The 56,267-nt window shown below is 74.0% G+C and carries 55 protein-coding genes and 1 riboswitch (2 of these 56 only partly in view); of the genes, 31 read left to right on the top strand and 24 right to left on the bottom strand.

Going from position 1 to position 56,267, the window contains the following annotated elements; genetic code table 11:
• The 5 genes from AB0J33_RS14935 to paaK all read right to left on the bottom strand — a co-directional run.
• Window positions 1-540 carry the 5' portion of a YciI family protein gene (locus tag AB0J33_RS14935; RefSeq protein WP_363613700.1) on the bottom strand. It extends 18 nt beyond the left edge of the window, so the window shows 540 of its 558 coding nt (coding positions 1-540); it begins with the start codon at window positions 538-540; the stop codon falls past the left edge of the window.
• Window positions 541-657: 117 nt separating this feature from the next.
• A complete protein-coding gene (locus tag AB0J33_RS14930) occupies window positions 658-1,266 on the bottom strand; it encodes a hypothetical protein (RefSeq protein WP_363613698.1) in 609 nt (202 codons plus the stop codon).
• 71 nt (window positions 1,267-1,337) lie between these two features.
• Window positions 1,338-1,904, bottom strand: a complete 567-nt coding sequence (locus AB0J33_RS14925; protein ID WP_363613696.1) for a dienelactone hydrolase family protein — start codon at window positions 1,902-1,904, stop codon at window positions 1,338-1,340.
• A 55-nt stretch (window positions 1,905-1,959) separates the two neighbouring features.
• Complete coding sequence (locus tag AB0J33_RS14920; RefSeq protein WP_363613694.1) at window positions 1,960-3,066, bottom strand: nucleotide disphospho-sugar-binding domain-containing protein; 1,107 nt, start codon at window positions 3,064-3,066, stop codon at window positions 1,960-1,962.
• A 141-nt stretch (window positions 3,067-3,207) separates the two neighbouring features.
• Window positions 3,208-4,515: a phenylacetate--CoA ligase PaaK gene (gene paaK / locus AB0J33_RS14915; protein ID WP_363613692.1), complete on the bottom strand. Its 1,308-nt coding sequence runs from the start codon at window positions 4,513-4,515 to the stop codon at window positions 3,208-3,210.
• 276 nt (window positions 4,516-4,791) lie between these two features.
• Here paaK and AB0J33_RS14910 point away from each other — a divergent pair, with 276 nt between their 5' ends.
• The 6 genes from AB0J33_RS14910 to AB0J33_RS14885 all read left to right on the top strand — a co-directional run bounded on the left by AB0J33_RS14910 (window position 4,792) and on the right by AB0J33_RS14885 (window position 9,950).
• Window positions 4,792-5,550: a class I SAM-dependent methyltransferase gene (locus AB0J33_RS14910; protein ID WP_363613690.1), complete on the top strand. Its 759-nt coding sequence runs from the start codon at window positions 4,792-4,794 to the stop codon at window positions 5,548-5,550.
• A gap of 97 nt (window positions 5,551-5,647) precedes the next feature.
• Window positions 5,648-6,121: a CrcB family protein gene (locus AB0J33_RS14905; RefSeq protein ID WP_363613688.1), complete on the top strand. Its 474-nt coding sequence runs from the start codon at window positions 5,648-5,650 to the stop codon at window positions 6,119-6,121.
• Window positions 6,118-6,480, top strand: coding sequence for a fluoride efflux transporter CrcB (gene crcB / locus AB0J33_RS14900; RefSeq protein WP_363613686.1), 363 nt, complete (start codon window positions 6,118-6,120; stop codon window positions 6,478-6,480). The genes AB0J33_RS14905 and crcB overlap by 4 nt, the downstream gene beginning before the upstream one ends.
• Window positions 6,481-6,595: 115 nt before the next feature.
• On the top strand, window positions 6,596-7,120 hold the full coding sequence (locus tag AB0J33_RS14895; protein ID WP_357839357.1) for a PadR family transcriptional regulator: 525 nt from the start codon (window positions 6,596-6,598) through the stop codon (window positions 7,118-7,120).
• Window positions 7,117-7,797 carry an ABC transporter ATP-binding protein gene (locus AB0J33_RS14890; protein ID WP_363613684.1) on the top strand — a complete coding sequence of 227 codons (681 nt, stop codon included), beginning with the start codon at window positions 7,117-7,119 and terminating at the stop codon, window positions 7,795-7,797. The genes AB0J33_RS14895 and AB0J33_RS14890 overlap by 4 nt, the downstream gene beginning before the upstream one ends.
• Complete coding sequence (locus AB0J33_RS14885) at window positions 7,794-9,950, top strand: FtsX-like permease family protein (RefSeq protein WP_363613682.1); 2,157 nt, start codon at window positions 7,794-7,796, stop codon at window positions 9,948-9,950. Before AB0J33_RS14890 ends, AB0J33_RS14885 begins: the two co-directional genes overlap by 4 nt.
• A gap of 3 nt (window positions 9,951-9,953) precedes the next feature.
• Here the strand turns inward: AB0J33_RS14885 and cobA are convergent, their stop codons facing one another.
• The 13 genes from cobA to AB0J33_RS14820 form a co-directional block, all read right to left on the bottom strand.
• Window positions 9,954-11,648: a uroporphyrinogen-III C-methyltransferase gene (gene cobA, locus AB0J33_RS14880; RefSeq protein WP_363613680.1), complete on the bottom strand. Its 1,695-nt coding sequence runs from the start codon at window positions 11,646-11,648 to the stop codon at window positions 9,954-9,956.
• Window positions 11,645-12,241, bottom strand: coding sequence for a precorrin-8X methylmutase (locus tag AB0J33_RS14875; RefSeq protein WP_363613678.1), 597 nt, complete (start codon window positions 12,239-12,241; stop codon window positions 11,645-11,647). The genes cobA and AB0J33_RS14875 overlap by 4 nt, the downstream gene beginning before the upstream one ends.
• Window positions 12,238-12,435 carry a 4Fe-4S binding protein gene (locus AB0J33_RS14870; protein ID WP_363613676.1) on the bottom strand — a complete coding sequence of 66 codons (198 nt, stop codon included), beginning with the start codon at window positions 12,433-12,435 and terminating at the stop codon, window positions 12,238-12,240. The genes AB0J33_RS14875 and AB0J33_RS14870 overlap by 4 nt, the downstream gene beginning before the upstream one ends.
• Complete coding sequence (gene cobJ / locus AB0J33_RS14865) at window positions 12,423-14,231, bottom strand: precorrin-3B C(17)-methyltransferase (RefSeq protein WP_363613674.1); 1,809 nt, start codon at window positions 14,229-14,231, stop codon at window positions 12,423-12,425. Before cobJ ends, AB0J33_RS14870 begins: the two co-directional genes overlap by 13 nt.
• Entirely contained in the window at window positions 14,228-15,496 is a 1,269-nt protein-coding gene (cbiE, locus tag AB0J33_RS14860; protein WP_363613672.1) for a precorrin-6y C5,15-methyltransferase (decarboxylating) subunit CbiE, read from the bottom strand. Before cbiE ends, cobJ begins: the two co-directional genes overlap by 4 nt.
• The gene (locus tag AB0J33_RS14855) at window positions 15,493-16,644 is read right to left on the bottom strand and encodes a cobalt-precorrin-5B (C(1))-methyltransferase (RefSeq protein ID WP_363613670.1); all 1,152 of its coding nucleotides are present in this window, start codon (window positions 16,642-16,644) and stop codon (window positions 15,493-15,495) included. Before AB0J33_RS14855 ends, cbiE begins: the two co-directional genes overlap by 4 nt.
• Window positions 16,641-17,486, bottom strand: a complete 846-nt coding sequence (cobM, locus tag AB0J33_RS14850) for a precorrin-4 C(11)-methyltransferase (protein WP_363613668.1) — start codon at window positions 17,484-17,486, stop codon at window positions 16,641-16,643. The genes AB0J33_RS14855 and cobM overlap by 4 nt, the downstream gene beginning before the upstream one ends.
• Window positions 17,483-18,262: a precorrin-2 C(20)-methyltransferase gene (gene cobI / locus AB0J33_RS14845; protein ID WP_363613666.1), complete on the bottom strand. Its 780-nt coding sequence runs from the start codon at window positions 18,260-18,262 to the stop codon at window positions 17,483-17,485. The genes cobM and cobI overlap by 4 nt, the downstream gene beginning before the upstream one ends.
• Window positions 18,259-19,614 (bottom strand): cobyrinate a,c-diamide synthase, encoded by a 1,356-nt coding sequence (locus AB0J33_RS14840; protein WP_363613664.1) that lies wholly within the window; start codon window positions 19,612-19,614, stop codon window positions 18,259-18,261. The genes cobI and AB0J33_RS14840 overlap by 4 nt, the downstream gene beginning before the upstream one ends.
• Window positions 19,608-20,219 (bottom strand): cob(I)yrinic acid a,c-diamide adenosyltransferase, encoded by a 612-nt coding sequence (gene cobO, locus AB0J33_RS14835; RefSeq protein ID WP_363613662.1) that lies wholly within the window; start codon window positions 20,217-20,219, stop codon window positions 19,608-19,610. The genes AB0J33_RS14840 and cobO overlap by 7 nt, the downstream gene beginning before the upstream one ends.
• 75 nt (window positions 20,220-20,294) lie before the next feature.
• A complete protein-coding gene (locus AB0J33_RS14830) occupies window positions 20,295-22,526 on the bottom strand; it encodes a VWA domain-containing protein (protein WP_363613660.1) in 2,232 nt (743 codons plus the stop codon).
• A complete protein-coding gene (cobN, locus tag AB0J33_RS14825) occupies window positions 22,523-26,191 on the bottom strand; it encodes a cobaltochelatase subunit CobN (protein ID WP_363613658.1) in 3,669 nt (1,222 codons plus the stop codon). Before cobN ends, AB0J33_RS14830 begins: the two co-directional genes overlap by 4 nt.
• Window positions 26,192-26,469: 278 nt before the next feature.
• Window positions 26,470-26,599: riboswitch (cobalamin riboswitch) on the bottom strand.
• Window positions 26,600-26,751: 152 nt separating this feature from the next.
• A complete protein-coding gene (locus AB0J33_RS14820; RefSeq protein WP_363613656.1) occupies window positions 26,752-27,024 on the bottom strand; it encodes a hypothetical protein in 273 nt (90 codons plus the stop codon).
• Window positions 27,025-27,177: 153 nt separating this feature from the next.
• Between AB0J33_RS14820 and AB0J33_RS14815 the strand changes: the two genes are divergently transcribed.
• Together AB0J33_RS14815 and AB0J33_RS14810 are read left to right on the top strand one after the other, a co-directional pair.
• Window positions 27,178-28,071, top strand: a complete 894-nt coding sequence (locus tag AB0J33_RS14815) for a DUF5919 domain-containing protein (RefSeq protein ID WP_363613654.1) — start codon at window positions 27,178-27,180, stop codon at window positions 28,069-28,071.
• Window positions 28,068-28,898, top strand: a complete 831-nt coding sequence (locus AB0J33_RS14810; protein WP_363613652.1) for an inositol monophosphatase family protein — start codon at window positions 28,068-28,070, stop codon at window positions 28,896-28,898. The genes AB0J33_RS14815 and AB0J33_RS14810 overlap by 4 nt, the downstream gene beginning before the upstream one ends.
• Window positions 28,899-28,980: 82 nt before the next feature.
• Here the strand turns inward: AB0J33_RS14810 and AB0J33_RS14805 are convergent, their stop codons facing one another.
• Window positions 28,981-29,316 carry a hypothetical protein gene (locus AB0J33_RS14805; protein ID WP_363613650.1) on the bottom strand — a complete coding sequence of 112 codons (336 nt, stop codon included), beginning with the start codon at window positions 29,314-29,316 and terminating at the stop codon, window positions 28,981-28,983.
• 122 nt (window positions 29,317-29,438) lie between these two features.
• Here AB0J33_RS14805 and AB0J33_RS14800 point away from each other — a divergent pair, with 122 nt between their 5' ends.
• The 3 genes from AB0J33_RS14800 (at window position 29,439) to AB0J33_RS14790 (ending at window position 31,389) form a co-directional block, all read left to right on the top strand.
• The gene (locus AB0J33_RS14800; RefSeq protein ID WP_363613648.1) at window positions 29,439-30,047 is read left to right on the top strand and encodes an RNA polymerase sigma factor; all 609 of its coding nucleotides are present in this window, start codon (window positions 29,439-29,441) and stop codon (window positions 30,045-30,047) included.
• Entirely contained in the window at window positions 30,040-30,759 is a 720-nt protein-coding gene (locus AB0J33_RS14795) for a hypothetical protein (RefSeq protein WP_363613646.1), read from the top strand. Before AB0J33_RS14800 ends, AB0J33_RS14795 begins: the two co-directional genes overlap by 8 nt.
• Before the next feature lie 138 nt (window positions 30,760-30,897).
• Window positions 30,898-31,389, top strand: a complete 492-nt coding sequence (locus tag AB0J33_RS14790) for a hypothetical protein (protein ID WP_363613644.1) — start codon at window positions 30,898-30,900, stop codon at window positions 31,387-31,389.
• A 127-nt stretch (window positions 31,390-31,516) separates the two neighbouring features.
• Here the strand turns inward: AB0J33_RS14790 and AB0J33_RS14785 are convergent, their stop codons facing one another.
• Both AB0J33_RS14785 and AB0J33_RS14780 read right to left on the bottom strand, forming a co-directional pair.
• On the bottom strand, window positions 31,517-32,425 hold the full coding sequence (locus AB0J33_RS14785; RefSeq protein WP_363613642.1) for an aldo/keto reductase: 909 nt from the start codon (window positions 32,423-32,425) through the stop codon (window positions 31,517-31,519).
• A 73-nt stretch (window positions 32,426-32,498) separates the two neighbouring features.
• Window positions 32,499-33,761, bottom strand: coding sequence for an MFS transporter (locus tag AB0J33_RS14780; RefSeq protein ID WP_363613640.1), 1,263 nt, complete (start codon window positions 33,759-33,761; stop codon window positions 32,499-32,501).
• Window positions 33,762-33,923: 162 nt separating this feature from the next.
• Here AB0J33_RS14780 and AB0J33_RS14775 point away from each other — a divergent pair, with 162 nt between their 5' ends.
• Both AB0J33_RS14775 and AB0J33_RS14770 read left to right on the top strand, forming a co-directional pair.
• A complete protein-coding gene (locus tag AB0J33_RS14775; RefSeq protein WP_363613638.1) occupies window positions 33,924-34,913 on the top strand; it encodes a LacI family DNA-binding transcriptional regulator in 990 nt (329 codons plus the stop codon).
• Window positions 34,914-35,002: 89 nt separating this feature from the next.
• On the top strand, window positions 35,003-35,704 hold the full coding sequence (locus tag AB0J33_RS14770; RefSeq protein ID WP_363613636.1) for a phospholipase: 702 nt from the start codon (window positions 35,003-35,005) through the stop codon (window positions 35,702-35,704).
• Window positions 35,705-35,952: 248 nt separating this feature from the next.
• Here AB0J33_RS14770 and AB0J33_RS14765 read toward each other — a convergent pair whose 3' ends face one another.
• Both AB0J33_RS14765 and AB0J33_RS14760 read right to left on the bottom strand, forming a co-directional pair.
• Window positions 35,953-37,077 carry an FUSC family protein gene (locus tag AB0J33_RS14765; RefSeq protein ID WP_363613634.1) on the bottom strand — a complete coding sequence of 375 codons (1,125 nt, stop codon included), beginning with the start codon at window positions 37,075-37,077 and terminating at the stop codon, window positions 35,953-35,955.
• A 449-nt stretch (window positions 37,078-37,526) separates the two neighbouring features.
• Window positions 37,527-38,156, bottom strand: a complete 630-nt coding sequence (locus AB0J33_RS14760) for a TetR/AcrR family transcriptional regulator (RefSeq protein ID WP_363613632.1) — start codon at window positions 38,154-38,156, stop codon at window positions 37,527-37,529.
• A gap of 65 nt (window positions 38,157-38,221) precedes the next feature.
• Here AB0J33_RS14760 and AB0J33_RS14755 point away from each other — a divergent pair, with 65 nt between their 5' ends.
• From AB0J33_RS14755 to AB0J33_RS14670, 18 genes are all read left to right on the top strand, one after another.
• A complete protein-coding gene (locus AB0J33_RS14755) occupies window positions 38,222-39,385 on the top strand; it encodes an FAD-dependent monooxygenase (RefSeq protein WP_363613630.1) in 1,164 nt (387 codons plus the stop codon).
• A gap of 141 nt (window positions 39,386-39,526) precedes the next feature.
• The gene (locus AB0J33_RS14750; protein WP_363613628.1) at window positions 39,527-40,324 is read left to right on the top strand and encodes a DUF3153 domain-containing protein; all 798 of its coding nucleotides are present in this window, start codon (window positions 39,527-39,529) and stop codon (window positions 40,322-40,324) included.
• Between the two features lie 143 nt (window positions 40,325-40,467).
• On the top strand, window positions 40,468-40,812 hold the full coding sequence (locus AB0J33_RS14745; RefSeq protein WP_363613626.1) for a hypothetical protein: 345 nt from the start codon (window positions 40,468-40,470) through the stop codon (window positions 40,810-40,812).
• 11 nt (window positions 40,813-40,823) lie between these two features.
• Window positions 40,824-41,432, top strand: a complete 609-nt coding sequence (locus tag AB0J33_RS14740) for a glycine zipper family protein (protein WP_363613624.1) — start codon at window positions 40,824-40,826, stop codon at window positions 41,430-41,432.
• Entirely contained in the window at window positions 41,429-42,127 is a 699-nt protein-coding gene (locus tag AB0J33_RS14735; RefSeq protein WP_363613622.1) for a carboxypeptidase-like regulatory domain-containing protein, read from the top strand. Before AB0J33_RS14740 ends, AB0J33_RS14735 begins: the two co-directional genes overlap by 4 nt.
• Window positions 42,128-42,150: 23 nt before the next feature.
• Complete coding sequence (locus AB0J33_RS14730) at window positions 42,151-43,437, top strand: phage tail sheath subtilisin-like domain-containing protein (RefSeq protein ID WP_363613620.1); 1,287 nt, start codon at window positions 42,151-42,153, stop codon at window positions 43,435-43,437.
• Between the two features lies 1 nt (window position 43,438).
• On the top strand, window positions 43,439-43,921 hold the full coding sequence (locus tag AB0J33_RS14725) for a phage tail protein (RefSeq protein ID WP_030327509.1): 483 nt from the start codon (window positions 43,439-43,441) through the stop codon (window positions 43,919-43,921).
• A gap of 643 nt (window positions 43,922-44,564) precedes the next feature.
• Window positions 44,565-45,305 (top strand): hypothetical protein, encoded by a 741-nt coding sequence (locus AB0J33_RS14720; protein WP_363613618.1) that lies wholly within the window; start codon window positions 44,565-44,567, stop codon window positions 45,303-45,305.
• Window positions 45,305-46,201 carry a hypothetical protein gene (locus AB0J33_RS14715; RefSeq protein WP_363613616.1) on the top strand — a complete coding sequence of 299 codons (897 nt, stop codon included), beginning with the start codon at window positions 45,305-45,307 and terminating at the stop codon, window positions 46,199-46,201. The genes AB0J33_RS14720 and AB0J33_RS14715 overlap by 1 nt, the downstream gene beginning before the upstream one ends.
• Complete coding sequence (locus tag AB0J33_RS14710; RefSeq protein ID WP_363613614.1) at window positions 46,198-47,790, top strand: phage baseplate assembly protein V; 1,593 nt, start codon at window positions 46,198-46,200, stop codon at window positions 47,788-47,790. Before AB0J33_RS14715 ends, AB0J33_RS14710 begins: the two co-directional genes overlap by 4 nt.
• Complete coding sequence (locus tag AB0J33_RS14705; protein ID WP_363613612.1) at window positions 47,790-48,128, top strand: hypothetical protein; 339 nt, start codon at window positions 47,790-47,792, stop codon at window positions 48,126-48,128. The genes AB0J33_RS14710 and AB0J33_RS14705 overlap by 1 nt, the downstream gene beginning before the upstream one ends.
• Complete coding sequence (locus AB0J33_RS14700; RefSeq protein WP_363613610.1) at window positions 48,125-48,559, top strand: GPW/gp25 family protein; 435 nt, start codon at window positions 48,125-48,127, stop codon at window positions 48,557-48,559. The genes AB0J33_RS14705 and AB0J33_RS14700 overlap by 4 nt, the downstream gene beginning before the upstream one ends.
• A complete protein-coding gene (locus AB0J33_RS14695) occupies window positions 48,556-51,225 on the top strand; it encodes a putative baseplate assembly protein (protein ID WP_363613608.1) in 2,670 nt (889 codons plus the stop codon). The genes AB0J33_RS14700 and AB0J33_RS14695 overlap by 4 nt, the downstream gene beginning before the upstream one ends.
• Complete coding sequence (locus AB0J33_RS14690) at window positions 51,206-51,721, top strand: phage tail protein (RefSeq protein ID WP_363613606.1); 516 nt, start codon at window positions 51,206-51,208, stop codon at window positions 51,719-51,721. The genes AB0J33_RS14695 and AB0J33_RS14690 overlap by 20 nt, the downstream gene beginning before the upstream one ends.
• Window positions 51,718-52,647: a hypothetical protein gene (locus tag AB0J33_RS14685; RefSeq protein ID WP_363613604.1), complete on the top strand. Its 930-nt coding sequence runs from the start codon at window positions 51,718-51,720 to the stop codon at window positions 52,645-52,647. Before AB0J33_RS14690 ends, AB0J33_RS14685 begins: the two co-directional genes overlap by 4 nt.
• The gene (locus AB0J33_RS14680; RefSeq protein ID WP_363613602.1) at window positions 52,644-53,105 is read left to right on the top strand and encodes a hypothetical protein; all 462 of its coding nucleotides are present in this window, start codon (window positions 52,644-52,646) and stop codon (window positions 53,103-53,105) included. Before AB0J33_RS14685 ends, AB0J33_RS14680 begins: the two co-directional genes overlap by 4 nt.
• A gap of 33 nt (window positions 53,106-53,138) precedes the next feature.
• A complete protein-coding gene (locus AB0J33_RS14675) occupies window positions 53,139-53,894 on the top strand; it encodes a hypothetical protein (RefSeq protein WP_363613600.1) in 756 nt (251 codons plus the stop codon).
• Window positions 53,895-53,944: 50 nt separating this feature from the next.
• Window positions 53,945-56,164 carry a hypothetical protein gene (locus AB0J33_RS14670; RefSeq protein ID WP_363613598.1) on the top strand — a complete coding sequence of 740 codons (2,220 nt, stop codon included), beginning with the start codon at window positions 53,945-53,947 and terminating at the stop codon, window positions 56,162-56,164.
• A gap of 10 nt (window positions 56,165-56,174) precedes the next feature.
• On the opposite strand, the gene AB0J33_RS14665 is transcribed toward AB0J33_RS14670, so the two are convergent.
• Window positions 56,175-56,267: the 3' end of a PmoA family protein gene (locus AB0J33_RS14665; protein WP_363613596.1), read on the bottom strand. Its footprint extends 753 nt past the window's final position; 93 of the gene's 846 nt are visible here — the last part of the coding sequence; the start codon falls outside the window, past its right edge — the gene reads right to left on this strand; its stop codon occupies window positions 56,175-56,177.

Raw genomic sequence — 56,267 nt, 5'->3', positions numbered from 1 at the left:
GGGTCGCCCGCCGAACTGCCAGTTGTGCACCTCGATGTCGGCGTACCGGTGCGCCGTTAGGACCGCGCGCGCCGCGTCCGGGTTCGGCGCCCGGAGCAGCGCGGCGGTGCCGAGCCAGGTGGCGCCGTCGTCGGACAGCAGGGGCCCGTACGCGATCAGCTCGTCCGGATCGGGTGGCACGGCCAGGTCGGCCGCCGGCCCGGCGCCGAGGCCGAGCACCAGATACCGGTTGCCGCCGGTGCGCCCGCCGGGAAAGTCCCACATGGTGCGGCCCAGCGCGTTGCGCCACCGGCGCACCAACACGTCCCGGTACACGCCGGCCTGGTAGGTCGGCTCCTCGAAGGCGAAGGCCCGCGCGGCGGCCGGATCGGGCACATCGACGATGTGCACGCTGCCGGTGGCCGTGTCACCGACGAGGGTCGGGCCGCGCGCGATCAGCTCGGCGGCGTACCGGTCCATGTAGGACCAGTGCTCGTGCAGCATCTCGTCGCGCAACGCCGCCGAGCCGGGCCGGTCACGGTGGTAGCACAGGAACTCCATGCCCGTCATTCTCGGCAGCCCGGCCCGCCCGGTCGAACCAGTTTGTCGCCGTCCGGCCGGCCACGGCACGGACGCCGAGGCCGGCGGCGTCGCTGCCGGCCCGACTGGTCATGCCGGTCATCGCTGCGAAGGGATCGCGGCCGCGCCGCCCGCCGGGGTCACCGTCGCGGCGTCCTCGTCGCGCGTCGGACGTAGGTCTCCCCCGATCCGGGAACGGGAGCGCCACCACCGGCGTCGGGGTGCGCCAAGCAGCGGATGGGTCAGCGGACCGCCGGCGCGGACCTGCTGTTGGAGGTCGTCGAGCGCCTCCCACCAGCCGGGGTGACCCTCGACCACCTCGACGAGCACGGGGCTCTGCCGCAACATCTGGGCCGGCCAGAGATGCCAGGTGTGGGCGAACGTGAACGCGGGCAGCAGCGGGGCCATCTGGAGGTTGCACTCGAGAAGGTCCGCGAGACGTTCCGCCAGGGTCACCACCTTCGCGCGCGCCGGGTCGTCGGGCGTGCAGGGCTTCCGGTCGAAGAAGTACGGCCGAAGTGCCGGATCTTCGAGCACCCGATCGTGCCACGCCTGGCCCACGTTGTTGATCTCAAGGATCGCGTTCGCCGAGCCGATGCGGTTGTTGATGCGGCTCTGTCTCGCGACCTCCCGGGTCTGGATCGCGGAGAAGCCGAGCGAGACCGCGACCAGAACCAGACCGATGACGCTGAGGACCGTTTCGTTCACGCCGGCACGCCCTTCGATGGGAAAGTCTGTCCTCACGCTACGGAGGCATCGCAAGCATCGACGCCGGGCGATCAGCAGACCGCCAGGAAGGCCAGCACGCGCGGCCAGGCCGCCGCGGTGGCGTCCGGGGCATAATCGGGCAGCTCCGGGTCGGTGAACAGGTGGCCCACGGCCGGATAGTGGAAGACCGTCAGGTCGGCACCGGCGTCGGTGATGGCCTGCCGCCACTCGTCGACCTCGTCCGGCGCGTCGTACGGGTCGGGGTCGGCGAGGTGCAGCTGGACCGGCAACCCGGGTCGGACCGCGTCCGGGGCGCCGCCGGTGCCGTGCAGCAGGAGCAGACCGGCGGCGGCGGGGCGCTCGGCCAGCAGCGCCCCGGCCACACCAGCGCCCATCGAGAAGCCGGCGAGCACCGTCTCCGCTGGCAGGTCACCCAACGCGGCGCGGGCCCGGTCGAGGACCACGTCGTGGCCGATCTTGTCAAGCAGCGCGAAGCCCTCCTCGACCGTGGCGGCGGCCGGAACGCCGTACAGGTCGGGCGTGCTGACCTGGTGCCCAGCGGCGCGTAACCGGTCGGCGGCGGCGCGCACGGCGGGCCGCAGCCCGTACACGGAGTGGAACAGCACGACGTGTCGCATCCGGTCATCCTGCCGCAGCCGAGGGCCCGTCCGGTGTGGCCACGCGGGGCGGAGGTCAGACCAGTGCCGCCAGTCGCGCGACCAGGTCGGTCGGTGGCGGCATCGCGGCCATCTCGCGGCTGACCTGCGCGGCAGCGGTGCGCAGGCCGTCGTCGGTGAGCAGTTGGGTCAGTGTCCGCGCGGTGATGGCCGAGGGGCGCAGCGCCAGGCCGGCGCCCCGGCGGGCCACCAGCTCGGCGTTGTGCCGCCGGTCCCCCGGCCCCGTGGTGGCCAGCTGGGGCAGGCCGGCGGCGAGGGCGCCGAAGGCGCTACCCGCCCCGCCGTGGTGCACCAGCGCGGCGCTCGCCGGCAACGCCTCGTCGAGCGGAATCCAGTCGACCACCCGCACGTTGCCGGGCAACGAGCGGGCCGACCGTTCGTCCGGGCGGACCAGCACGATCTCGGCGTCCACCTGGGCGGCGGCGGCCACCACGGCGGGCATCGGCCCGCGGTCGCCGGGGCCGGTCAGGGTGCTGCGGGTGACCAGGATGCGGGGGCGCCCGCCCGGCTCGCGCAGCCAGGCCGGCAGCTCTCCGCCACCCACGTAGGACGAGTAGCGCATCGGCCAGCCGCCCTGCGTGGCAACGCTGGGCGGGGCCACGGCGAGGGCGGCGGCCGGCGCGGGCAACTCGGTGAGACCGTGCCGGCGCAGCGCCGCGCCGAGTCGGGCGACGACGGCGCGGACCAACTCCCGGCCGTCGAAGAGGGCGTTCTCCTGGCGTACGGCCGGCACGTCGAGCCGCGCGGCGGCCACCGCGCCGGCGACCGCGAACGGTTCGTACAGCACCAGATCCGGTCGCCACCGGGTGGCCAGGTCGACCACCGGATCGGTGAGCTGGTCGTTGAGCGCGCCGAACAGCAGGCCGGCGCCCTTGGTTCCGGCGGTGCCGGCCAACTCGGCGCGGGCGATCAACGGATGGCGGGGCAGGACGCGCAGCGCTGTCCGCCCGAGGTCGAAGCCGGGCGCGATGTCACGCACCGGCAGACCGGCGTCGGCGACGGTCAGGCCACCGCCGCCGGTGGCCACCAGCACGTCGTGGCCGGCGTCGCGCAGCGCGACCGCGAGCGGCACCAACGGGAAGACGTGCCCGACGAGCGGGGCGGAGACCACCAGCACGCGCATGGGCGGGATCCTATGTCGACAGCCGTGCCCGAGGCAGGCCCACCGTGCGCTCCCGACCCGGGCGGGCGCCTGCCCCACCTCCGGGGCAGCTCTACAGGAGACGAGGGCAGCGGCCCGATCCGGGACGAGACCCGGCGTGGGTCAGGCGGACGGCCGCTGGTCGACGATGCGGCGCATCTTGCCCATCGACCGTTCCACCGCGTCCGGGGCGAGGACGTCGACCGACACGCTGACGCCGATGGTGTTCTTCACCAGCTGAACCAGCGTGGAACCGGCCCGCTCGGCGGCGTCCACGGCGACGCCGGCTCGGCGTTCCACCCGCACCGTCAGGGTGTCCAACCGGCCGTGCCGGTCGAGGACGCACTGGAAGTGCGGCGACAGCTGCGGGGTCCGCAGGATCAGCTCCTCGATCTGGGTGGGGAAGATGTTCACCCCTCGCAGGATCATCATGTCGTCGGTCCGACCGGTGATCTTCTCGATCCGGCGCATCGGCCGGGCGGTGCCGGGCAGCAGCCGGGTCAGGTCGCGGGTGCGGTAACGCACGACCGGCATCGCCTCCTTGGTCAGCGAGGTCAGCACCAGCTCACCCCGCTCACCGTCGGGCAGCACCGCCCCGCTGACCGGGTCGATGATCTCCGGGTAGAAGTGGTCCTCCCAGAGGTGCAGCCCATCCTTGGTCTCGACGCACTCGGTGGCCACGCCGGGGCCCATCACCTCGGAGAGGCCGTAGATGTCGACGGCGTGGATGTCCAGCTGCTGCTCGATCTCCCGGCGCATGTCCTCGGTCCACGGCTCCGCCCCGAAGATGCCCACCCGCAGCGAGGTGGCACGGGGGTCGATGCCCTGGCGGCGCATCTCGTCGACGATGGCCAGCAGGTAGCTGGGCGTCACCATGATGACCTCGGGCTCGAAGTCGCGGATCAGCATCACCTGCCGCTCGGTCATGCCCCCGGAGACCGGGATGACCGTGCACCCCAGCTCCTCGGCCCCGTAGTGCGCGCCCAGGCCGCCGGTGAAGAGCCCGTAGCCGTACGCGACGTGCACCCGGTCGCCGGGACGGCCGCCGGAGGCCCGGATCGAACGGGCCATCAGCCGCGCCCAGGTGCGCAGGTCGTCGCGGGTGTAGCCGACCACCGTCGGGCGGCCGGTGGTGCCGGAGGAGGCGTGCAGGCGGGCAACCCGCTCCCGGGGTACGGCGAACATGCCGAACGGGTAGTTCTCCCGCAGCTCGGCCTTGCCGGTGACCGGGAAGCGGGCCAGGTCGTCGAGATCCCGGCAGTCGTCGGGGTGCACCCCGGCCGCGTCGAACGCCCGGCGGTAGTGCGGCACGTTGTCGTAGGCGTGGCGCAGCGACCAGCGCAGTCGGTCGAGTTGCAGGGCGCGCAGCTCGTCGATGCCGGCCCGCTCGATCGGCTCCAGCTCCTCCGGACGAGGGGTGCGGTCCTGCATCGGCTGCCTCCTTGGCGCGGCGGTCCCGGTGGGGCTGCGGGTACGGTACGCCCGCGCCGGCGGGCGGCGCCGCGGCTGGCCCGGCGCGACCGGCCGGCGGCGGCTGACGAGGCACTGGTGGACGCGACGGTCTGACCGGTCGGAAGACATCGCCGGGCCGGGCGGCTGCCCGGGCCCGGCGATGCTCTGATCATCGCGCTGCCATCTTCCCGCACTTGCAAATTATGTGCAACAAGGTCTGGACAATGCCCTCGCGGCGTAACTAGCCTGATCGCCATGAGTCCTTACATCGCGGATCCCTGGGCCTGGCAGGAGAGCTGGAACCGCCAGCAGGAGGCATACCTGCCGGACCGGGAACACCGGTTCACCGCCATGCTCGACACCGTCGACGCGGTCCTCGACGATCGCCCGCCGCGCGTGCTCGATCTGGCCGGCGGCACCGGCACCATCTCGCTGCGGACACTGGCACGCTTCCCCGACGCCCAGGCGACCCTGGTCGACCTCGACCCGGCGCTGCTCGCCATCGCGCGCGCCTCGCTGGCCGACCGGGCCACCATCGTCCCGGCCGACCTGGGCACCCCCGAGTGGCGCGCCGCGCTCCCCCACCGCGAGTACGACGCCGTGCTCACCGCCACCGCCCTGCACTGGCTGCCGGCCGACCGCCTCGGCCAGCTCTACGCCGAGGTGCGCGACGTGCTGCGGCCCGGCGGCGTCTTCGTCAACGCCGACCACATGCCGGACGACACCCTGCCGGAGCTGACCAAACGACTGCTGGACCGGGCTCGCGAGCGGCGCAACGCCAGGTACGCCGCCGGCTCGACGCTGTCCTGGTCGGACTGGTGGGAACGGGCCGGCGCCGACCCCGCGCTCGCCCCACTGGTCGTCCAGCGGCAGGCCATCTACCCGACCGGGCACAGCCCCGAGTGGAACCCGCCGGTCTCCTGGCACCTGGCCGCCCTCACCGCGGCCGGCTTCAGCGAGGTCGGCACGGTGTGGCGAGGCGGCCCGGACGCCGCGGTCGCGGCAGTGCGCTGACACCGGCAGCGCGCCGACCAGTCGCCGGCAGTGCGCTGACGCGGTCACCGGCAGCGCGGCAATGTCGCCGCTGGCGTCGGCACTAGGCTGAGAAGCCGTGCCAGAGCCGTTCGAGCCGCGTACCGACCCCGACGTCGACGTACGCGTCCCCGCCGACCGCCGCGAGCTGACCGCGCGCCCCGCGACGACTCTCGCCACGATCGCGGCCGGCGGGGTGCTCGGCGCGCTGGCCCGAGCCGGCCTGCAACACGCCGTTCCGCACCCGCCCACCGGGTTTCCGTGGGCCACGTTCGCCGTCAACACCACCGGCTGCCTGCTGATCGGCGTGCTGATGGCGACGCTGGGTCACCTCGGCGGTGGGCACCCCCTCGCTCGCCCGTTCCTCGGGGTCGGGGTGCTCGGCGGGTTCACCACCTTCTCCACCTACGCGGTGGACATCCAGCTGGCCCTCGCGAACGGCGCGCCGGGCATCGCGTTGGCGTACCTCGCCGCGACGGTGTTCGGCGCGCTCGTCGCGGTCGGGCTGGGCGACGCCGTCACCGCCGGGTTGCTGGGGCGGGCGGCCCGATGACCGTGCTGCTCATCGCCCTGGGCGCGGCCGTCGGCGCGCCACTGCGCTACCTGACCGACCGGGCCGTGCAGTCCCGGCACGACTCGGCGTTCCCGTGGGGCACGCTGACCGTCAACGTGGCCGGGTCGCTACTGCTCGGCGTACTCGTCGGGTGGCCGACCGGGCCGGCGGTCACCGCGCTGCTCGGCACCGGGTTCTGCGGCGCGCTGACCACCTACTCCACGTTCAGTTACGAGACGCTGCGACTGGCCAAGGGTGGCCATCGGTTCCTCGCGCTGGCCAACGTGCTCGGCAGCGTGGCCGCCGCGCTCGGCGCGGCTGCCACCGGCTACGCCCTGATCCGCGCCCTGACCGGCTGACCGCGCGGCAGCCGCGCCGCACCGACTCCCTCGACACCAACGCCAGGACCAGGCGATCTCGACGAACACCCTGAGGATATATACGCGAGGTATACCCTCGGTGTAGTCTACCGGCATGAGCGTGCCACTGACTCTTCTCGGCCTCCTCGAACGGGAGCCCAGCCACGGTTACGACCTGAAGCGCGACTACGACGCCTTCTTCGGCCGGGGCAAGCCGCTGCCGTTCGGCCAGGTCTACTCCACCCTCAGCCGACTGGCCCGCGACGGCAAGGTGGTGATCAGCGACGTCGCCCCCGGCTCCGGCCCCGACCGCAAGCGCTACATCATCACCGACGTCGGCGCGACCGAGGTCGAACAGTGGCTGACCCAGCCGGTCGACCCGGAACCGCACCTGCAGACGGTGCTCTTCGCCAAGGTCGTACTCGCGCTGATGCTGGACCGACCGGCCGCCGAATACCTCGACACCCAGCGCAGCGCGCACCTGCGCCGGATGCGTGAGCTCACCGAGATCAAGCGCGCCGGAAACCTGGTCGACGCGCTCCTCGCCGACCACGGCCTGTACCACCTGGAGGCGGACCTCCGGTGGATCGAGATGACCGGCGCCCGACTGGACGCCCTGCGGAAAGAGGTGCGGCCGTGAGCATCGTGATCGAAGCGCGCGACGTGGAGTTCTCCTTCGGTCAGACCCCCGCCCTGCGCGGCGCCAGCGTCGCCGTGGAGGCGGGCGAGATCCTCGCCGTGATGGGCCCCAGCGGCTCGGGCAAGTCCACCCTGTTGCACTGCCTGGCCGGCATCCTGGTGCCCGACTCCGGCGAGATCCTCTTCGACGGGGCCCGGGTGCACGCCATGGCGGAGACCGCGCGCAGCAGCCTTCGTCGGGACCGGTTCGGTTTCGTGTTCCAGTTCGGCCAGCTCGTTCCCGAGCTCACCGCCGTGGAGAACGTCGCCCTGCCGCTGTTGCTCAGCGGCGTACACCGCACGCAGGCGCTGGCGAAGGCACGGGCCTGGTTCGCCCGCCTCGGCCTGGACGGCCTGGAGCAACGCCGGTCCGGTGAGCTCTCCGGCGGCCAGGCGCAGCGCGTCGCCCTGGCCCGCGGCCTGGTCGCCGAGCCGCAGGTGCTCTTCGCCGACGAGCCGACCGGCGCGCTCGACTCACTCACCGGCGAACAGGTGATGGACCTGCTGGTCGGCGCCGCCCGCGAGCAGGGCACCACGGTCATCCTGGTCACCCACGAGCCCCGGATCGCCGCGTACGCCGACCGCGAGGTCATGGTCCGCGACGGGCGCGTGAACGCGCCGGACCGGATCGCCTCATGATCCGCTTCGGGCTCCGCCTCGCCGTGGCGGGCGGCCGTGAGGCGCTCACCCGCCTGGTCGTCATCGCCGCCGCCGTCGCGATCGGCAGCGGTCTGCTGCTGACCACACTCGCCGGGGTCAATGCCGTCGACGCCCAACTCACCCGCTACGCGTCGATCTATCCCCAGACCTCCACCGCCGGTGCCGCCGATCCACTCTGGTGGTCGACGCGGGACGACTTCTTCCACGGCAGGCAGATCCTCCGGATCGACGTCGCCGCCACCGGATCGACCGCGCCCACCCCGGTCGGCATCCCGACCACTCCGGGCCCCGGCGAGTTCTACGTCTCGCCGGCGCTGCGGGAACTGTTGGCCGCACACCCGGCCGACCAGTTGAGCGACCGTTACCCGGGGCGTGACCTCGGCACCGTCGGCCCGGCCGGGCTGACCTCACCGGACACCCTGCTCGCCATCATCGGCGGCACCCCGGACAGCGTCGGCAAGCTGCCCAACGCCAGGCAGGTCAGCGACATCGGTGACAAACCCGCGCTTCCCGAGACCACGATGAACCTGATCCTGGGCGTGATCGCCGGCGGGCTGCTGTTCCCGGTGCTGATCTTCATCGGCACCGCCACCCGGCTCAGCGCCGCCCGCCGGGAGCAGCGCTTCGCCGCGATGCGTCTGGTCGGTGCGACACCGAGGCAGATCTCGATCGTCGCGGCCGTGGAGGCGACCACCGCCGCCGTCGCCGGCACCGCCGTCGGCTTCGGGCTGTTCTACGCCTTCCGCGACCCGCTCGCGGGCATCCCGTTCACCGGCATGCCGTTCTTTCCCAGCGACATGTCGCTTGGCCCGCTGGACGCCCTGCTCGTGGCGTTCGGCGTTCCGGCCGGCGCGGCGGTGGCCGCCCAGGTCTCGCTGCGCCGCGTACGGATCTCGCCGCTGGGCGTCACCCGGCGGGTCACCCCCCGCGCACCCGGCGCGTACCGGTTGATCCCGATGGTGCTCGGCGTCGCCGTGCTGTTCTTCGCCATCGGCTTCCGGCCGGCGACCTCCGACGGCCAGGCGGCGGTGTTCCTACCCGGTCTGCTGCTCATCATGGCCGGCCTGGTCTTCGCCGGCCCGTGGTTGACGATGGTCGGCGCCCGGGTGATGGCCCGGTACGCCAACCGCCCGGCCACGCTCATCGCCGCGCGTCGCCTCGCCGACAACCCGAAGGCGGGCTTCCGGGCGATCAGCGGCATCATGCTCGCGCTCTTCGTCACCAGCGTGGCCGTCGGCGTGATCACCACGATCGTCGACAACCGTGGCCCGGCGCCGATCGGCTCGACCGATGCGGGCACGGTGACCACCGTCTTCGACGAGACGATGCCGTCGGTGCCCGACCCGCTCGTCGCCGAGCTGCGTGCGATCAGCGGCGTGCGGTCCGCGACCGCCATCCGCGAGAACCCGAACATCATGGACGGTGGCGAGGTCGGGGTGATCGCGTGCGTCGACCTCCCGAGCGCGTACGGCCGGTGCGCCGACGGCGCGAACGTCATCGAGGTGCCGTTCGGCCTCAGCCGCTGGCGGGAGTCGGCGTCGCCCGCGACGGTCTGGCCCGCCGCGTCGTTCACCCTCGACGAACTCCAACGGCTACCGGTCGGGGCGATGGTCGTCGGCACCGACGGCTCCGCCGCCGCCGTCGAACGCGTCCGCACCGTGCTGGAGGTCGCCTTCCCGACCTTCTGGGTGGGGCCGAACGTGCCCGGCGACTTCGAGTCGGACTTCGCCGACACGCTGCGCGGCTGGGAACAACTGGCCAACGTCATCATCGTGGCGAGCCTCGCGCTCGGCGGGTGCAGCCTCGCGGTCAGCGTCATCGGCGGTCTCACCGAACGCCGACGCCCGTTCAGCCTGCTGCGCCTCAGCGGCGCGCCGGTGCGCGTCCTGCGGCGGGTGGTGGCGCTGGAGAGCGCCGTACCGATGCTCGCCGTCGCCGCCGTCGCCATCGGCATGGGCCTGCTCGCCGCCCACCTGTTCCTGCGGGCGCAGATGGACTACACGCTCGTCGCGCCGCAGCCGCGCTTCTACGCGATCGTCGTCGTCGGCCTGGCCGCCTGCCTCGGCGTCATCGCGTCCACCCTGCCGCTGCTGGAACGCATCACCGGGCCGGAGACCGCCCGCAGCGAGTAGTCGTCAGACCGTCGGCCCGGTGGCGCCCAGGGCGACCACCGGGCCGAGGACGAAGACGGCGGGCGGCCCGATGCCCTCCCGGGCGGCGACGGCGCCGATCTCGTCCAGCCGGGCGGGTAGGGACCGCTGGTCGGGCAGCCCGGCGTCCTGCACGGCCAGCACCGGCGTCTCCGGGGCGCGACCGTGTTCGATCAGCGCAGCCGCGATCTTGGCGATGGTGTCGACGGCCATCAGCAGCACGACGGTCCCCCGGGTGCGGGCCAGCGCCGCCCAGTCGACGAGCGAGTCGGGGTGCCCGGGCGGAAGATGCCCGGACACGACGGTGACGTCGTGCGCCACACCACGGTGCGTCACCGGCACGCCGGCGAGCGCCGGGGCGGCGAGGGCGCTGCTCACCCCGGGGACCACGGTCACCGGCACGCCGGCCGCCACGCACGCCTGCACCTCCTCGTGGCCGCGCCCGAAGACGTACGGGTCGCCACCCTTGAGCCGGACCACCCGGCGACCGGCGCGGGCGTGCGACACGAGGGCCTCGTTGATCGCCTCCTGCGCCATCGACGGGCCACGGGGCACCTTCGCGGCGTCGACCACCAGCACGTCGGGGCGCAGGCCGGCGAGCAGACCCTGCGGGGCGAGCCGGTCGACCACCACGACGTCCGCGGCGTCGAGCAGCGCCTTCCCGCGTACCGTGATCAGGTCGTCGGGTCCGGGCCCGCCGCCGATCACCGCGACCGAACCGTGGCCGTGCCCGCCGTGTTCGTGGCCGTGGCCGTGGCCGCCGTGGCCGTGGTCGCCGTGGCCGTGGTCGTGGTCGTGCCCGCCGTGGTCGTGGTGATGGTGGTGGCCGCCGACCGGGTCGTCGGGGTGGTCGTGCGGGCGCTGCGGGCGACCCACCTTGTCCGCGAAGCCGGGCATCAGCACCCGGTACGCGCAGGTGTCGCAGTTCATCCGGATGTCCCCGCCCAGCGCCTCGGCGTGCCGCTCCAGGACGAGGTCGGCGAGGGCGTCGCAGTCGCCGATCACCTCGGCGACGCGGACGTCCAGGTCGGGGTGAACGGCGGCGAACTCGGCCGACTGGGCGACGATCCGGTCGGGCAGCACGCCGGCGAACAGGAAGTACGGCGCCACCACGATCCGCCGCGCGCCGAGGCGGCGCAGCCGCTCCAGCACGGCCGGCACGGACGGCTGCGCCAGGGAGATGAACCCCGGCTCCACGCCCGCGTAGCCGCGCCCCTCCCAGAGCAGCCGGGCGACCTTGGCGACCTCGGCGTTGGCGTCCGGGTCGGTGGACCCCCGCCCGATCAACGCGACCCACGTGCCGGCCCGGTCGGCACCCGCCAGCGCGGCGTCGATGCGTTCTTCGAGGGCGGTGTGCAGCAGCGGGTGCGGGCCGAGCGGACGCCCGTAGCGGTAGGTCAGGCCGGGGTGGCGCTGCTGCTCCCGAGCCATCGCGGCGGGAATGTCGCCCTTGCCGTGGCCGGCGCCGGTGAGCACCAGTGGCAGCGCCACCAACGCCCGGTGCCCACGGGCGACGAGCGCGCCGACCGCGTCGGTCAGCGGTGGGCGGGACAGCTCGATGAAGCCGCCCTCGACGTCGCCGACGGTCCCGCGGTCGCGGACCCGCCGCACCAGGGCGGCGAACTGGTCGACCCCGGCCGCGCTTCGCGTGCCGTGCCCGACGATGACCAACCCGGTCATGACTTCTCCTCGACGTAGAGCAGGGCGTTGAGGGCGGCGGCGGCGACCGCCGAGCCACCCTTCTCCCCCACGTTGGACACGGCCGGCAGGCCGCTGGCCCGCAGCGCCGCTTTCGACTCGGCGGCGCCCACGAAGCCGACCGGGAGGCCGACGACCAGCGCCGGCGCGGCGTTCAGGGTGAGTAGTTCGACGAGCGCGGTGGGCGCACAGCCGACCACCCAGACCGCCCCGGGCCCGACCCGTCGCAGGGCGATCCGGACGGCCGCCGCCGAGCGGGTGATGCCGGCCGAGCGGCCCAGGTCGACGGCGGCCGGCTCGGCGACCGGGCAGACCAGTTCCAGGCCGGCCCGGGTGATGCCGGCGGCGACCATCGCCACGTCGGTCACCACGGGCGACCCGGCGCGCAGCGCGGCCAACCCCGACTCCAGGGCGGCCTCGTCGCACACCAGGTCATCGACGTACGCGAGGTCGGCGCTGGCGTGCACCACCCGCTCGGTCACCGCACGGGTCAGCGGCGGCAGGTGCGACAGGTCGACCCGCTCGCGCAGGATGCGGTACGACTCGACCTCGATCGGGTGCACGGCCCGGCTCATCGGGCTCCTCCAGTTTCCGTGGTGTCGAGCACGCGGATCGCGTCGACCGGGCAGACCTCCACGCACTCCAGGCAGCCGGTGCACCGGTCGGCGCGGACGGTGAGGCCACCGGCGACCGGGCGGATCGCGTGCGTGGGGCAGGTGAGCAGGCAGGCGCCGCAGCCCTGGCAGGCGCCGATGGTCACGAACGCCACCGGTACCCCCGGGGTGTCACCATCCGGCCGGCCACCAGTCTCGTGTCGCTGCTGCCGACCACCACGACGCTGTACATGTCGACCACGGCCGGGTCGAGTGTGGCCAGGGTCGCCAGGTGCACCCGTTCGCCGGGGCGGCTGGCGTTGCGCACCACCCCCACCGGGGTGTCCGGTGGCCGGTGCGCGGCGAGGATGCCGAGCGCCTTGCCGAGCTGCCAGTCGCGCGCCCGGCTGCGCGGGTTGTAGAACAGTGTCACGAAGTCACCCTCGGCCGCCGCGGTCACCCGCCGCTCGATGACGTCCCACGGGGTGTGCAGATCGGACAGACTCAGGTAGGCGTGGTCGTGGCCGAGCGGCGCGCCGAGCAGCGCGCCGGCCGCGAGGGCGGCGGTGACGCCGGGCACGCCCACCACGTCGATCCGCTCGTCGGCGTATTCCAGGGCGGGGCTGGCCATCGCGTACACCCCGGCGTCGCCGGAGCCGATCAGCGCGACCGCCCGACCGGCGGCGGCCTCGGCCACGGCGGCCCGCGCCCGCGCCTCCTCCGCGCCCAGCCCGCTGGACAGCACCCGGGTTCCCGGGCGGAGCACGTCGCGGACCTGGTCCAGGTACTGGTCGAGGCCGACCACCACGGCGGCGCGTCGCAGCTCGGCCACCGCGCGCGGGGTGCGCAGGTCGGCGGCGCCCGGTCCGAGGCCGACGACGGCGAGCCGGCCGCGCGGCGCGTGCCGGGCCACCGCCACGGTGGCCATCGCCGTCGCGGTCTTCGCGACCAGCAGCGTCGCGTCGTCCGCCCGGCCGTCCGGGCCGAGCAGGGCCGCGGCCTCCGCCACGCTCGGCGTGCCGACGGCGGCGCGGACCACCTCGCTGGGGTGCGGCACGTCGACCGCCGCCAGCCGCGTCGCCGGCCAGGTGACCAGGGGTACGCCGAGCGCGTCGGCGGTGCTGCGGATGCCCGCCTCGTCGGCCTTGACGTCGGCGCTGGCCAGGCAGCGCAGGCTCGCCGGGTCGAGGCCGGCCTCGGCCAGCACCCGGTGCAGCAGCTCCGCCACCTCGGCGGCGGGTACGCCTCGACTCGCGCCCACGCCGGCGACCAGCGACGGTGGCCGCAGTACTGCGGTGCGGTCGTCGATCGGCACCACCCGGTCGGTGACCAGCAACCGGTATCCGGCCGCGCCGCTGCCGACGGCGGCGTTGTCGGCGGCGGCGCTGTCGGCGGTGACGCTGTCGGCAGTGACGCTGTCGGCGGCGGAATCGGCCGGGGCGGGGGCGGAGGGGCGCACGTTCGGGGGCAGGGCGGGCAGCGGCCAGTCGGCGTCGGCGATCAGCTGGACCGGCTCGCCGTCCACGATGGCACGGGACACCGCGGCGACCGCGCCCTGCACGGGCCAGCCGAGGGTGTCCAGACCCGGCAGGCCGACCGCGTCGGTGGCGGTGGTGATCACCGGTCGGGCGTCCAGCAACGCGCCGACCTGCTCGGCGAGCGCGTTGGCGCCGCCGGCGTGCCCGCCGAGCAGCGCCACGGCGTGCTGGGCCGCCTCGTCGACGACCACCACCGCCGGGTCGGTGCGCTTGTCGCCGAGCAGCGGCGCGAGGATGCGTACCACCGCCCCGGTGGCGAGGAACGCGATCACCGCGTCGGTGCCGGCCCACGCGGTCCGCAGCGCGTCGGCGACGGTCTCCCCCTGCACCAGGCGGGCGTGCGGCCACGCGGCGGCCAGGGTCTCGGCGTGCCGCCGGCCGGCGGCGGTGGCCGCCACCAGGCCGATCCGGGCGGTTGGGTGCTGGTCGGTCACGGGCGCTCCCCGGTGAGGACGACCACCGGGTTGGTGGCCGCGAGGCGTAACGACCCGCCGGGCAGGTCGGCGAGGCGGGCGGCGGAGAGTTGACTGCCCTCGACGGTGTAGCCGGCGGCGCGCAGGAGACCCACGGCCGGCGCGATCCGGTCCAGCGCGGCCAGGGTGAGCACCACCCGTTCGGGTCGGCGGGCCACCACGGCGGCGAGGACGTCGACGCCGCCACCGCCGACGAAGACCGAGTCGGGCTCGGGCAGGTCGGCCAGCGCCGCCGGGGCACGTCCGGGAACGAGCCGGACGTGCACGCCGTGCGCGGTGGCGTTGGCCCGGATGCTCGCGCCGGCGGCGGGGTCCGGTTCGACGGCGAGCACGGCCGCGCCGAGCAGGGCACACTCGATGCCGACCGAGCCGCTGCCCGCGCCGACGTCCCAGATCAGCCGGCCCAGTCGGGGGCGCAGCCGGGCGACGACGAGGGCGCGCACCTCCGACTTCGTGATCATGGAGTCGCGGTGGACGTAGCGGGTCTCCGGCAGCGCCCAGCCACCGGCCGGCGCGGCGGCGGGCTGGTTGTCGAAGCGCATTCCGCCGGCCGTACCCCCATCGGCCACCGCATCGGCCGGCGTGGCTCCGGCCGACACGGCGTCCGCGAGGCTGAGCAGGACGTGCGGGTCGGCCCAGGTCTCGACGGCGGCCCGCTCGGGGGTGACCGCGCGGATCCGTTCGGCGTCGGTGCCCAGGTGCTCGGCGACCAGCAGGCGGCGGGACCAGCCGATCAGGCCGGCGCCCAGCTCGGCCGCGCCGGCGCCGGGCGCGGTGAGCACCGCGACCAGTGGCAGCGCCCGGCAGGCGTTCAGGGCCGGTCTGGGGTCACGCCCGTGCGCGGTGACCACGGCGGCGCCGTCCCAGGGCAGTCCGGCGCGGGCGAACGCGGCGGCCACACTGGACACCGCCGGCACCACCCGCAGCGGCAGCCCGGCCGTACGCAGCCGCCGGACGATGCCGAACAGGCCGGGATCCCCGCTGGCCAGCACCACGGCGGGCACCCCGGCGGCGACGGCCTCGGCGAGGCGGCGCAGGGCGGGGTCGAGCGGCCCGAGGGCGATGGTGTCCGCGCCGGGCGGTACCGGCACCGCGGCCAGGTGCCGGGCGGCCCCGACCACCAGCCCGGCGGCGGCCAGCACCGGCGTGAGCGCGGGGTGCGGCGGGGCGCCCCCGGCGTCCAGACCGACCACGGTCACCCCGCTCACCGGGATCGTCGGCGTCATCGGGGCCACCGGCCGGACGAGGCGACGACGTGCGCTCCGGCGAAGTCGACCATCGCCACGTCCACGGTGACCGTCGGCCCGGCGAAGCGCCGCAGCACGTCGCGGACCCGCTGGCAGAGCAGGTCACCGGCCGGGCCGAGCAGACCGGCGGCCTCCCACAGCTCGTACGCGTGCCGCCCGGTGTTCGCCTCGGTCACGGCGGCGACGAGCGCCGGGTCTCCCCCGGCGTCGGCGGTCACCGCGCCGAGCAGGGAGAGGTCCACCTTGGAGCGGGTGTAGTGGGTCATCAGGATGCCCGCCGCGAGTTTGGCGAGCTTGCCGGCCATGCCGACGAAGACCACTCCGGTCATCGCGTCACCGACGGCGGCGGTCACGGCGGCCCCGGTGAAGTCGCCGACCTCGACGAAGCAGACCTCGGGCAGCTCGGGCAGGAGCGCGCGGGCGGCCCGTTCGGTGCGCCCGCCGGTGCAGAGCACCACGGTCCGTTCGCCCTGGGCGGCCATCACGTGCACGGCCTGTACGACGCTGGCCCGCCAGGACGCGGTGGAGAAGGGGCGGACGATCCCGGTGGTGCCGAGGATCGAGATGCCACCGAGGATGCCGAGCCGCCGGTTGGTGGTCTTGCGGGCCATGATCTCGCCCCGGGGCACGCTGATCACCACCCGGACACCGACCTCACCGAGGTCGACCACCTCGGCCACCGCCTCGCCGATCATCCGGCGGGGGGTGTCGTTGATCGCCGGGCCGCCGACCGTGAGCCCGAGGCCGGGTTTGGTCACCGTGCCGACGCCGGCGCCACCGGCGAGCCGCAGGCCGGGGACGTCGGTCCAGTCCACGGTGGCGGTCAGCTCGGCCCCGTGGGTGACGTCCGGGTCGTCCCCGGCGTCCTTGACCACCACCGCCTCGGCGCGCACCGGTGGGGTGCCGGTCAGCTCGCAGCGTTCCACCGGGAAGCGCACCCGCCGGCCGGCCGGCAGGCCGATCTCCACCTCCTGCTGGGTGGTGCCGGTGACCAGCGCGGTGACCGCGGCCTTGGCCGCGGCCGTGGCGCACGCGCCGGTGGTCCACCCGGTGCGCAGCGCGGTGGGCCGGACCTTCGCGGTGCGCGGCAGGTCCGGCTCGCGCAGCGGCGGCTCGTTGTACGTCATGGTGTGGGCCCCGGTGTGGCGGTCCCCCCGGTGCGGGCGGCGGCCTGGCGGCGCAGCTCGGCGCGGGCGGCCGGCTCGGCCCGCCGGAAGGTGTGGAAGTGCCCGGGGTGGTACAGGTGCGAGCGGGTGCCCTCGGCGGCGAGGGCCGGCCCGACCAGGAACAGGGTGTGCTTCCACAGCTTGTGTTGCTTGACCGTGGCCTCCAGGGTGCCGACCGTGCAGCGCACCACCAGCTCGTCGGGCCAGGTCGCCTGGTACGCCACCACGGCCGGGGTGTCGTCGGGGTAGCCGCCGGCCAGCAACTCGGCCTGCACCTGCCCGGACCGGGCGGCGGAGAGGAACAGCGCCATGGTGGTGCCGTGCCGGGCGAAGTCGCGGACCCGCTCGCCGGGCGGCATCGGCGTCTTGCCGCCTTCGAGGCGGGTGAGGATCACCGACTGGGCGACCTCGGGCACGGTCAGCTCCCGCCCGACGATCGCCGCGACGGCGGTGAACGAGGAGACTCCGGGCACGATCTCGACGGCCAGGTCGAGCGCCCGGCACAGGTCCAGCTGCTCCTGCACGGCACCCCAGAGCGCCGGGTCGCCGGAGTGGATCCGGGCCACGGTCAACCCCTGCGCGGCGGCCCGCCGGTAGAGCGGCAGCACACCCTCGATGGGCAGCTGCGACGAGTCGACGATCTCCGCGTCGGGGCGGGCGTGGTCGAGCACGTCGGCGTGCACCAGGCTGGCCGCCCAGATCACGATGTCCGCCTCGGCGATCACCCGGGCGGCCCGCAGGGTCAGCAGGTCCGCGGCCCCGGGGCCGGCGCCGACGAACCACACCTTGCCGTCGCTGGTCACAGCTTTCCTCCTCGGTGTTCGCGGCGGGCCGGAACCAGCAGCGTCGACAGGTACGGCAGGTCGTGCTCGGTGTCGTCGACCGGCCCGACCCGTTCGCCGGGCAGCCCGAGGCTGCGTCCGAGCACCGCGTCGGCGAGGCGGCCCTGCCGGCGCAGCTCGGCGAGCAGTTCCGGGTGCCGCCGCCAGCCCTTGTAGGCGACCACGGTGCCCGGCCCGGCGAGGGCGTCGGCGAAGAGCGCCAGGCCCGCGGTGGCCGGCAGCAGGGTGAGCGGTTCGCGTCCCTCGCAGAGCGGGGTGCCGCTGCGCGCCGCCAGCTCCTGCATGGCGGTGACGCCGGGCACGGTCGCCACCCGCACCGCCGGGCGCAGGGCGCGGACGCTCTGCGCCAGGTAGCCGAAGGTGGAGTAGACGTTGGGGTCGCCGATGGTGGCGAAGGCCACCGATCGCGCGCCCGCGTCGATCGCCTCGACCACCACCCGGGCCGCGTCGTCCCAGGCCGCCACCCGACGGGCGGTCACCCCACCCCGGTCGTCCAGGGCGAACGGCAGCCGGCGTAGCCGTTCTGCCGCGACGTGCGCGCGCACGGTCGCCTCTGCCCGCCCGGCGTCGGCGCCCGGCGGCGTCGGGCCGGCGGTCGTGGCGGTTTCGGCCCGGTCCGCCATCACGGGTACGAAGACCAGGTCGGCCTCGCGCAGCAGCCGCACCGCCTTGAGGGTGAGCAGTTCCGGGTCGCCCGGCCCGACGCCGACCCCGGTGAGCGTGGCGTCGGCGCTCATCGGCACGCCTCGACGAGGCGGCGGGCCGCGGCGGGGTGGCCGGCCCAGTGGGTGTGCAGGTAGGAGGCGTGCACCCGTCCGGTGACGAAACCGTGGTCGGTGCCGTCCCAGTGCCACGCCGGTGCGTCGCCGTGCCCCGGGTCGGTGGTGGTGCGGTGGAACTCGTGGCCGCGTACCGGCTCGCCGGACAGTGCCACCGCCGAGTCGGTGACGGCCAGGGCCTCCCGGTAGCCGAGGGTGAGCCGGTCGGTCATCCGGGCGGTCAGGTCCAGCCGACCGCACATGGGTACGCCGTCCAGGGACCGCCCGAGGTAGAGCAGCCCGGCGCACTCGGCCACGATCGGCCCGTCGAAGTCGGCCAGTTCGGCGCGGAGCGCCGTGTTGCCGGCCAGCGCCTCGGCGTACGCCTCGGGGAAGCCGCCGCCGATCACCACCGCGCGGGTGCCGGCGGGCAGGTTGGGGTCGCGCAGCGGGTCGACGGTGACGACGTCCGCGCCGGCCGCGGCGAGCAGTTCGGTGGTCTCCGCGTAGGAGAAGGTGAAGGCCGGCCCACCGGCGAGCGCGACCCGGGGTCGTCCGGTGCCGGCCGGCCCGCCGACGGCGGCGGCCGGGTCCCACGCCGGGGTGGTCAGTGGCGGGGCGGTGCGGGCCAGGTCGAGCACGGCGTCGAGGTCCACGGTGGCCTCGACCAGCTCGGCGAGCGCGGTGACGATGGCGACGGACTCGGGTGCCCGCTCGGCGACCGGCACCAACCCGAGGTGCCGGGCCGGTGCGGCCACCTCGGCGGCGCGGGTGACCGCCCCGAGCACCGGTACGCCCACCTCGGCGAGGGCGTCGCGCAGCAGTGTCTCGTGCCGGGGTGAGCCGACCCGGTTGAGGATCACGCCGCCGATCCGTACCGCCGGGTCGAAGGCGGCCATGCCCAGCGTCAGCGCGGCGGCCGACCGGCCCTGCGCGGTGGTGTCCAGCACCAGCAGGATGGGCGCGTCGATGAGCCGGGCGACGTGCGCGGTGGAGGCGAAGTCGCGACGGCCGACCGCCCCGTCGTGCAGGCCCATGACCCCCTCCACCACCGCGATGTCGGCGGGCGTGGGAACGCTCGCGCCGTGTCGCAGCAGGGGGGCGATCCGGTCGGCCCCGACCAGGAACGGGTCGAGGTTGCGCCCGGCTCGCCCGGCGGCGAGGGCGTGGTAGCCGGGGTCGATGTAGTCGGGTCCGACCTTGTGCGGGCTGACCGTCAGGCCGCGTCGACGCAGCGCGGCGAGCAGCCCGGTGGCCACCGTGGTCTTGCCGTGGCCGCTGGCCGGCGCGGCGACCACCACCCGGGGCAGGGGCCAGGGCGTGCTCACCACTCGATGCCCTTCTGGCCCTTCTGGCCGCCGTCCATCGGGTGTTTGATCTTGGTCAGCTCGGCGACCAGGTCGGCGGCGGCGACCAGGCGCGGGTCGGCGTCCCGACCGGTGATCACGACGTGTTGGAAGCCGGGTCGGTCGGCCAGGGTGGCGACGACCTCGTCGACGTCCACCCAGCCCCACTTCATCGGGTAGGTGAACTCGTCCAGCACGTACAGCCCGTAGCGCTCGGCGGCCAGGTCACGTTGGATCTGCCGCCAGCCCTCCAGGGCGTCGGCGGCGTGGTCGGCCTCGCCGCCGCGCTGGATCCACGACCAGCCCTCGCCCATCTTGTGCCAGGCCACCGGCGCGCCCTGGCCGGTGCGCTCGTGCACCTCGCCGAGCGCCCGGAAGGCGTTCTCCTCCCCCACCCGCCACTTGGCGCTCTTGACGAACTGGAACACCCCGACCGGCAGACCGGCCGTCCAGGCCCGCAACGCCAACCCGAAGGCCGCCGTCGACTTCCCCTTCATCTGTCCGGTGTGAACCATCAGCAAGGGCCGGTGTCGCCGCTGCCGGGTCGTCAACCCGTCGGCGGGCACCGTGCTCGGCTGTCCCTGCGGCATCAGCTCGTCCCCCGTCCCTCGTCGGTGTATCCCGCGATCGTGCAGTTTCTGCTGGTCATATGCGTGCTTTGCCCGTCATGCCGCGACCGGACGTGCGCGATCGCGGGAGTCGGGGTGGGTCAGGGCTTCCAGGGCGGTTCTCGGGGCGTTCAGCTGGGTGGCCAGGCGGGCGGCCAGGTTGAGGCGGACGGGGCCGGACTCGCAGTCGACGACCACACACGAAGCCCCGGTGGCCGCCAGGACCGCCGCCGCTGCCGCCGCCCGGTCCAGCGGGCGGGTGCCGGCGGTGGCACGACCATCGGTCACGACGAGGACCAGGGGGCGGCGCTTCGGGTCACGCAGGCGCTCCACCCGCAACAGGTCGGCGGCGGCGAGCAGCCCCTCGGCCAACGGCGTACGCCCACCGGTCGGCAACTCGGCCAACCGCGTCGAGGCGGCCAACACCGACGAGGTCGCCGGCAGCAGGGTCCGGGCGTCGGCGCCCCGGAACGCGATCACCGCCACCTTGTCCCGCCGCTGATAGGCGTCGGTGAGCAGCGCGAGTACCGCGTCCTTCACGGTGGCCATCCGCTGCCGGGCGCCCATCGAGCCGCTGGCGTCCACCACGAACAGCACCAGGTTGCCCTCGCGTCCCTCGCGAACCGCCTCACGGACGTCGTCGCGGCGCAGCCGGAGCGGGCCGGTGAGCCGGCCCCGGGCCGCCTGGTGCGGCGCGGCGGCGCGGATCGTGGCCGGCAGGTGCAGCGCGCCGACCCGGCCCGCCGGCACCCGGGCGCCGGTGGTGCGACCCCGCCCGGTACGGGCCCGCGACCGTCGACCCGGCACCCCGTCACCCAGACCGGGCGCGGTGAGCGTCCGCGCCTTCAGCCCACCCCGGGGTACCGCCACCGGTTGGGACTTACCGCCCTCGGCCGGGTCGTCACCGGCCGACGATTCGCGGCCACTGCCGTTGCGGTCGTCACCGTTGCGGTCGTTGCCGTTGCGGTCGCCCGCCGGGCGCTGCGGCCAGCCGTCGTCACCCCGGTCGCCGGCCTGCTGCTGTGGCCAGCCGTCCGGGCCGTCGGTGCGCCCGTCCGGGCCGGCGTCGTCGCGCGCCGCCGACCGCCCGGCCGACTCGGGTCCGCCGTGGTCGGCGGGGTCACCGCCGCCGTCGCCCGGGACGTCGCCGCCGGTCGACCCGCCGCCGTTCGGGCCGCCGGCCGGACCACCACCCTGCGGGCCGCCACCATCCGGACCACGGTCGTCGGGGCCGTTGTCGTCCGGGTCGTCGGGGTGGGCGTCCTGAGCGCGTTGCAACGCCTCGTCGAGACGCTTCTCGTCCAACCCCGGGGTGTCGAACGGGTCGCGGCGGCGGCGGTGCGGCAGGGCCAACCGGGCGGCCACCCGGACGTCGTCGACGCTGACCCGGTCCCGGCCGTGCCAGGCGGCGTGCGCGAGGGCGGCACGGGCGGTGACGATGTCGGCGCGCATCCCGTCCACGTCGAACGCCGCGCACACCTCGGCGATCTGCCGCAACGCGGCGTCCGGAAGTCGTACCCCGGGAAGCCGGCGGCGGGCGGCGGCCACCTGGGCGGCGATCTGGGCGTCGGCGTCGGCCCACCGGGCGGCGAAGCCGACCGGGTCCGCGTCGGCGGCCAGCCGGCGGCGGACCACCTCGACCCGGACCTCCGGATCCCGGCTGGCACCCACCTCCACGGTGAGCCCGAACCGGTCCAGCAGCTGCGGGCGCAGTTCCCCCTCCTCCGGGTTCATCGTGCCGACCAGCAGGAACCGGGCCGCGTGGCTGACCGAGACGCCCTCGCGCTCGACGTGGCTGCGGCCCATCGCCGCCGCGTCGAGCAGCAGGTCGACGAGGTGGTCGTGCAGCAGATTGACCTCGTCGACGTAGAGCACCCCCCGGTGCGCGGCGGCGAGCAGACCCGGCTCGAACGCGCGGACGCCCTCACCGATCGCCTTCTCCAGGTCCAGTGCGCCCACCACCCGGTCCTCGGCGGCGCCCACCGGCAGCTCGACGAGGCGGGCCGGGCGGGTCTCGGCGTCGGCGTCGGCCGGGTGCGGGCCGTCCGGGCAGGCCGGGTCGGGCTCGGCCGGATCACAACCGAAGCGGCAGCCGGCCACCCGGTGCACCGGCGGCAGCAGCGCCGCGAGAGCCCGGACGGCGGTCGACTTGGCGGTGCCCTTCTCGCCGCGGACCAGCACCCCGCCGATCGCCGGGGAGACCGCGTTGAGCAGCAACGCCAGGCGCATGTCCGCCATACCGAGCACCGCGCTGAACGGGTACGTGGTCGTGGCGACGGTCTCGGTCATGCCCGATCCTCCAGGTCACCCTCGCTGGCCAGATACGTGTCGCGCAGCCGGTCCAGGGTGGCCGGCTCCGGTTTGGCCCACAGCCCCCGGTCGGCGGCCTCCAACAGCCGCTCGGTGATGCCGCGCAGCGCCCACGGGTTGGACCGCTCCAGGAACTCCCGGGTGGTCTCGTCGAAGAGGTACGCGGCGGCCAGGTGCTCGTACATCCAGTCGTCGACCACGCCGGCGGTGGCGTCGTAGCCGAACAGGTAGTCCACGGTGGCCGCCAGCTCGAACGCGCCCTTGTAGCCGTGCCGGCGCATCGCGGCGATCCACTTCGGGTTGACCACCCGCGCCCGGAACACCCGCCGGGTCTCCTCGCCCAGCGTGCGGGTCCGCACGTCGTGCGGCATCGCCGAGTCACCCACGTACGCCTGTGGGGACGTGCCGGTGAGGTGGCGGACCATCGCCACCATCCCGCCGTGGTACTGGAAGTAGTCGTCGGAGTCGACGATGTCGTGCTCGCGGGTGTCCTGGTTCTTCACCGCCACCGCGATCCGGGCGAAGGAGCGCTCCATGTCGGCGCGCGCCTCCCGCCCGTCCAGGCCCCGGCCGTACGCGTACCCACCCCACACCGCGTACACCTCGGCCAGGTCGGCGTCGCTGCGCCAGGTCCGGGCGTCGATCAGCGGCAGCAACCCCGCGCCGTACGCGCCCGGTTTGGAGCCGAAGATCCGGGCGGTGGCCCGCCGCTCGTCGCCGTGCTCGGCGAGGTCGGCGGCGACGTGCGCGCGCAGGTAGTTCTCCTCGTCCGGCTCGTCGAGGGCGGCGACCCGCCGGACGGCGTCGTCGAGCAACGCCACCACGTGCGGGAACGCGTCGCGGAAGAAGCCGGAGATGCGCACGGTGACGTCCACCCGGGGCCGACCCAGCTCGGCGGTCGGCACCACCTCGATGCCGGTGACACGTCGCGACCGGTCGTCCCAGACCGGCCGGCAGCCCAGCAGCGCGAGCACCTCGGCGATGTCGTCGCCCTGGGTCCGCATGGCGCTGGTGCCCCAGACCGTCAACCCCACCGAGCGGGGGTACGTCCCGGTGTCGGCGAGGTGCCGGGCCAGCAGCGAGTCGGCGAGGGCCACCCCGACGTCCCAGGCGTTGCGGCTGGGGATGGCCTTCGGGTCGACGGAGTAGAAGTTGCGGCCGGTGGGCAGCACGTTGACCAAACCCCGGGTGGGTGAGCCGGACGGGCCGGGCGGCACGAACCGCCCGTCCAGCGCCCCGAGCGTGTGGGTCAGCTCGTCGGTGGTCCGGTCCAGCCGGGGCACCAGCTCGGTGGCGGCGAAGTGCAGCACCGCGGCGACGTCCGGGATCGGCTGGCCGGTCACCTCCGCGACCACCGCGTCGACCGCGTCCACGGCCCAGTCCAGGGTCTCCATGCCGACGACCAACCGCCGGGCGACGGCCTCGATGAGGTCGATCGCGTCGGCGGCGGTGCCGGCCGGACCGTCCGCCACGTCGGTCAACGCCGTGGGCAGCGTCAGACGCTGACCCGGCGCCGCGAGCAGTTCCTGCTCGTCGAGCCCGTAGGCGACGGCGAGGGCCTGCCGCAGGCCGGGCAGGGCGCGGGCGCCACCCCAGATCTGCGGGGCGCGCAGCACCGCGAGGACCAGGTTGACCCGGGGCTCACCGGTGGGCGCGTCGGCGAGGATGTGCAGACCGTCGCGGATCTGCACGTCCTTGACCTCGCAGAGGTACCCGTCGAGGTGCAGCACGAAGTCGTCGAAGTCGTCCGCGTCGGGCATCGCCTCGGCGTGCAGGTCGTGGTGCAACTCGGCCGCGCGCACCAGGTCCCAAATCTGGGCCCGCACGGTGGGCACCTTGGCCGGGTCGAGCGCCTGCACGGTGGCGTACTCGTCCAGCAGCTGCTCCAGTTTGGCCAGGTCGCCGTAGGTCTCGGCGCGGGCCATCGGCGGGACCAGGTGGTCGATGACCACTGCGTGCGCCCGCCGCTTGGCCTGGGTGCCCTCACCGGGGTCGTTGACGATGAACGGGTAGACCAGCGGCAGGTCGCCGAGGACCGCGTCGGGCGCGCAGTCGGCGGCCAGGCCGAGACCCTTGCCGGGCAGCCACTCCAGGGTGCCGTGCTTGCCCAGGTGCACCACGGCGTCCGCGCCGAAGCCGCCGTCCGCGACGGGAGCGCTCAACCAGCGGTACGCGGCCAGGTAGTGATGGCTGGGCGGCAGGTCCGGGTCGTGGTAGATGGCGATCGGGTTCTCCCCGAAACCGCGGGGTGGCTGGATCAGCAGCACCACGTTGCCGAAGCGCAGCCCGGCGAGCACGATGTCCCCGCCGTCGGTGTACAGCTCGCCGGGCGGTTCACCCCAGTGCTGCCGCATCCGCTCGCGCAGCTCGGCCGGGATCTGGTCGAACCAGCGCCGGTACGTCTGCCCCGGTATCCGGGCCTCGGCCGCGGCCAACTGCTCCGGGGTGAGCCACTCCACATCGTGACCACCGGCGGCGATCAGCGCGTGGATCAGCGCGTCCCCGTCGGCGGGTGGCGGCGCGTCGCCCAGGTCGTAGCCCTCCTCGGCCAGCGCGGCGAACAACCGGACCGCCGAGACCGGGGTGTCCAACCCCACGGCGTTGCCGACCCGGGAGTGCTTGGTCGGGTACGAGCTGAGCACCACGGCGATCCGCTTGTCGGGGTTGGGCACATACCGCAGCCGGGCGTGGCGCACCGCGATCCCGGCGACCCGGGCGGCCCGCTCGGGGTCGGCGGCGTAGATCGAGAGGCCGTCCGCGTCGATCTGCTTGAACGAGAACGGCACGGTGATGATCCGGCCGTCGAACTCGGGGATGGCCACCTGCATCGCCGCGTCCAACGGGGACAGTCCGGCGTCGCTGTCGGCCCACTGCGCGCGGGTGCTGGTCAGGCAGAGCGCCTGGATGATCGGCACCTCCAGGGCGGCCAGGGCGCCGACGTCCCAGGCGTCCTCGTCGCCGCCCCCGGAGGCGTCCGCGGCGACCGCGCCGCCGGCCGCGAGCACGGTGACCAGCAGGGCGTCGCAGCGGCTGAAGAGTTCGAGCGGGCCGGCGTGGCCGGTCAGCCCCCGCAGCGAGCCGCAGAAGATCGGCAGGGGGTTGCCGCCGGCCGCCCGTACCGCCTCGGCCAGCACGTCGACGAACCCGGTGTTACCGGCGAGGGCGTGCGCCCGGTAGAACACGATCCCCACGGTGGGCTGATCCGGATTCGTGACGTGCTCACCGTGCAGGCCGTACGCCGGGGTGGCTGAGGGCGGGGCGAAGCCCTCGCCGGTGAGCAGCACCGTGTCGGAGAGGAAACGGGCCAGCTGCCCGAGGTTATCCGGCCCACCCTCCACCAGGTACGCGAGCGCCTGGGTGACGACCCCGGACGGCACGGTGGAGATGGCCATCAGCTCGGCGTCGGGCAGCGCCTCGCCGCCGAGCACGACCGTCGGCACACCGGCGGCGAGCACCGCGTCGAGACCGTCGGGCCACGCCTGCCGACCGCCGAGCAGGCGTACGACGACGAGGGCGACCCCGTCGAGCAGGGCCGGCACCTCGTCGGCGGCGACCCGTGCGGGGTTGGCCAACCGGTAGTCGGCGTCGCTGGCGCGGGCCGCCAGCAGGTCGGTGTCGGCGGTGGAGAGCAGCAGAATGCGCACGGCAGGCTCCGGAAAGTGACGCCCCGAACCCTCACGGGTGACCGGAACGATGCGGGTGGGTAATGCGTCAGCCGGTACGACGGCCCGGGTGGACGACACACCGACGCGGGCGTCGGGGTCGGTCAGCGGCGGGCGCCCGGCTCAGTGGTGCCGGTGGCCGGTGTCCTCGGAGCGCACTGCCTGGAGCGCAAAACGACGATGTTCGTCGATGAATGAGACGCCGTGCGTCATCGGGTCCTCCTCGGGTGTCCACGCCCTGGGGTACGTCCCGACGGCCGAAGTATCCTGGCTTCCGGATCGACGCTCTCCCCCGGCCTTCCAACCGCAGACACACGGCCGTGACTCACGAGGGGGGATCGCTCCCCGGTGACAGTGGCGGGACCGCGTCGGAATTGCACCGACTTCCTTCACTGCCGTCAGGCCGCGAATGCTGCCACATCGGCGCGCCGCCGGTCAACGCAGGCCCCGGCGTCACCTACCCGCGATCACGAGATTGACCTGCGGAAATATCGGCGCGCAAGGGTTGTCTCATCGCCCCGACGGCAGGGCTCCGCCCTGGGTTACTCCTCAAGGCGTCGCGGCCGGCGGGTCAGTGACAGCCAGCCGAGGAAGCGCGCGTGCAGCACGGCAAGGTCGGGGCGACCGCCGAGTTCGTACAAGTCGTGGATGGCCTCGTTCATGCAGGACGTCAGGTACAGGGCCAGCGCCAGCGAGTGGCCGTAGAACTCGGCGACGAGATCGAGTTGCGCGCGGGAGCACGGCCACGCGGCGGCGCAGTTGCGGCACAACCAGGCGGGACGCATGGGTAGGTGCGGTCGGGACCGAAGACTCACACCATGAGCCTGCTCACCGCAACCGCCGCTATCCATCACAGGCCGTGATCCCTCGACGGATGACTTTCTTCCGCTCCCCGGATGACCTCCCGCTGCGGCCATCCGGTCAGTGGATAAGCTGGCCCTCACACTTGAGCGGGAAGGGAGCCATCCGTGAGCGTCCGGACAACTGCCGCGCTTACCATCTCCGACCTGCTGTGGGACCGCACCGACATGCTCGACGCCTTGGCCGCCCGCGATGTCGCGCAGGTATTCCGCCTCGTCCAGCGAGCCACCCACGTCAGCCAAACCACCCTGGGTGTCGCCACCGGGCTCAGCCAGGCGCAGGTCAGCGAAATCACCAGCGGTGCTCGCCGGGTCAGCAGCATCGACGTCCTCGCCCGCATCTGCACCGGCCTGTCCATGCCACGCCACGCCCGGATGACGTTCCTGCTCGGCGAACGCGACCAGACACCGACCGAACGGGACGCCAGTGGCCCGCAGGTCACGAAGGTTCTGCGGGACAGGCGCGCCGATGTCACCGCGATCTATTCCAGCCGGTCAGCTTTCGTGGCGGACCTGCCGCCGCACGTCCTCTTCGACCATGCCACGGACATCCGGGCGTCCGGCCTGTCGCTCAACCTCATTTGTCAGCAGTACGCCGACAACCACCTCCTGAAGCTCCTCGCCGCCGGCACCCGCCTCCGGTGCCTGTTCCTCGATCCCGCCGGTGCGGCAATCAGGCGGCAGGAGCGTGAGGACGACTACCCGGACGGACAACTCAGCGCGCTCACCGAACTCAACATCCAGAACCTGACCCGCCGCATTCGAGACCGACTCCCCGCCAGTGCCCGAGACAACCTCGCCATCGGGGTCTATGACGAGTCCATTCGCGCCAACCTACTTCTGATCGATGACCGGCTCTGCGTCGTTCAGCACTACCTACCGCAGCTGCGAGGCGTCGACTGCCCGACCATGGTCATCGAGCGCAACGCGAGCACCTCCGGCCTCTACCCGATCTTCGACGAGATGTTCAGCTCACTCTGGAATCGCAGCCGCCAGCTATGACCGACTACGCCCGTCTCCTTCCCCTCGCGAAGGAGGCCGTCGACCTGGCGCACGACCTGATGCGGACACTCCAGCCCGGTGCGCTGACCTTCAAGGGTGACCGCGACATGGCTTCCGAGTTGGACTACGCGATCGAGCGAGAGGTCCGCGAGCATCTGGCCGCCAAAGCTCCTGACATCGGATTCCTCGGCGAGGAGTACGGCAGCAGTGGCGACACCAGCACACTCACCTGGGCGCTCGACCCCATTGACGGCACCGTCAACTTCGTCCACGGCTCGCCCCTGTGCGCGATCTCCCTCGGGCTCATCCACGCCACCCACGCTGTCCTCGGCGTCATCGACCTTCCGTTCCTCGGCACTCGCTACCACGCCGTGAAGGGACACGGCGCCTACGCCAACGATCGACGCATCCACGCCAGCGGGGTCACGGACCTCAAGGACGCCGTCGTCGCCATCGGCGACTACGCGGTCGGCACCGAGGCCAGCCGGAAGAACACCGAACGACTTGCCATCACCGAGCAACTCACCCAGCACGTTCAACGGGTACGCATGCACGGTTCTGCCGCAATCGACCTCGCCTGGTTGGCTCACGGCAGGATCGACGCGTTCGTCATGCTCAACAACAATCCCTGGGACACCGTCGCGGGTGTCGCCGTCGCCCGGGAAGCCGGAGCCCTGGTCGTCGACATCGACGGCACGCCCCACAGCGTGGACGCTCTCGCCACGGTCGGCGGCAACGACCTGCTTCTTCCGCCCCTGCTCACGCTCGTTCAGCGATCACTCAGGCGTGCGGAACCCCGCCAGGATGGACGGCCATCGCCGGGCTAGACCTGCTTCAGAAGTCGGTGGGGGTGCTGAGCTGATGAGCTGAAGCACCCGGCCGCCGGTCGTCAACCGCTGGCGTCGCCGATCAGCGGGCGTGGCGTTCCGGGTGGGCGCGGTTCCAGGTGCGCATCCGTTCCGGGTAGCCGGTGCGCGCCGCCTCGTAGAGCGGCACCGCATGCTTGCGGGCGATGGCGCCGGCCGCACGGGGCGTGCCGGTACGGCGACGGATCCACTCACCGTCATGGGCGATCGCCACCACCGTGGTGTCCGTCGCGGTCGTCTCCGGCTCCAGGTAGAACTCCACCCCGCGTCGCGTGGCGACGAACGACTCCAGCGCCGCGAGGTCGTCGCGGGTCGCCTCTCGGTCCAGCTTCGTCGGGGTCGTCTCGGCACCCCGTGACCGGCGACTGAACCAGCTCATGCCCCACCCCTCTCCTCGACGCCCCCCAGTGCAGCACCGTTTCCTGGCAATACGCTGCACGCCGGGTGGGAGCACGCTGACCCGCGCCGGGTGGAACCCGCGGCGGGTGGAACCCGCGGCGGGTGGAACCCGCGGCGGGTGGGCGGTGTCATGAGTGTGATCGATCGGAGGCTCCCCTGGACGACGAGGCGCTCGTCACCCGCGCTCGGGCAGGCGACCTGGAGGCGTACGACCTCCTGGTCGCCCGGCACACCGCGTCCGCGTACCGGACGGCGGTGCTGCTCGGCGCGGGCTCGGACTCCGAGGATGTCCTCCAGGAGGCGTTCGTGAAGGCGTACCGCAAATTGTCCCGTTTCCGCGGCGAGTCGTCCTTCCGGTCCTGGCTGCTCACGATCGTCGCCAACGAGACCCGCAACCTGCACCGCTCCCGGGGCCGACGTGACGGGCTCGTCCTGCGGGCGGCTGCCGCGGATCCGTCGTCCGAGGTCGCCGAGGACGACGCGGTCGGCGCGGTTCTCGCCGGGGAGCGCCGCGCCGTGCTGGTGGAGGCCCTGCGTCAACTCCCCGTGCGTGACCGCGAGGTGATCGTCTGCCGGTTCTTCCTCGACCTCACCGAGGAGGAGACGGTGGCAGCCCTCGGCTGGCCCCGAGGCACGGTGAAGTCGCGCACGTCCCGGGCGCTGGCGAAGCTTCGCGGCCTGCTCGACCGCGAGGAGGTACGGCATGGCTGACCTCGAACGGGAGTTGCGCGACCTCGCCGCCTGGCTGGAGACGCCCGAGCCGCCCGACGTGACGGCCGCTGTCCGCGTACGGCTCAGCACGCCCGCGCCCCGGCGGCGCCGGTGGCGTTCGCTCGCCGTGGCGGCGCTCGTCGCCCTGCTGGTGGCGGCGTTGCCGCCGACCCGGTCCGCCATCGCCGACGCCGTCACCGGGCTGCTGCGCTTCGCCGGTGTCAGCATCGCCACCTCGGCCGCCCCGACGCCGCCCGGCGGCACCCCGTCGCCGTTGCCCGGGCAGCGGGCCGTCACCGTGGACGAGGCGCAACGGGCGGTACGGTTTCCGATCCGCATACCGGCGCGGTTGGGCCCACCCGAGCAGGTGCTGGTCGCCGACCCGGACGCCACGGGCAGATGCCGGGTGGCGACGCTGCTCTACGACGGGGGCGCGCTACGCGTTGACGCGTTCGACGGTCGTCTCGACCTGTCCTTCCACAAGGAGGTCACCCCGCCAGGGGCGGACTGGGTCCAGGTCAACGGCGACTTCGCCGTGTGGGTCGACGGCCCGCACGTGTTGTCCTACGCGGACCGTACGGGGCAGGTCCGCAAGGAGAGCGCCCGGCTGGCCGCCTCGACCCTGATCTGGCAGGACGCCGACGTGAGCTACCGGCTCGAAGGCGCGCTCACCCAGACCGAGGCGATCGAGATCGCCCGCTCGCTGCGCTAGGGAACCTGGCGGGACCGGCCGGTGTCCTGAAGACACGACGAGTCGCCGCCACCTCGGTCTGTTCCAGCCCGAGGTGGCGGCCGGTGCACCGGAGGGGTGGAGATGGGTTCACGGGGCAGGTTGATGCTGGTGTCATCGGTGGTCCTTCTGACGGGATGCACGGCCACGACCAGCGGCGGGTCGGCCGCACCGACTGCCACCACGGCAACGACGGCCAGCGCGAGCGCGGCGAGCGCCGCGACGGGCTGCGGTTCGCGGGTCGAGACGGGGTCCCTGCCCGACTGGGCGGACGCCGGGTTCAGCGGGGACGCACGGGTTCCGCACGTCTTCGGCACGAAGGGAGACATCGTGGCGGTGCTGTTCTCCCATCCGCTGCGCCAGGTCCGGACGGACGGGTCGACCAACAAGATCCTCTGGGTGGCCCGTGCCGCCACGACGTCGCCCGACCCGGCGGCGCCGGCAACCCTGGTGATCACCGCGACACTGGACGGCACCGACACCCGGGTGACCCGGGAGGTCGCCGGCGGTCCGGGCCCGTCGGGCATCGACATGCCGCAGGCTGGATGCTGGCACCTCGACCTGCGCTGGTCCGGGCACACCGACACGATGGACCTGGTCTACGCACCCTGATCCGCCCCCACCCACCCGCTCCCGCGCTCCCCGCCCTCCCGCTCCCCCCGCCCCCCGTGCCGTCGATCATGGAGTTAGCGGCGCGACACGCCGATATCGGTGCCGCTAACCTCATGATCAACGCAGGCTAGGGGGTGGAGTGGGAGAGGTCGGACAGGTCCTCGGGGGTTAGGGACAGGGCTGCGGCGGCTATGTTCTGGGTCAGGTGATCCGGGTCGGCGGTGCCGGGGATGGCCAGCACGTGTGGGCCCTGGTGCAGGGTCCAGGCGAGGCGTACCTGCTGCGGGGTGACGCCGTGCGCGCGGGCGACCGCCTCGACGGCCTCGCCCTGCGCGGCGCTCGCGCCCGCCTCCCGCCCGGTGCCGGCCAGCGCGAAGAACGGCACGTACGCGATGCCCCGCTCCCCGCAGAGCCGGACGAAGTCGTCCTGCTCACGGTAGGCGTCCACCCCGTAGTTGTTCTGCACGCAGACCACCGGCGCGATGTCCGCCACCTCGTCCAGCTGCTCGGGTCGGACGTTGGAGAGCCCGAGGTGCCGGATCAGCCCGGCGGCACGCAGCTCGGCGAGCGCGCCGAACCGGTCGGCCACCGGCACCGCTCCCGGTCCCCGACCGAGGCGCAGGTTCACCACGTCGAGCTGGTCGCGGCCGAGCCGGCGAAGGTTCTCCTGCACCTGAGCCCGCAACTGCACCGGGGTGAGCGCCTCGGTGAAGCCCGCCTCCGGGTCGTACCCGAAACCGACTTTGGTGGCGATGACCAGATCCGGTGGGTACGGGGCCAGCGCCGCGCGGATCAGCTCGGTGGCGTAGCGGGCCGGGCCGGTGCCGACTCCCAGGGTGCCGCCGGGCGACACGTAGAACGCGGCGGTGTCGATGTGGTTGACGCCCAGCTCCACGGCGCGGCGCAGCAGGGCCACGGCCCGGTCACGGTCGGGGTTCGCGGTGATCCGCATGGAGCCGAAGCCCATCCGGTGCACGGTGCGGTCGCCCAGGGTCCAGGTGCCCGCCGCGGCGGCGGTGATCTCGTCGGTTGGCATCGGGCGACCGTAACCAGCACGGGTGCGCGGCGCAGTCGGCCACGCACCCGATACCGCCCGACGGCGGGTTGGGTTAGTTTTTAGCTACCGACGGAGCCGTTTCGGCGGCCTGCGGCTGGCGCAGCACCGGCACCAGCAGCAGGGTCGGCAGCAGCAGCAACGGCACCGCCAGCAGTGCGCGCAGGGTGCCGACCTGGTCACCGATCAGCCCCAGCAGCGGCGGGCCACCGAGGAACGCGGTGTAGCCGATCACCGCGACCACGCTGACGCGCACCGCCGAGTGCGCCTCGTCGTCGGCCGCGGCGCTCATCCCGACCGGGAAGCCCAGCGACGCGCCGAGGCCCCACAGCGCGACGCCGATGACGGCCACCGGCCCGGAGCCCGCCAGCACGGCCAGGCCGGCGCCGACCACGGCGAGCCCGATGGTGCCGCTGAGCACCGGCACCCGACCCCACCGGTCCAGCGCGATGGTGCCGAGGGTGCGCCCGACGGTCATGCCCACCACGAAGACCGCGAAGACCGCCGCGCCGGCAGCCTCGCTGAGGTCCCGTCCGTCGATGAACGCCACTGCCAGCCAATCGTTGGCGGCACCCTCGGTGAACGCCGCCACCAGCACGAACAGCCCGATCAGGAGGGTGCGCGGCTCCCGCCACGCGGCGAGCTGCGCCCGGCGGCGGGCTGCCGGTGTGGCGTCCGCCGGGTCGCCGGTGTGATCGCTGCCCACGGGCAGGAACATCCGGGCGGCGAGCGCGGTACCGGTCAACACGACCACCGCCACCGCCACGAGGTGGGCGCCGACCGACACGTCGAAGCGGGCCGCCCCGGCGCCGAGGGCCGCGCCGGCCACCGAACCGAGGCTCCAACCCGCGTGGAAACGGGGCATGATCGTGCGGCCCAGTCGACGTTCCACCGCCGCGCCCTCGACGTTCATCGCCACGTCGCAGGCGCCGGAGCCGTAGCCCAGGGCGACCAACCCCACGGCGACGACGGCGAACGACCCGGTCACCGTCGCGCCCAGCCCCGCCACGGTCAGGCCGATCGCGACCAGCACGGTGGCCATCGTGACGGTGCGGGCCGCGCCGAATCGCTGGGCGAGCAGGCCGGAGGTGGGCATGGCGAGCAGCGCGCCGACACTCATCGCCAACAGCAGCAGCCCGAGTCGGCCGGCGGAGAGGTCCAACGCCTCGCGGACCGCCGGGACGCGGGAGAACCAGCTGCCGACGGCGAGCCCGTTGAGGGTGAAGGTGACAGCGACGCCGTTGCGGGCGAGCCGCACCGTGCGCAGGGACGGCGATGCGGTGTCCGGAGCCAACGGTCGGCTGGTGGGGGCGCTCACGAGGGGTAGTTCCTCTTTCTCGGGGTGATCTCCTGGCACGATCGCACACCTGAGAGCGCTACCACCACAACCGGGTATCGCCCCTTACCGCTGTTGGTTCGCCCGAGGCATGATGTGAACGGGCGTTTGCCCGACCGGACGGGCAGCCGCAGGAGGCGAACGATGACGGCAGCGGCACACCGACGGGCCACTCTCGAGGACGTGGCCCGGGTCGCCGGGGTGTCCCGGTCCACGGCGTCGCGGGTGATCGCCGGCACGGGGTTCGCCTCGCCGGCCGCCCGGGAACAGGTCTCGGCCGCCGTCGACCAGCTCCGTTACGTCCCCAACCCGGCAGCGCGGGCCCTGGTGCGCGGCGGCGGCGTACGCCTGGTCGTGGCCGTTCTGGGCACCAGCGCGGCGGTGCTCGACGACCCGTACGTGCACCAGGTGGTCGGCTCGGCCGCCCGGGTGTGCACACCTTCCGGTGTCGGGGTGGCGCTGCACTGGCTGCCGATCGGCGACCCGCGCGCGCTCGACCAGCTCGACGGTGATCGCAGCGTCTGCGGTGTGATCCTGGTCAACACCACCGAGGAGCTGCTGGAGGCGGTGCCCCGGTCGATGCGCGGGCGGGTGGTGTCGATCGGCGTCGGTTCGGCGACCGTGCCGTCGTTCGACGTCGACAACGCCGCCGGCTCGGAAGCGGTGCTGCGCCACCTGTACGCCACGGGCCGCCGCCGGATCGCCATGGTGACCGGCCCCCGGTGGCTGCCCTGCGCGCAACGCCCCGTGCGGACGTACCGCCGCCTCATGGGTGAGGCGGGCCTGCCGGAGCGGGTGCTCACCGGGGACTTCACGGCGGCGCGTGGCCGGACGGCGGCCGGGGAGGCGCTGCGCCACTGGCCGGACGTCGACGCGATCTACGCGATCAGCGACGACACCGCGCTCGGGGTGATCGCGGGCCTGCGGGACGCCGGCGCGCAGGTGCCCGGTGACGTCGCGGTGGCCGGCTTCGACGACATCCCGGTGGCCGGGTTGACCACCCCGGCCCTGACCACGGCGAGTCACCCGGTCGGGCGGATCGCCGTCGCCGCGGCCACCGCCCTGCTGGACGGGCGCCCGGTCGCTCCAGTGACCTTCTTCCCGTCCGCCCTGATCACCCGGGCCAGCGCCTGAGTCGGCGCTCAGCGCCACGCCGACGGTTAACCGCGCACGGGCCGGGTAACCGCCTCGGACCTTTCGTCCACCGCGAGGAGTGCCGACCCGTGTCCGACTCCGCGCCGTCGCACTGGGACTCGGCGCCGGGCCCCCGAAACGGCCGGTTGACCGCCCGCCGCCACCCACCGCTGGCACCGGCGCCCACCGGGCTGGTGCCGATGACCGGCCCCGACGGGGACCAGCTGGCCCTGGCGTACGCCCCGGAGCCGGCGACCGACGCTTCGGCGTACCGGTTGGTGCTGCTGTTGCACGGTGCGGGCGGCTCGGCGCGACAGGGGCTGGACCTGCTGTCGCCCGTCGCGGACGCGCACCATCTGCTGCTGGTCGCCCCGGAGTCGTCAGCGGCCAGTTGGGACCTGATCGCCGGTGGGTTCGGGGCGGACGTGGAGCGTATCGACGCCCTGTTGGCGACCGTCTTCGACGGCTACCCGGTGCGGGACGTGACGTTCGGCGGTTTCTCCGACGGCGCCTCGTACGCGTTGTCGCTCGGCCTGGCGAACGGGGACCTGGTCGACGCGGTGCTGGCGTTCTCCCCCGGTTTCGCCGCGCCACCGGTCACCCACGGCCGGCCCCGGATCTTCATCTCACACGGCGTCGACGACCGGGTGCTGCCCATCGACGTGTGCAGCCGTCGCCTCGTCCCCCACCTGCACGGCCTCGGCTACGACGTGACCTACCAGGAGTTCCCCGGGGGGCACGTCATCCCCACCCCGATCCGCGACTCAGCCACCACCTGGCTAACCACCTAACCCCAACCCCGCCCCGCCCCGCCCCCCGACCGGCCCTACCCCGCCCCGCCCCGCCCCGCCCCGCCCCGCCCCGGTCGATCATGGAGTTGTGGTGGGCAGTTGATGCCGGAAAGTGGCTTACGTGAGGCACCACAAGTCCTTGATCGACCAGGACGGGGTGGGGACGGGGTGGGTCGGGGTGGGGGCCGGGGCGAGGTGGGGTGGGGCGGGGCGGGGACGGGGTGGGGTGGGGTGGGGGCGGTCGGGGGTCAGACTGGGGGGAGACCGAGGGCGTCGTCGACGCGGGCCAGGACGGCGGCGTCGTCCTCGGGGTTGACGCCGCGCAGCAGGTCGATGGCCGTGGCCCGGACCTGACCGATGATCATCGCCAGCGGGAGGGCCTGCCCGGCGCCGAAGAGCCGTCCGGCGGCGTGCACGGCGGCCAACGCCGACTCGTCGGCCCGGGTGGCGTGCCGGTCGGCGGTCTCGTCCTGCCCGTCCAGCTCGGCGGCGAGGGCTGCGCCGGCCTCGCGGACGGCGTCGGCCAGCAACCGCAGGGCGACGCCCAGCTCGGGCGGCACCGGAGTGTGCAGCCGACTGAGGGTCACGCCCGCCCGGGCCAGCACCCGGACATTGCGGACCGCGTAGTCGATCTGCCGGATCGAGTCGTCCACCGAACGCAGCCGACCGATGTGCTGGCGTCGGCGGACGCTCAATCGCAGCGCCTCACCGGCGGCCAACACGCCGTCGCGCAGCCCATCCACCCGGGCGTCCATCCCCCGGGCCTGGGCCAACGCGGCGACCGCGGCCGGCTCGTCGCGCCGGTCCAGCGCATCGGCGATCCCGCCCAGCAGCCCGGCCAACTCGTCGAACGTCCGCCGCACCTCGGCGACCAGCGGAGCCAGTGGGTGCCGGGCGTCGACCAGCAGGCTGGCCGCGAGCGCGACCGCGCCGCCGATCAACGCGTCGACGAAACGGAACGGCACCAACGACCCGTCCGGCGGTGCGACCACCACCAGGTAGAGAGCGGAGACCGCGGCCTGCACCAACGTCACACCGGTGGCACCGAAGGCCACCGCGAGCAGGACGGTGAGCAGGATGACGGTGAAGACCGTCCAGGTGCTGCCCGGACCGAGCGCCTGCACCACCAGGTCCGCGACGAGCACCCCGGCGGCGACCCCGAGGACGACCTCGACGGCGCGGCGGATGCGCTGCCCCCGGGCCTGACCGAGAACGATCAGCGCGGCGGCCGGCGCGAAGAAGGGCTGCGGATGCCCGAGCAACCGGGTGGCCAGCAGCCAGGCCACGGTCGCCGCGACGGTCGCCTCCAGCACCGGCCGCCAGCCGTGCCGCAGTCGGCCGCCGGCCGTCCGCAGGCCGCTGAACCGCACCATCACCCACCCTCTCCCCTCCGCGCCGGCCGGCCTGCGTGCCCCTGGTCCGACACCACGCCGCCGGCTCGCCGCAACCCGCCGTCCGCTCCGCCTTCGGAGCTGATGCCGTCAACGCCTCAGGCTCGATGCCGTAAACGACTCAGCTCCCCAGGACCGGTCCACTGCATCACGCCGCCGGTCCACGGCATCCGACGCGATCGTCTCTCATGACGCGTCGGACCTGCCCACCGGGCTGTTCCACGCCCCGCCGGGCGGCCTGCCGTGCCCGCGCGCTGCCATGCCCGCCACACCGCCAGACCCGCGCGGCCGGACCCGGCTACCAGGCCCGCACACCGCCAGCCCCACACACCGCCAGACCCGCGCGGCCGGACCCGGCTACCAGGCCCGCGCACCGCCGGGCCCGCACACCACCAGACCCGCACGCTGCCGGGTCCGCGCGGGCGGTTGGGTCAGGCTCCGGTGAGGGCGCGCAGCAGCGTACGGACGGCGGCGCCCAGGTCGGCGCGGCTGGCCGCGCTGCCGGGCTGGGGGGCGCTGAGCGCGCCGGCGCCGGCCAGCCGGTCGAAGAGCAGCCCGTCCACGAAAGCGACGAACTGGTCGCCCTGCCGTTCGGGGTCGGGTGCCCCGGCTCGGGTCAGCAGGTCCCGGGCCTGCGCGCGCAGCCCGGTGCCGTGTTGCAGGATGCCGCGCAGCTCGGGCCGGTGCACCGCCTCCAGCAGGCAGGCGTAGCGGGCGAGGCTTCGGCTGCGCTCGACGCTCAACCACCGGTCGAGCAGGTCGGCGATGCCGCCGGCGAGCGCGTCCAGGTCGTCGCTGCCGAGCCGGGGAGCGGGTGTCGGCGGTGGCGGCCCGGTCGGCAGGTCGTACGCCGCCAGGTCGGCCCGGTCCCGCTCGGCGAGCCGTCCCACCACCGCCTCGATGAGCGCCTGGCGGGTGCGCAGGTAGGCGGAGGTGGTGCCCGGCGGCATCCCGGCGCGGCCGTCGACCGCCCGGTGGGTGAGCGCCCGCATGCCGCCGTCGGCGATGAGTTCGATGGCCGCGTCGGTCAGCACCGCGATCCGGTTCGCCCGCGCCGTCATGGCATTCCTCCTTCCGGGGTCCGCAGGTAGTATCGCTCTTCTACAGCTGTAGAAAGGCGGTCGAGATGAACGACGCACACGCGGTGGTGGTCGGCGGCGGCATCGGCGGGTTGAGCGCGGCCCTCGCCCTGCACCGGCACGAATGGCGGGTCACCGTCCTGGAGCGCGCCGCCGAACTACGCGAGGTCGGTGCCGGCCTGAGCCTGATGGCCAACGCGGTACGCGGCCTGGACGCTCTCGGTCTCGGCCCGGCCCTGCGCCGCAGCGGACACGGCGAGGCGCCCGGCGGCATCCGCGACCGGCACGGGCGGTGGCTGTCCCGGGTGGACGCCGCGGAGATGGTCCGCCAGCTGGGCACCACGGCACTCGGCGTGCACCGGGCCACGCTGCACCGCACCCTGCGGGAGGCCCTGCCCGCCTCCTCCCTGCACACCAACGCCGAGGTGGAGCACGTCGAGTCCGACCCGGACCGGGCCGAGGTGCGCTACCGGGGGCCGGACGGCCCGCACACCCTCGACGCCGACCTGGTGGTCGGCGCCGACGGCCTGCGCAGCCGGGTCCGCGCCCAACTCTGGCCGCAACACCCCGCCCCGGTGTACCAGGGGTCGACGGCATGGCGGGCGGCCATCGCGTTCCCGGACCCGGTGCCGGCCGCCATCACCTGGGGACCGGGAGCCGAGTTCGGCATGGTGCCGATCGGCGACGGCCAGCTCTACTGGTACGGCGCGCTGAACGCCCCGCCCGGCGGCCACGCCGCCGACGAACGGGCGGCTGTGCGGGACCACTTCGGCGACTGGCACGCCCCGATCCCGGCGCTGCTCGCGGCGACCCCACCCGACGTCGTCCTGCGCAACGACATCCATCACCTGGCCGTGCCGCTGCCCTCGTACGTGCAGGGGCGGGTGGCGCTGCTCGGCGACGCGGCCCACGCGATGACACCCAACCTCGGGCAGGGAGCCGGGCAGGCCATCGAGGACGCGGTGGTGCTCGGCGCGGTCTGCGCCCGCGGCGCCGAGGGACTGCCGGCCGCCCTGGTCGCGTACGACGCGCAGCGTCGACCGCGCAGTCAGGCAGTGGCCCGGGCCTCCGTCGTCGCCGGCCGGTTCGGACAGCGGCTGCACCACCCGATCGCCCTCGCGTTGCGGGCCGCCGCGTTGCGGCTCACCCCGGGCCGGGTCGCCCTGCGCAGCATGGCCCGCTACGCCGACTGGCGACCACCGGTGGGCTGATCGCCCGCGCAAAGCTCCAGAATAGTCATTCGGGTCGTCGCCCGAGCTAATCAAAGGCGACAGTGCGCCGGTAAAATCGGCGACTTCGTTGTGACCGATCGCTGACTGCTGATGGTGAAAGCGATCACACACACTGAGCCCATGAACAGGAGAGTCAACCGCGGTAAGGCACTCCGCGTCGCGGTGTGTCTGCTCCTTCTCGCCGCGTTGAGCGGCTGCATGGAACTCAACATGGGGTTGACCGTCAACGCCGACGACACGGTCGACGGTCAGCTGCTGCTGACGGCCCAGAAGTCCGTGCTGAGCGCGCGGAACAAGAACATTCCGGCCGCCTTCGCGGAACTGCGACAGAACATTCCCGCCCTGCCGGCCGGTGAAGAGACCGGATACGAGGACGGCAGGGTCTTCGGTTCCCAGATCAGTTACCGGAAGGCGCCGCTGGCGGGTTTCGACACGGAGAGCGTGAAACTGGTCCGAGACGGTGACTTCTACCGCTTCACGCTGCCGCTCGACCCCAACAAATACGGCGGAAAGATTGCCGAGCAGAATCCGCAACAACAGCAGGCGTTCCTCAAGCTGATGTCGTTCGAGATCTCGGTGACATTTCCCGGCAGGGTGATCGACGCCAACGGCACCGTCAACGGCCGGTCGGTCAGCTGGAAGGTCGACTCCAACCAGGACAAGCCGACCGAACTGCGGGCCGTGGCCGAGGCGCCACCCCGACCGTCCGCCTCGCCGGCCGCCGCCGCGGCCAATGGCGGATTCCCCTGGCTGCTGGTCGTCGGCGGCGTACTCCTCCTGCTCCTGCTCGCCGCGGTGGGCGTACTCCTGATGCGTCGCCGGCACCCGGCGGCGACCGGACCGACCCCACCCGGACCGACCCCACCCGGACCGACCCCGCCGCCGGGCCCACCCGCCGGCGCCCCGGGGCCTGGCTGATCCACCCGGTGGTCGGCGCAGCCGGCCACGCCCGGCCCCGGCCGCCCCCGAGACGACGGCGACCGGCCCCGGTGCTTCGCGCCCGGAGCACCGAATCTCACCACCACGTCCCGGTCGCACCATCGCAGAAAAGGGGGATCGGCATGAACGATCTCTTCACCTGGGCAGCCCTGGGGACCATCGCCGGCGCGAGCGCCGCCACCCTGCTGGCCACCAACGTCATCGGCGGGCTGATCGGCCCGAGCGGCGACAAACTCCGCAAGTGGATCGCCATCGCCATCGCGCTGCTGCTGTCCTACGTGACGGCGGCGTTCGCCGACGACGCCGGCGGCGAGAAGTGGGTCATCGCGTTCTTCAACGCGCTGGTCATCTTCTCCGCCGCGCTCGGCGTCAACCAGTTCCCGCCCGGCAACCGGCAGGCGACCCAGCCGTCGCCGACCCAGGTCGCGCAGGGCCGTGAACCCCGAGTCTTCCGCTCCTGGGTCTGAGGGGTGTCGTCATGGTCTTCGGAATTCTCAGCGCGGCGATCCAGGTCGCCTTCGGCGCACTGCTCGGCTTCCTCGCCGGCGGTCCGATCGGGTTGCTGATCGGCGCCGTCGTGGGCCTGGTGGTCGGCGCGGTCTTCGGCTGGTCGGTAGCCTCCGCCGGGGTGTACGCCTCGGACGCCCGCGGCGTCTTCCTCTTCGTCGTCGACCACACCTGGAGTCTGCTCAACACGGTCGTCGGCGCCATCTACCTGACCGTGCACCTGGTCTTCGGGCACTCGCTGGACCGGCCCACGTCGCTGGGCAGCGGCCGGGTCAGCGTGGTGGAGGGGGTCTCGCCCCGCTACGCCACCACCATCGGCACCGTCTGCGCCGGCTCCAGCTCGGGCATCCAGCGGCACGAGGACGTGCACATCTTCCAGGGTCGGCTGCTCGGCCCGCTCTACATCCCGCTGGTGTTGGCGAACTACGTCCTGTTCACCATCGCCCCGGTGTGGTTGCTGTACCACGACCACACGAACGCGCCGATCAACCGCTTCACCCGGTACTTCGAGATCGGCGTCTACCCGCACGTGTGGAACGAGGCCATCGCGTACCGGATCCAGGGGACGCCGCCGCGATGACCGACCACGGGCGCGGACCGATCGAGGCGGCCACCGCGGAGCTGGTCGCCTGGGTGACCAACGCGGCGGGGCAACCCGTCCCGATCGGCCCGCCCCGGGCCTGCGACGACGCCGACGGGCTCACCCTCTGGCCCCTCGACCTGCGCCCGGCCCGGCAGACCCGCTCCAGTGGCGCGGTCCGCGAGCCGTACCGGTTCACGGTGCGCCACCTGCTCTGCGTGACCGGGCCGGCCGGGTTGCCCCGGCTGGACCGGGTGCTCGCCGCCGCGACCAGCGACGGCAGCTACCCGGTCGTTCTGGAGGCCGGTGACCCACCACTGTGGACGGCGTTCGGCACCGCGCCCCGACCGGCGCTGCTGATCGACGTACCCGCGCAGGTGGACCACCCGACCCCGGCCGCGCCGCCGGTGCTGCGACCGCTGCGGCTACGGCAACTCGACGTACGCAGCCTCAGCGGACGGGTGGTCGGCCCCGAGGACCAACCACTGGCCGCGATGCGGGTCGAGCTCGCCGGCACCGGATCCGCCACCCGTACCGACCCGGACGGCCGGTTCCTGATCGTCGGCGTCCCGCACGACCCCGAGCACCCGAGCCCGGTCCGGTTGCGGCTGACCGGACGCGGGCTCGTCCTCACCGCCGACGTGGACGCGGGTGAGGACGACGTCGTCATCGTCTGCGCGCCACCGACCCACTGACACCCACCCGCACAGGAGGACCGATGCCCAGCTACTTCTCCCCCGGCATCTACGTCGAGGAGGTCCCCAGCGGCGCCCGACCGATCGGGCCGGCGAGCACCAGCATCGCCGCCTTCGTCGGCGTCGCCCCGAACCGCTCCGCCCACCTGGGCAAGGCGGTACCGGTGAACAACTGGACCGAGTTCCTGCGGCTCTTCGCCGACGGGGAGCGGGTGGAGAGCACCCCGCTGGCGCGGGCGGTCTTCGGCTTCCTGGACAACGGAGGCGCCCGGTGCTGGGTGGTCAACGTCGGCGAGGGCGGCGCGATCACCGGCACCGGTCAGCGGCGCGGCGGCCTGCAACTGCTGGAGGCGGTCGACGAGATCTCCATCATCGCCGCGCCCGGCTTCCATGACGTGGTGTCGCACGAGGCGCTGCTCAGCATGGCGGAGCGCACCCGCACCATGGTCGCGATCTGTGACCCGGCACCGGACATCGACGACATCGCCGCGTTGACCCGCGTCGCCACGCCGTCGTCCGGCAAACCCGCCAAGCCCGCCGAGGGCGCGGGCGGCGGACCGGGCGGCGGGTCGGGCGGCGGGTCGGGTGGTGGGGCGGGTGGCGGGGCGGCCCAGCCGGGTGGCTCCGGCGGGCACGAGGGGCCCGCCTACCGGCCGCGCCAGTCCGAGTTCGGGGCCTTCTACTATCCCTGGCTGCGGGTCCGCGACCCGATCAGCGGCGAGTTGGAACTCACCCCGCCGAGCGGGCACCTGGCCGGCATCTGGGCCCGCACCGACGCCCTGCGCGGGGTGCACAAGGCCCCCGCCAACGAACCCGTCCGCGGCGCCGTCGACCTGGGCTACCTGGTCACCCGGCCGGAGCACGACGTGCTCAACCCCAAGGGCGTCAACGTGATCCGTTACTTCGCCGGCGAGGGCATCCGCGTCTGGGGCGCCCGTACGCTCGCCGCCGAGGCCAGCGAGTGGCGCTACCTCAACGTCCGACGCCTCAGCATCGCCATCGAGCAGGCCATCGCCAACGGCACCCGGTGGATGGTGTTCGAGCCAAACGACTTCACCCTCTGGCGCTCGATCCGGCGCGACATCGGCGCGTTCCTCACCCGGGTGTGGCGCGACGGCGCGCTGCTGGGGCGCAGCCCCGAGGAGGCGTTCTTCGTCAAGTGCGACGAGGAGACCAACCCGCCGGACGTCCGCGACGCGGGCATGGTGATCGCCCACATCGGCATCGCGGTCGTGAAACCCGCCGAGTTCGTGGTGTTCAAGCTGAGCCAGTGGGCCGGCGGCACCGAGACCGAGACGATCGGAGGCTGACATGCCCACCACAGCCACCCCGCAGCCCGGCGCCCCGGTCGACCCGTACCGGGCGTACAACTTCCGACTGCTCATCAACGGCGTCACCAACGGCCACTTCACCGAGATGACCGGGTTGGAGGTGAACATCCCCGGGCAGCCGTACCGGGAGCACGGCCTGGGTCGGATGCGGATGGTGCCCGGTCAGGCCGAGTACGAGCCGGTGACGCTGCACTTCGGCCTGACCGCCTCCCGCGAGCTGTGGGACTGGGTGAACGCCACCGCCCAGGGCACCCTCAACCGTCGCAACGTCTCCGTGGTGCTGCTCGACTCGGTCGGGACGGCCGAGGTGCTGCGGTGGAACCTGATCGACGCCTGGCCGACCCGGTGGCGCGGCGCGCACCTCAACACCCTCAGCCACGAGATCGCCATCGCCTCGCTGACCCTGCGCTACGAGGGCCTGGAGCTGGAGACCGGCGGTGCCACCGCGCCGACGCCCGCGTAGCTGGCTGGCCGGCCGCCTGCGCTCGGCGGCCGGCGCGGTGCAGCGCCTCGCCGGGCGGGTCGAGCCGGCCGCGCCCCTTCCGACGCCGTCACCGACGCCCGTGGCGACACCACGCCGTTTCGGGGAACCTCCGCAGCACTGGCTGGACCTGGTCGCCGCCCACGCGCCCGGCCTGCTGCACGACCTGGACCTCGACTCGGCGCCGCCCGTCGACGTCGCGGCCGGGGCCGGGGCCGGGGCCGGTGCCGGTGCCGGTGCCGGTGCCGGTGGGCCGGGCGAATCGACCGGTCGGGTCGACGCCGACGGTGCGGACCCGGTCTCGAACGCCACGTCCGGCGGGTCCGGGCGAGGTGCCGACGTGGGCGGTCCCGGTGCGAGCGGGGACAAGGGGCCGACCAGGTCAGGTGCCGGGATCCGCACCGGCCGGTCGGACCGCCCGTCACACTCCGGTGACCAGCCCGACCGTACGGGGGCCGGTGCTGCCGGCCCATCCGGCGGCGGGACGCCGTCGTCGAGTCCGGACGCGACAACCCCTACCGGATCGACCAGAACGGACGGGGCAACCCGGCCTGGCGCATCGACCCGGCCGACGGAACCGGGCGCGGCGGTGCCCCCGCCCCGAGAGGCGGCCCGAAGCAGCGCGATGGCCGCCGACGCGAGCGGTCCACCCCCGGCGGACGGGCCCCGGCAGCCGGTCCGCTCGATGGTCTTCGGGTCGCACGACGTCCCGAGCAGCCGCCCGCGCCGGGCGGAGACCGAAGCCACCCGAACCGCTTCACGCCCGTCCCGCGACGCGCGGTGGTCGGGCGAGGCCGACCGCTGGCGTTCCGCCGGCTCGTCCCCCGCACTACCCGCCGCCGACCGGCTCTCGGGTGGCCGCGCCGGGTCGCGGGGCGACTCGACGGACGGCCCGGCCCGGCCCGGAGGCGACCAGCGCGAGCAGACGCGTCGTGCGGCACTGGGCGCGGCCCGGACGCCGCGAGTGGACCCGGCGGCGGCGGTTGACGCGTCGTTCGGGCGTCCGGCCTGGCCGGACTTCGGCGGGGTCGACGCGCCCTGGACCGGCTCGACGGTGACGAGCGGCGGGAACTGGCCGGCCTCCGGGCGCGGGGACCTGGCGCGCGTCATGGGTGGTGGACCCTGGCTGGCCCTGCCCGGCGAACCCGCACCACGCGGGCGCCCGACCGCGCTGCCCGACGCCGGCACGGGAGCGGCCGGCGGCCAACGAGCGCCGAGTCTCGACGGGCCGCCGCCCAGCGCGGCGGCGCGGAACGGCGACCCGTGGCCGGCCCTGCCCGACGACACCGCACTCTGGTCGGTCGCCGGTACGCCGCTGGACGCCGCCCAGCTGACCCGGCTGGACCGGGAACAGGCGGGTGACTGATGGAACGCGTCGCCTTCCTCATCGACTCCTCAGGCGTTCGGGTGGACTGCCTGCTCAACCCGGAGACCGTGCAGGTGACCCGGCTCGCCGGCGTACGCCGGCGGGGCGTCGACGGCGGGCAGCTCACCGGGTCCGGCCTGGCCGACGACCCGCTGGTCTTCACCGGCGGTGGCCGCACCGAGCTGGTGCTCGACCTGCTCTTCGACGTCGACTTCGTGGACGCGCAGCTTCGTCCGGCCGACGTGCGGGTGCTCACCCGTCCGCTGTGGACGCTGGCGGAGAACTCCACCGCCGAGCACGGTTGGCTGCGACCGCCGCTGGTCCGGTTGGTCTGGGGCAAGACCTGGAACGTGCCCGGTGTGATCATCGCGGTGGCGGAACGCTTCGACGCGTTCACCGGCACCGGGTCACCGCGACGGTCCTGGCTGCGGCTCAAGCTGGTCCGGGCCGCCGAGACGGCGGATCAGGCCGAGGCCGGCTTCGCCGAGGAGTTGGCCGCCGCGAGCACCCCGACCGCCGCGCCGGGCAGCGCGGTGATCGCCGCCGGGGACGGCGCCGCCGAGCCGGGTCGATCCGGTGTGCGCTTCGACCTGCTGGCCAACGACGCGCTCGGTTCGCCGCTGCGCTGGCGACTGCTTGCCGAACACAACCGGATCACCGATCCCCTGGCGGTGCCGGCCGGTACCACCCTCGCCGTCCCGCCGGCCGCCGGCACCGGCGCCGGGGCAACGGGTGCGCTGGCCGGGACGGCGAGGGTGGTACCGGCCGGTGCCGTGGCAGCGGGGGCGTCGTACCTGGGCGCCTCGATCGCCGGGGCGCCCGGACCGTGGGGCGCCACCACCGGCCCGACCGGCACCGGCCCTGGCGGGTCCGGCAACCCCGGGGGTACGCCGTGACCAGCGTCGCGCCCCGCGCGTTGATCGTCCGGCTCGACGGCGCCGAGCTGGCCGGGCCGGCCCGTCAGCGGATCCGCTCGCTGCGGGTGGCGGCCCGGCTCGACCAGCCCACCCAGGCCGAGTTGGTGCTCGCCACCACCGCCGGGACCGGCGCGTTCGACCCGGCGGTACGCCCCGGCACGGCGCTCGACGTACGACTCGCCGACCACCCGGACGCCCTGTTCACCGGTGAGGTCACCTGCGTGGAGGTGGAGTACGCCGCCGACGGGGCGGCGGTGTTGCGGCTGCGGGCGTACGACCCGCTGCACCGGTTGCGCAAGCGGCAGGGGTTGCGGGTCTTCACCTCGGTGACCGCCGTGGAGCTGGCCCGTGAGCTGTGCGGCGCGGTGGGGTTGGCGGTGACCGCCGAGGTGGACGGCCCCCGGTTGGAGCGGTTGCTCCAGCACCGGCACAGTGATCTGGAGTTGCTCCGCGAGGTGGCCGGCCGGGCCGGGCTGCACCTGGCCGCCGACGGCGACGGGGTCCGGCTGGTCACCCTCGCCGGCTACGGGAAGCCGGTCGCGGTGACGCTCGGCGCGGGGGTGCACACCCTGCGGCTGTCCACCAACACCGACCAGGCCGGTGGCGCCAGCGCGGCGCTCGGCTGGCACCCGCAGCGGGCCGAGGTGATCAGCCAGCAGGTCGACGAGGCGCGCTGCGGCCGACCCGCCGACGACCGCCCGGACCCGGCCGACGTGGGCGCGGACGGCGTTCGCACCGCCGTGGACCAGCCCGGCCGCAGCGACGACGAGTTGGCGGCGCTGGCCCAGGCCCGCCTGGACACCCGCGCCGCGACGCTGGTCACCGCCGAGGGGGTGGCCGAGGGTGACCCGGCGCTGCGACCGGGCCGCCGCGTCGACCTGGGCGGGGTGCCCGACCCGGTCGCCGGGGCGTACGTGCTGACCGAGGTGGTGCACACCGTGGACGGCAACGGGCACCTGACCCGCTTCTCCACGGTGCCGCCGGTGACTCCGGCGGCACCGGCCGGCGGCGCGGTGGTCACCCTCGGCACCGTCACCGACGTCGCCGACCCGGACGGGCTGGGCCGGGTCCGGTTGACCCTGCCGGCGTACGGCGACCTGGACGCCGGCTGGCTGGCCGTGCTCTGCCCCGGGGCCGGGCGGGGCAAGGGCCTGGTGGCGCTCCCCGATCCGGACGACACCGTGCTGGTGGTGCTGCCCGGCGGCGAGCCGGCCTCGGGCATCGTGCTCGGTTCGCTGTTCGGCGCCGTCGAGCCGTACGACGCGGGCATCGACGACGGGAAGGCCCGCCGGTGGACGATGCGCACCGCCGGCGGGCAGTCGATCGTCGTCGACGACGTGCGGCGCAGCCTGCGGTTGGCCATCGACGGTGGCAGCTTCCTGGAGTTGACCCCCGACCTGGCCACCCTGCACGCGGCGTCCGACCTGGTGATCTCCGCACCCGGACGGGCCATGGTGGTGCGCGCCCGCAGCGTGGACTTCCTGCACGCCGAGTCGACCGAGGACCCGAGCACCGCGGCCGAGCAGGCCCGCTCGCTCGCCCGCGCCCACCATCAAGGAGGCGGCTGATGCGCTGGATCCACCGTGACTCCGTGATCACCTGCGATCACGACGGCCGGGTCGAGAACCGACCCTCGCGGCAGTGGGTGACCGTCACCGGCGTGCCCGTGCTCGTCGACGACGACCCGGAGGGCCGCAAGATCATCGCCTGTCCGAACTACGGCCCGACCATCAAGCCGTGCACGAAGACCATGACCGTCCGGGTCGGCTACAGCGACTGGGTCCGGGTCGACGGGCACCGGGTGGTGCTGTCGCACCTGGAGGGGTTCACCAACGGCACCCCACCCGGGCTGGTCAAGCACACGGTCCGCGACCCCCGACAGGGGTTCCTGGGGGCGGACCGATGAGGGCGTTCCGCTTCGTCGGCGCCGGCTTCGACGCCGGCCGTACCGGCGGGTTGGCGCTCACCGCGGCCGGCGGCCTGGCGATGACCGACGGCGACGAGAGCGTACGACAGGCGCTGTTCCTGCTCCTGTCCACCACCCCGGGCGAGCGGCTGATGCGACCCGGGTACGGCTCCCGGCTGCACCGGTTGGTCTTCGCACCGAACGACGACACCACGGCCGGTCTGGCCATCCACTACGTCCGGCAGGCCATCGCCCGGTGGGAGCCCCGGGTCGAGGTGATCGACGTGGACGCCGGGCCGGACCCGGACGACGCGTGGCGGCTGGTGATCCGGCTGGACTACCGGGTGCGGGCCAGCCTGACACCGGGGCAGCTGATCTTCTCCGTGGACCTGCTCCCGGCCGACGAGCCCGCTCAGAAAGGAACGTCATGACGCTGCCCGTGCCGCACCTGGACGATCGCGGCTTTCTCGACCTGGTCACCGAGGCCCGGGAACGGATCCGGCAGTCCTGCCCGGCGTGGACGGACCTGTCGGCGCACGACCCCGGGATGGCGCTGGTGGAGACGTTCGCGCACCTGACCGAGGTGATGATCTACCGGCTGAACCAGTTGCCGGAGAAGGCGTACGTCTCGTTTCTGAACCTGCTCGGCGTCACCCGGCACGCGCCGACCGCGGCCTGGGCGGACGTCCGGTTCAGCCGCACCGGCACCGACCGCGCCGCGATCCGGATCCCGGCCGGTCTGCGGGTCGCGGCGGCCCGGGGCGCGGACCCCCGGCCGGTCCTGTTCGTCACCACCGAGCCGACGCTGCTGCCCGCCGACGAGATGTCGGTGACGGTACGGATGCACCACTGCGAACCGGTCGAGGCGGAGTTGCTCGGCGTGGGCACCGGCCAGCCGGGGCAGGTGCTGCGCGCCGCGCACGCCCCGCTGGCGCACACGGCCGAGGCGCTGGATTTGTTGCTCGGGGTGGAGGTGCCGACCGGAACGGTCGAGTTGGGCGCGGCGGCCCGCGAACACGACGGTCGCACGTTCGAGATCTGGCAGCCGGTGGACAGCTTCGCCGGGCTCGGCCCGCAGGCCAAGGCGTACCTGGTCGACCGCTGCTCGGGCACCGTCACCTTCGCCCCGGCCCTCGACCTGCGCCCGCCGGCCGGGCCGGCCCCGGACGGCGGGCCCGCGCCGCTCGGGTCGACGTCGGTGACCGTGGCGGCGGTGCCGCCGGCCGGACGGCAGATCCGGCTCTGGTACCGCGCCGGTGGCGGGCCCACCGGCAACGTGGCGGCGGGCACCCTGACCAGCCTGCGCGACCCCCTGCCCGGGGTACGCGTCGACAACCCCGCCCCGGCCGCCGGCGGTCGGGAAATGGAGGCGTTGGAGTCGGTGCTGCTCCGCGGCCCGTACGAGTTCTTCGCCCAGCAGCGGGCGGTCACCGCACGCGACTTCGAGGTCCTCGCGACCGGCTCCGGCGCGGTGGCGCGGGCGCGGGCGTTCACCAGGGCGGCGGTGTACAGCTTCGCCCGGCCGGGTGAGGTCGAGGTGGTGTTGGTGCCGTACGTGCCGGAGGCGGCCCGTCCGGGCGGTCGGCTGCCGGTGGCGGTGCTGCGCGAGCACGAGGTGCCCGAGGCGCGCCACCGGGTCGAGGCGGACCTGGAGGAACGCCGCATGGTCGGCATCCGCTCCCGGGCCAGCTGGGCGCGGTTCAAGGCGGTGTCGGTACGGGCCCGGGTGGTGGTCCGCCGGGAGGAGGACGTGGACGCGGTCCGTCGCCGCATCCACGACCGGCTGCACCAGACGTTGAGCCCACTGCCCACCGCGCTCAACCCGACCGGCTGGCCGTTCGGCGAACCGCTGCGCGCGTCCAACGTCTACCGCCTGCTGGAGCACGCCGAGCCGGGGGTGCGCTACGTCGAGTCGGTGCGGTTCGTGGTGGACGAGGCGCCCGACGCCGACGTCCGCGCCCTCGCCGTCGACCAGTACCAGCCCCGCACCTGGTACGCGGGGCGCGGCCCGGTGCTGTTCCGTTCCAGCAACGGCGGCGCGGGTTGGGAACCGGCCGGTCGCTTCGACGGCGAGACGGTGCTGCGGGTGGCGCCCGCGCCCGCACCGGCGCGGCCGGGCATCGTGGCGCGTCCGGGCTCGGTGGCCGTGGTGACGCTGCGCGCCTCGGGCGGCTCCCGCGTGCACCTGAGCACCGACCTGGGCGAGACGTGGTCACTGCTCACCGACCTGGACTCCCGGATCTCCGACGTGGCCTGGCTGGATCGCGACGGCGCGGGCGCGTTGCTGGTCGCCACCGACACCGGCCTGTACGAGGTGTCGCTGCTGCCCGGGGCGGTGCCGTTGCAGATCCTGGTCGACCCGTCCGACGCCGACAGGGGTTTCTACGCGGTCCGCGCGTTCGTCTCCGAGCGGGGCGCGCCGGGCGTGGCGGTGGCCGCGCAGGCCAGCTTCGGGGTGTACCTGTCGACCAGCGGCGGCCGGCCCGGCAGCTTCAGCCACGTCGGTCTGGCCAACGTGGACAACCGGGTCCTCGCCGTGCAGTACGACGGGCCGGCCACCCTGCTGTGGAGCGGCGCCGGTGAGCCGGACCCGAAGAAACCCGGCCAGGGCTGCCACCGCACCCGCCTGTTCGAGTCCGACGTGAAGTGGCAGGCGATGCAGGCCGGTTGGATCGGCGGCACCTGCCGGGATCTCGCGTTCGCCGGCCAGCAGGCGGTGGCGGCCACGCAGAGCGGCGGGGTGCTGCGACTGGACACCCTGGCCGCCCAACCGCAGTGGCAGTCCGTCTCGGTCAACTGCGGGTTGCCGTTGCGGGACCGGACCCGGTTCGTGCCGGTCGACGCCATCGCGGTGAGCGGCCCGACCCCCGCCGGCGCGACCGCCGGGGACTCGGCAGCCGGCGGTGCCGGACCGGCGGAGCGGCTGATCCTGGCCAGCGGTGAGCGCGGCGTGCACCGCAGCGCCGACGCCGTCACCTGGACGCCGAGCGCCAACCAGGCCACCGCCGACGTGGTGACCGTCCCGGATACCTGGCTGCTCTGCTCCGGCGAGCACGACATCGAGGTGGTGCGCCAGGATGCGACGCTCGGCGATTGAACGGCTGTTGCCCGCCGCCTATCAGCGGGCCTGCGTACCGGGCAGCGTGCTCTGGGCGCTGCTGGACGTGATGGAGGGGCTGCACGCCCCGGACGAGGCGATCCTCGCCGAGGTGGACGCCCTGTTCGACCCGTACCGGGCACCGGACGGGCTGGTCGTGCGGTTGACCCGCTGGGTGGCGATGGACCACGTGGTGGCGTCGCCCCGGCCGGACGCCCCGCTGCCGCTGCCGGTGGGCCGGCTGCGTGACCTGGTGGCCAACGCCGCCCTGTTGGCCCGCTGGCGCGGCACCCCGTACGGGATGCGCCGAGCCCTGGAGCTGGCCACCGGGATCTCGGGCTTCACGATCGACGAACCCGCCGAGCGGCCCTTTCACGTCGTGGTGCGGGTGCCCGTCGCCGCGGCCGGCCAGCTCGCCGTGATCACCCGCATCGTCGAGGCGGAGAAACCCGCGTCGACCACCGTCGAGATCGTCCTGGAAGAGGAGTCGTCATGACCACCGAGTGGGCGGTCGTCGCCGCCGCCGAGCAGTTCACCCTCGACCCGCGCAACAGCGGCGAGTTGACCTTCACCGTCTCCAACCCTGGCAACGCGCCGGACACGGTGGTGTTCGACGTGGCGCCCGGTGACGGTTCCCAGCGGGCCTGGTTCACCGTCGCCGAGCCACAGCGGGTGGTACCCGGGCAGGGCTCGGTGTCGTTCCTGGTCAAGCTCGCCGTGCCGGCCGGCACCCCGCCCCGGCGCTACGACATGACCGGGTTCGCGTACTCCGCGAACACCGCGCCGGAGGAGAGTTCCCGCTCCAGCGGCCGGGTCACCTACGAGGTGCGGGCGGTCGCGCCGCCCCGGCGTACCCCGTGGTTGTGGATCGCCGCGGCGGCGGCGTTGCTGCTGGTGGTGGTCGCCGTGGCGGTGGTGTTGCTGACCCGCGACGGCGAGCCGGCCCCCGGCGAGCCGCGGGTGGTCACGGTCGAGGCGGAGAGCCTGGTGGAGGGCGCGGTGGTGGAGTCGCCGCGCAAGAGTGGCGCGGTCGTGGGAGTGCAGCCCAACTGCTGCGGCGTGACCTGGTCCGGGGACAAGCAGCTGTTCTTCCAGGGGCTGGCGATCGGCGACCAGGTGACCGTGACGGTGCAGATCCCGGCGGACGGCACCTGGCGGTTCGCCGCGGTGCGCACCACCTCGTTCGACTACGCCAACACCGTCTTCGCGATCGACGGCGACCAGGTCGGCGGGGCGTTCCTCGGTTTCACCCCGACCGTCGGCAAGACGGAGTTCCTGGACGTCGGCACGGTCCGGCTGACCAAGGGTCCGCACCGGGTGACCCTGCTTGTGGTCGGCAAGACGCAGGGCACCAACGGCTACTTCGCCGGGATCGACGAGATCCGGTTCACCGAGATCGTGGCGCAGGCCGTGGCGCGATGAGTGGTCGGCAGAAGGCGCTGCTGGGGCTGTTCGCCGTCCTGCTGGTGGCGCTGTTCGCGGTCGCGGTCGGCGCGGGTCGCGACGACCGGGGTGACCCGGGCGCCCGGCACGGACTGATCGACCGGCTGGGCGCGCTGGGCGGCGAGCGTTCCGCGGTGGACCCGGCGACGGTCGACGCGGACTGCGTCGAGGAGCCCGGCCGGCTGGTCTTCGCCGGCAGTTGCGTGCTGCGGGTCGCCGACCCCGGTGGGCTGCGCACCCTGGTGCTGCGCAGCCCGGCACGGTTCACGGTCGTCGCCCCGGCGCCCGGCGACGCCGACCTCACCATTCGTGACGAGGTCGAACCGGCGGCGGACGGCACCGGCGCGGTGGCGAAGGTCGCCGTCGACCAGGCCACCGAGGTGGGTCTGGTCTGCCCCGGCCTGGGCAGCTGCACGGTCGTCGTGGCCACGACCTGACCGGATCACCTGGATTGGAAGGAAGGTCCCGCCGTGGGTGACCTGCGCAAGCCGTTCCTGCTGCTGGCCATGCTCGCCATCGTCCTGGTGATCGGCGTGGAGCTGGGCGCCGGGTTGCTGCTCGGGGGCGCCGACGCCGGCGCGGCCCTCGCGGACAGCGCCGGCACGCTGGACGTGCAGCTCGACGACGTGTCCGGGGTCAGCGAGCCGTCCGGTCGGGGCACCGGCTATCTGGCGTTGATCGACGCGGTGGCGGTCTGGAGCACCGGGCTGTTCTGTCTGGGCCTGCTGCTGCCCGAGCGCGTCCAGGGCCGGGTGCAGGGCGTCGCCAGCCTGATCTTCTCGATCATCCTGATCATCGTCGGGCTGGTCGCGCTGGTCATCGCGTTCGTGGAACTGATGATCATGGTGTCGCTCTTTCTGGCCGTCCCGTTCGGCACGCTGGCGTACCTGGCGCTGTGGGGGTTCTTCCCGGTCGGCGACGCGGCCGTGCTGCTCGGGCTGGTGCTGCTGCTCAAGCTGGTGTGGGCCGGGCTGCTGGTGCTGGCCCAGCCACGTTTCCTGCAGAACAAGGGCCTCGTCCTGCTGATCCTCACCACGCTGCTGTGCACGTTCGTGCTGGAGTTCCTGCACAACCTGGTGCCGGTGATCCTGGTCAGCATCGTCGACGACGTGGCCGCGCTGGTCTTCGCGATCATCGCGATCATCTGGGGGCTGGTGCTGCTGGTCGGCTCGATCCCGGCGATCGTCAAGGCCATTCGGGTCACCGCCGCGCTACCGGCCCGTTGACCTTCGTTGGATCGGCAGCGCCCGAGAGGATTGTCTGTGACCCTGACGGCGTGGACAGGACGCCGGGGCGCGACGCCGTTGAGCTGCGCGTGCACGGCATCTCCGGTGTCACCGCCGAACGGATCCTCGACCACCCGACCGTGGTCCGGGTCGCCGGAGACACGCACGCCGGCTTCTTCCGGCCCCGGCCGGGCAGCGGCACCGCCGGCGGGGCCACCGGTGGGGTCGCCGTCGAGGCGTACCGCTGGGGGTCGCTGACCGCCGGCGCGGCGGTCCGGACGGCCTCGATGTTGCTGCTGTTGCCCTTCATGCTGAGCAACCTGGCGATCTGGCTCCGGCCACCCGGGCACGACCGGTGGGGGCTGCTCGGCGTGCTGTGCCGGTTGCTCGCCGGCACCCTCACCGCGACGTTCGTGCTGGCGGCGGTGGGCGTCACGCTGGACCTGGTCGGCTGGCAGTGTGTGCCGTACCCCGGGTGCCGGGCCAGCCGCCCCTACCTCGCCTGGCTGCACCTCCTCCCGACCGGGCCCCGACTGGCCCTGCTGTCGGTGGTACCCCTGCTGGCGCTGCGGGTCGTCTGGGCCATCGGCACCCGCTCGGCGCGGACCTTCGAGGGGTTCGGCCCGTCGTCGACGCGACCGCCGCGAGGCCGGAACGCGGGCCTCGCCGACGCCGGCTTCTGGCAGGACGAGCAGACCACCGGCTGGCTGCGACAGCTGCACGTGGTGCTCGGCATCGGGACGCTGAACGTCGCCCTGCTCGCCGGCATCACACCGGGCGGCGCGGGCGCGCCCGGTCAGGACGTGCTGTTCGGGATCGCCTCCGGGCTGGTCGTTGTGGGGGTGATCCTGCTCGCCCTACCCGTGCCGGCCAGCCCGGCGAGGGCCCGACGCTTCCTGCGCCCCCTCTGGGCGGCCACGGTGGTGGTCACCGGGTGCTGCCTCGGCGCTGCCACGCTCGCGGACCCGGCACCGGTCGGCCTGGGCAAGCTGCCCGGGTACGAGGGCGCCGCCGCCGGGGTGGTCGCCACGCAGGGCGTCCTGCTGGTCGCGCTCACCGTCGTCACGTACACCCGTCAGCGTGCCGCCCGCGACGGCGAGCGCCCCTTCCTGCGCGGGCTCGGCACCCCGATCGTGGCGGCGGCGGCGGTGAGCATCGGCGCCGCCTTCACCGCGACCCTGGTCTACCGGGTCGCGGACACCCTCGACCACGGCGACATCCCCGATCCGATCCGGCCCAACCCGCCGATCGTCGGCCCACTGGAACCGCCGGTGGCCTACTGGTGGGCGGCGCTCGCCGGGCTCGCCGCGCTGCTGATCGGCGCGGCGATCACCTCGGTCACCCTCCTGCTCAGCCGCCGGCGGCGTCGGCGGCTGGCGGCGCGGATCATCGAACGGGACTACCCGGACGTGTCGCCGCAGGACGCGCGCCGACTGCGACTGGTCCGGGAGACCATCGCCCGCTCCCGGATCACCGAGGAGTTGGGCCCGGTGCTGATCGCGTTCCTGCTGATCGCGTCGCTCGGGCTGGCGACCGTCACCTTCGACGTGATCGGGATCGGTCCCACCCAGCTCGCGGACCGCCTGGGCGGGCACGGTGGCGAGGCCGGCGTGCTCGCCGCCTACGTCACCGACGCCGGCGTCTGGGTGATCAGCCTGCTGGTCCTCGGCCTCATGATCCTCGGTTTCCGGGCGTACCGGTCGGCCCAGACCCGGCGGGTGGTGGCGGTGCTGTGGGACCTCGGCACGTTCTGGCCCCGCACGGTCCACCCGTTCGCGCCGCCCTGCTACGCCGCCCGCGCCGTCCCCGAGTTGGCGAAACGGGTCACCGGGCTGACCGCGCGAGGACCGGTGGTCATCTCCGGACACAGCCACGGCTCGGTGCTCGCCGCAGCCACCATCCTGCAACTTCCGCCGTCCGTGCTGGCCCGGGTCTCGCTGCTGACCTACGGCTCGCCGCTGCGGCGCACCTACGCCCGGCTCTACCCCGCGTATCTCGGGCCATCGACCCTGCACGACCTCGGCGGGCGGATCGGCTGGCGGTGGCGCAACCTGTGGCGGGACACCGACCCGATCGGCGGCCCCATCTTCCCTCCGGGCCCGGACGGCCCACCACCCGACGTCGACATCGACACCCGTCTGCGTGATCCCCGCAGCCTGACCATCGACCCGGAAGACACCGTGCCACCGCCGATCGAGGGACACTGGCCGTACCACACCCAGGCCGCGTATCAGGAGGCGGTCCGCGAGCTGACCGACCGCTCCCGCTGACCGCGCCCCTTCACGGCAGCGCCGTGACGAGGGCGGCGACCCGATCCCGGTCGAGGGTCCCGTCGGCCACCCACACCCGGTACCGGCCGTGCCGGCTCCCCTC

It is taken from the genome of Micromonospora sp. NPDC049645, from assembly GCF_040675155.1.
Taxonomy (GTDB): domain Bacteria; phylum Actinomycetota; class Actinomycetes; order Mycobacteriales; family Micromonosporaceae; genus Micromonospora.
This window is presented reverse-complemented; position numbering and strand designations above follow the sequence as displayed.

Bases quoted from the DNA above. Each gene is read 5' to 3' on its own strand.
- AB0J33_RS14855 (WP_363613670.1), bottom strand. From the start codon at position 16,644: ATGACGTACAACGAGCCGCCGCTGCGCGAGCCGGACCTGCCGCGCACC.
- AB0J33_RS14765 (WP_363613634.1), bottom strand. From the start codon at position 37,077: ATGGTGCGGTTCAGCGGCCTGCGGACGGCCGGCGGCCGACTGCGGCAC.
- AB0J33_RS14755 (WP_363613630.1), top strand. From the start codon at position 38,222: ATGAACGACGCACACGCGGTGGTGGTCGGCGGCGGCATCGGCGGGTTG.
- AB0J33_RS14680 (WP_363613602.1), top strand. From the start codon at position 52,644: ATGAGTGGTCGGCAGAAGGCGCTGCTGGGGCTGTTCGCCGTCCTGCTG.
- AB0J33_RS14760 (WP_363613632.1), bottom strand. From the start codon at position 38,156: ATGACGGCGCGGGCGAACCGGATCGCGGTGCTGACCGACGCGGCCATC.
- AB0J33_RS14830 (WP_363613660.1), bottom strand. From the start codon at position 22,526: ATGACCGAGACCGTCGCCACGACCACGTACCCGTTCAGCGCGGTGCTC.
- AB0J33_RS14750 (WP_363613628.1), top strand. From the start codon at position 39,527: ATGAACAGGAGAGTCAACCGCGGTAAGGCACTCCGCGTCGCGGTGTGT.
- AB0J33_RS14730 (WP_363613620.1), top strand. From the start codon at position 42,151: ATGCCCAGCTACTTCTCCCCCGGCATCTACGTCGAGGAGGTCCCCAGC.
- AB0J33_RS14740 (WP_363613624.1), top strand. From the start codon at position 40,824: ATGGTCTTCGGAATTCTCAGCGCGGCGATCCAGGTCGCCTTCGGCGCA.
- AB0J33_RS14685 (WP_363613604.1), top strand. From the start codon at position 51,718: ATGACCACCGAGTGGGCGGTCGTCGCCGCCGCCGAGCAGTTCACCCTC.
- AB0J33_RS14795 (WP_363613646.1), top strand. From the start codon at position 30,040: ATGGCTGACCTCGAACGGGAGTTGCGCGACCTCGCCGCCTGGCTGGAG.
- AB0J33_RS14775 (WP_363613638.1), top strand. From the start codon at position 33,924: ATGACGGCAGCGGCACACCGACGGGCCACTCTCGAGGACGTGGCCCGG.
- AB0J33_RS14745 (WP_363613626.1), top strand. From the start codon at position 40,468: ATGAACGATCTCTTCACCTGGGCAGCCCTGGGGACCATCGCCGGCGCG.
- AB0J33_RS14735 (WP_363613622.1), top strand. From the start codon at position 41,429: ATGACCGACCACGGGCGCGGACCGATCGAGGCGGCCACCGCGGAGCTG.
- cobI (WP_363613666.1), bottom strand. From the start codon at position 18,262: ATGAGCGCCGACGCCACGCTCACCGGGGTCGGCGTCGGGCCGGGCGAC.
- AB0J33_RS14805 (WP_363613650.1), bottom strand. From the start codon at position 29,316: ATGAGCTGGTTCAGTCGCCGGTCACGGGGTGCCGAGACGACCCCGACG.
- AB0J33_RS14700 (WP_363613610.1), top strand. From the start codon at position 48,125: ATGAGGGCGTTCCGCTTCGTCGGCGCCGGCTTCGACGCCGGCCGTACC.
- AB0J33_RS14725 (WP_030327509.1), top strand. From the start codon at position 43,439: ATGCCCACCACAGCCACCCCGCAGCCCGGCGCCCCGGTCGACCCGTAC.
- AB0J33_RS14720 (WP_363613618.1), top strand. From the start codon at position 44,565: ATGGCCGCCGACGCGAGCGGTCCACCCCCGGCGGACGGGCCCCGGCAG.
- AB0J33_RS14785 (WP_363613642.1), bottom strand. From the start codon at position 32,425: ATGCCAACCGACGAGATCACCGCCGCCGCGGCGGGCACCTGGACCCTG.
- AB0J33_RS14715 (WP_363613616.1), top strand. From the start codon at position 45,305: ATGGAACGCGTCGCCTTCCTCATCGACTCCTCAGGCGTTCGGGTGGAC.
- crcB (WP_363613686.1), top strand. From the start codon at position 6,118: ATGACCGTGCTGCTCATCGCCCTGGGCGCGGCCGTCGGCGCGCCACTG.
- AB0J33_RS14695 (WP_363613608.1), top strand. From the start codon at position 48,556: ATGACGCTGCCCGTGCCGCACCTGGACGATCGCGGCTTTCTCGACCTG.
- AB0J33_RS14705 (WP_363613612.1), top strand. From the start codon at position 47,790: ATGCGCTGGATCCACCGTGACTCCGTGATCACCTGCGATCACGACGGC.
- cobA (WP_363613680.1), bottom strand. From the start codon at position 11,648: ATGACCGGGTTGGTCATCGTCGGGCACGGCACGCGAAGCGCGGCCGGG.
- paaK (WP_363613692.1), bottom strand. From the start codon at position 4,515: ATGCAGGACCGCACCCCTCGTCCGGAGGAGCTGGAGCCGATCGAGCGG.
- AB0J33_RS14920 (WP_363613694.1), bottom strand. From the start codon at position 3,066: ATGCGCGTGCTGGTGGTCTCCGCCCCGCTCGTCGGGCACGTCTTCCCG.
- AB0J33_RS14885 (WP_363613682.1), top strand. From the start codon at position 7,794: ATGATCCGCTTCGGGCTCCGCCTCGCCGTGGCGGGCGGCCGTGAGGCG.
- AB0J33_RS14910 (WP_363613690.1), top strand. From the start codon at position 4,792: ATGAGTCCTTACATCGCGGATCCCTGGGCCTGGCAGGAGAGCTGGAAC.
- AB0J33_RS14925 (WP_363613696.1), bottom strand. From the start codon at position 1,904: ATGCGACACGTCGTGCTGTTCCACTCCGTGTACGGGCTGCGGCCCGCC.
- cobO (WP_363613662.1), bottom strand. From the start codon at position 20,219: ATGCCGCAGGGACAGCCGAGCACGGTGCCCGCCGACGGGTTGACGACC.
- AB0J33_RS14690 (WP_363613606.1), top strand. From the start codon at position 51,206: ATGCGACGCTCGGCGATTGAACGGCTGTTGCCCGCCGCCTATCAGCGG.
- AB0J33_RS14875 (WP_363613678.1), bottom strand. From the start codon at position 12,241: ATGAGCCGGGCCGTGCACCCGATCGAGGTCGAGTCGTACCGCATCCTG.
- AB0J33_RS14895 (WP_357839357.1), top strand. From the start codon at position 6,596: ATGAGCGTGCCACTGACTCTTCTCGGCCTCCTCGAACGGGAGCCCAGC.
- AB0J33_RS14810 (WP_363613652.1), top strand. From the start codon at position 28,068: ATGACCGACTACGCCCGTCTCCTTCCCCTCGCGAAGGAGGCCGTCGAC.
- cbiE (WP_363613672.1), bottom strand. From the start codon at position 15,496: ATGACGCCGACGATCCCGGTGAGCGGGGTGACCGTGGTCGGTCTGGAC.